The following is a 55,055-nucleotide window of genomic DNA, read 5'->3' as shown; positions in this document are numbered from 1 at the left end:
CTGGACCTGAGCTGAGAGGGAGAGGTCGGCCGGGAAGGTTTGAGCCGGTGCGGTCCCAGAGAGAGCGCCGTCGGCTCCTTTCTCCCCGCTCTCCCGAGGCTCCCTTCATGTCCGACATTTCTTCGACCGCCGCCGAGCAGGCCGCGCCGCGCCCGCCTGTTGTTCGCGATGGCGCTGCCGGTGCGATACTCACCGCCGCCGAGCAGCTCCTCGCCCATCTCGAGCAAGGCCAGCGGATCGATGCCGCGACGCTACGTGTCGCCATGGAATCCGCGTTCGGCGCTTCCGACACTTCCGGCGCCTGGGATTGGAAGGCCGCCTATGACGCAGGTGAGGTCGCGACCGTCCTCTTCCTGCGCAAATACGGAAAGGCGCTCTTCCGCAAAGCCGGCTCTCCGGCTTCGCGGCTCTCCGGCTTGATCAAGATCGCCGGTCTTCTCCCGACACACACGCGTCGCTCGACCGAGAGTGAGATGCTCCAGCAATTCTCCACGCCGACCCCGCTCGGTCTGGCGGCCGTCGCAGCGGCCGGGATCACGGCCGCCGATCGTGTGCTGGAGCCTTCCGCTGGCACCGGACTGCTGGCCATCCTCGCGGAAATCACAGGCGGCGCGCTCGTCCTGAACGAACTGGCCGAGAGCCGCGCCGCGCTGCTATCGGCGCTTTTTCCTAGCGTCGAGGTGACGCGTTTCGACGCGGCCCACATCCACGATCACCTTCACCCGGCCGTGGTCCCAACGGTCGTTGTCATGAACCCCCCGTTCTCCGCGATGGCCAACGTCAGCAGCCGCATGGCCGACACAGCCTACCGCCACATCGCCTCCGCACTCGCACGCCTGGTGGACGGCGGACGCCTGGTGGCGATCACCGGAGCGAACTTCGCACCCGAGATGCCGCAGTGGCGTGACGCCTTCGTCCGCCTGCAGGAGCGCGGCCGCATACAGTTCACCGCGGCGATCGACGGCGCCGTCTACGCCAAGCATGGCACGACTATCGACACGCGCCTGATCGTCATCGACAAGGCGGCCGCCGAGGATCCCAAAGCGCTGCCGCAATCGCGTGGCGTCGCGCCAGACGTGGCGACGCTGCTCGGTTGGCTCGCCGACCATCTGCCCGCGCGTTTGCCGATCGCCTCCAGCGCCGCCATCCCTATCGCCGCAGCACCGCGGACCGTGCGGACCTATCTCGCCCGCCGCGCCACGGCGCAGCCGGCCAAGACGTCCGTTCTAGACCCCGAGGCCGTCGATCTTGACTATGAGACGGTCGACTGGGCGCCGGCTGAAGGCGCGGGGATCAGCGACGCCATCTATGAGGCGTACCGGCTTCAGTCGATCCGCATTGCGCATGCGCAAACCCACCCGACAAAGCTGGTGCAGTCCGCCGCCATGGCCTCGGTCGCTCCGCCCAAACCGAGCTATCGCCCGCGCCTGCCCGCCAACCTCATTCGAGACGGCATCCTCTCCGACGCCCAGCTCGAAACCATCATCTATGCAGGTGAGGCGCACAGCGATTACCTCGCGGGAGCCTGGACGGTCGACGAGACTTTCGACCTGGTCACCGCCGCGCGCGACGATGCGGAGCGCGCCGTTCGCTTCCGCCGCGGCTTCATGCTCGGGGACGGCACCGGCGCTGGCAAGGGCCGCCAGTCGGCCGGCATCATTCTGGACAATTGGCTGAAGGGCCGGCGCAAGGCGGTCTGGATTTCGAAATCCGACAAGCTCCTCGAGGATGCCCAGCGCGACTGGTCGGCGCTCGGCATGGAGCGCCTCCTGGTCACGCCGCTATCGCGCTTCGCCCAGGGCAAGCCGATCCTGCTCTCCGAAGGCGTCCTATTTTTAACCTACGCTACGCTGCGGTCCGACGACCGCGGCGAAAAGCTTTCCCGCGTCCGGCAGATCGTCGAATGGTTGGGCTCCGATTTCGACGGGGTGATCATTTTCGACGAGTCCCACGCGATGCAGAACGCTGGCGGCGGCAAAGGCGAACGTGGCGATGTCGCACCTTCGCAGCAGGGGCGTGCGGGCTTGCGCCTTCAGCATGCATTGCCGAACGCGCGGGTTGTCTATGTCTCCGCGACCGGGGCGACCACCGTTCACAATCTCGCCTACGCCCAGCGGCTCGGCCTTTGGGGCGGCGAGGATTTTCCCTTCGCCACCCGCGCCGAGTTCGTCGAGGCGATCGAGGAGGGTGGCGTCGCGGCGATGGAGGTGCTCGCCCGCGACCTGCGCTCGCTTGGGCTCTACACGGCGCGCTCGCTCTCCTACGACGGCGTCGAATACGAGCTCGTCGAGCATGCGCTCACCGACGAGCAGCGGCGCATCTATGACGCTTATGCCGGCGCGTTCTCCATCATCCACAATCATCTCGACGCGGCGATGCACGCCGCCAACATCACCGGCGACACCGGCACGCTGAACCGCCAGGCCAAGTCCGCGGCGCGCTCCGCCTTCGAAAGCGCCAAGCAGCGCTTCTTCGGCCATCTGCTCACCAGCATGAAGACGCCGACGCTGATCCGTTCGATCGATCAGGACCTGGCCGACGGCCATGCCGCCGTCGTTCAGATCGTCTCGACCGGCGAAGCCTTGATGGAGCGCCGCCTAGCGGAGATTCCCACGGAGGAATGGAACGACGTGCGCGTGGACATCACGCCGCGCGAATACGTCCTCGACTATCTGGCTCGATCCTTTCCGGTGCAGCTCTACGAGCCGTTCACGGACGGCGAGGGCAATCTCTCGTCCCGTCCCGTCTTCCGCGACGGCCAGCCGGTCGAGAGCCGCGAGGCTGTTGCGAGTCGCGACGAACTGATCGAGCGGCTCGCGTCGCTGCCGCCGGTTCCCGGCGCGCTCGACCAGATTGTCCAGCGCTTCGGCACGGATCTCGTGGCGGAAGTAACCGGTCGCACGCGTCGCGTGGTCCGCAAGGGCGACCGCCTTGTCGTCGAAAACCGCGCCGCGTCCGCCAACCTCGCCGAGGCTGCCGCATTCATGGACGACCTGAAGCGCATTCTCGTTTTCTCGGAAGCGGGCGGGACGGGTCGCAGCTACCATGCCGAACTGTCGGCGCGGAACCGCCGCTTGCGCGTCCACTATCTGCTTGAACCCGGGTGGAAGGCGGACGCCGCGATTCAGGGGCTCGGCCGGACGAATCGCACCAACCAGGCGCAGCCGCCTCTCTTCCGGCCGATCGCCACCGACGTAAAGGCCGAGAAGCGCTTCCTCTCCACCATCGCCCGGCGACTGGACACGCTCGGCGCCATCACCCGTGGTCAGCGCCAGACCGGCGGACAGGGTCTCTTCAGACCCGAAGACAATCTGGAATCGCACTACGCGCGCGACGCGCTGCGCCAGCTTTACCTGCTCCTGGTGCGCGGAAGGATCGAGGGCTGCTCGCTCCAGATGTTCGAGGACGCCACGGGTCTGAAGCTCATGGACGCCAATGGCATTAAGGACGAGCTGCCGCCGATCACCACCTTCCTCAACCGCCTGCTGGCGCTCACCATCGATCTTCAGGGCGTGCTGTTCACGGCGTTCGAGCAACTGTTGAACGCCAAGGTCGAGGGCGCCATCGCCAGCGGAATCTATGATGTCGGCCTGGAGACGCTTCGAGCCGAAAGCTTCGTCGTCACCGCTCGGAGAGCGATCTACACCCATCCGGTGACCGGCGCCGAAACCCGGCTGCTGACCCTCACCGAGCGCCGGCGCAACCGTCCGGTGACGCTCAGCGAGGCGCTCGACCATCTTGCCGATCCTCGCGCCAGGCTGCTGATCAACGAGCGCTCAGGCCGCGCCGCGGTGCAGGTCCCGGCGCCGAGCCTTATGCTCGACGACGGCGAGATCGAACGCCGCGTCCGGCTGCTCCGGCCGATGGAGCATCATCACGCCTCGCTCAAGATGATGGATGAGAGCCATTGGCAGACTGCGGATCACGAGGCGTTCGCCGCGAAATGGGCGCGCGAAGTGTCTGAGGTTCCCGAGTTCGCCGACAGCACGATCCATATCGTCGCCGGCTTGCTACTGCCCATCTGGAAGCGCCTGCCGAACGAGTCGACGCGGGTCTATCGGCTCCAGACCGACACGGGCGAGCGTATCATCGGCCGCAAGGTCTCTTCGGCCTGGGCGGCGAACGCATCGTCGGCGGGAACCGCCGCCATCCCCGCGGACGCGGCTTTAGCCGCCTTGATTGAGGGCCGCACGGTCCTCGATCTCGCCGAGGGAATGCAGCTCCACCGGGTGCGCGTCATGGGCGCTCACCGCATCGAGCTGTCGGGCTTCGCCGACACGATGCGCGAGCGCCTGCGGGCCTACGGGCTTTTCAGCGAGATCATCTCCTGGAAGCTGCGCATGTTCGTGCCGACCGATGCGACCGGCGCCGCGGTGCTGAACAAGGTGCTCGACCACTTCCCGGTCCAGCGCATCGGCGAGCGGGAAGCGGCGTGATGGCCCGGCACGACGCGTCCGAACTCGCCCACCGCCTCGCGCGTGACGCCGAGGCGGTGTGCCGCCACTACCTCTCCGCCGGACGGCCGGAGGGTGGCTATTGGCTCGTCGGCGACGTCCGCAACGCGCCGGGCCGCTCAATGTTCGTGCGGCTGAAGGAGTCGATGAAAGGGCCCGCTGGCAAATGGACCGACGCGGCAACCGGCGAGCATGGCGACCTGCTCGACGTGATCCGCGAAAGTTGCGGCCTGGTCGACTTCAAGGACGTCGCCGACGAGGCCCGCACATTCCTCAGTCTCCCGCATCCCGAACCCGAGACGCATCGGGTGCGAGCGCGCAGGGTGAGCGCTCCGACCGGATCGCCGGAATCGGCTCGGCGGCTGTTCGCGATGTCCCAGCCGATTTCGCGTACTCTCGTAGAAACGTACCTCCGCAATCGCGGCATCACGGTTCTGCACGGAACGGCAAGCCTCCGCTTCCATCCGCGCTGCTATTACCGGCCGGACGATCGCAGCCCGACGGAGACATGGCCGGCGATGATCGCTTCCGTCACTGACCTTGCGGGCCATCTAACCGGCGCGCATCGCACCTGGCTCGATCCCGAAGGCTTCAGCCAAGCGACGCTCGGCAAGGCGCCAATCGAAACACCGCGACGGGCGATGGGCGACCTTCTTGGGCACGCCGTCCGATTTGGCGTGGCAGGCGAGGTCATGGCGGCCGGCGAGGGCATTGAAACGATGCTCTCGCTGAGAAGCGTTCTTCCCGCTCTGCCGATGGTCGCGGCGCTTTCAGCCGCGCATCTCTCTGCCCTCCTGCTTCCCGATACGCTGCGACGGCTCTACATCGCGCGCGACAACGATTCCGCCGGTGACGGCGCGATGACGACATTGATCGAGCGTGCGCAGGCCGCGGGGATCGAGCCCATCGTGATCTCGCCACGCCTTGGCGACTTCAACGAAGATCTCCGGCTGCTCGGGATCGAGGCGCTTCGGGCCGCAAGCCGGGTGCAGATCGCGGCAGGGGATGTCGCCCGTTTCGTGGAGCTGGCGGCATAGCGCGGCAAGCGACGACCGGCGCGGCGGCGAGACAGTCAGGGATCGTGGCTCTGTCTCTCCTGCGCGTCGAAGAGGACCGCACCCACGGCCTTCCGAGAGGGCGATCGGGCGGCAAACGGCCCGGACCGGCAACCTTGGGGGCCGACTATTTTCCGTCGGCGGGGCGCGCCCGCCTTTACATCGCGAACCAAAATAGCCGGCCCCCTGCGGTCCTTCGCTCACGCTTCAGCCCTGCGCTCACGCTTCGGGTGCAGGTCCGGCCCGCCCGCCGCCTTCGTCGCCATGAAGGCCGCGATGGGCGCGGCCGATCCGACAAGGAAAGCCGCGATGACCACCGATCATGACGACGATTTCGAACCGCACCACAGCGCATCCCCAACCGCCCAGGTCCTCCATGAACTTCAGCTCTATGGTTACCGCCCATTCCACGACGAACCCGATCCCCGGCCGCTTCCCGAAGCCAGCATCCTCGCGGGCAGCATCAACGACATCTTCGACGCTCTCGCGGCCGCGCTCTCGGACACGCGACTTGAGCCCGACCTCAAGGACCTCCTCTGGTCCACGGTAAATGTCTTCCATCGCGCGATCGAGCGGATCGAACGCGAGCTCGACGACAACGAACTGGCCCAGCAGCGTGCGCAGCGTGAACAGGATGGCAGCGAGGTCAAATCGGTCGAGCTCGAGCGACTGACCTCAGAAGGCCAGACCCTGCTTGAACGGCGCGACGCCTTCGAACTGATGCGCGACCAGGCCGCCGACCAGTTCGAACGCCACACGCACGCCACCTGGAAGCCGCGCAATGGATCGAAGGTGAACCACCGCAACCTTACCTCGGCAATGATCGACAGCCGGGATTTCCTCGCCGCCAAGAAGCGCGCGGACAACCAGGTGCTGCTCCCTGCCGGTCCCCGGGTGGCCCTGACGGGTGGACTGGATTTCAACGATCACCGTCTGATCTGGGCCAAACTCGACCAAGTGCACACGAAGCATCCGGACATGGTGCTGCTGCACGGCGGGTCGCCAAAGGGCACGGAACTGATCGCCGCTAAATGGGCCGACAGCCGCAAGGTGCCGCAGGTCGCGTTCAAGCCCGACTGGACGAAGCACGCCAAGGCGGCGCCGTTCAAGCGCAACGACGCGATCGTGGAGACTCTGCCGATCGGCGTCCTGCACTTCCCAGGCACCGGCATCCAGGACAATCTCGCCGACAAGGCGAAGAAGCTCGGCATCCCAGTGTGGCGGTTCGGCGGCGCGTAAGCGCCGCCAACATCATGGGTCCCTCAGTTTACCGCTCGAAATACCGCTCCCGGCCGACACCGGATTCAGCTATGCTCGCGACCGCGCCGTGGCGGTGGTGGAAGGCGCAAGCCGGTAGACCTTTATCTCTCGGAGCCCATCGCCATGATCGTTCTCGGACCGCTACTCGTCCTCCTGGCCATCGGCTTTTGCTGTTGGCTACTGTTCACGCTCGCTGTCTTCGCGCTGCCGCTATTCGTCGCCCTGAGCGTCGGTATCTGGTCATATCACACCGGCGCCGGCGTGCTCGGCGGTGTGCTGGCGGGCGTCGCCGTAGGCGGCGCGACATTCGGGGTTGGCCAATTCGTCCTTGGCCACGTCCGCTGGACCTGGCTGCGGCTGCTCATCATCATGGCCTTCGTCGCGCCTGCCGTCGCCGCAGGATATAGCGCCACGCACGGCATCGCTCAGATGGCGATGCCGTCGCCGACCTGGCAGACCATCTTCTCCGTCATCGGCGCGATTGCTGTCGGCGCGACGGCCTTCGTGCGCTTTACAGGCATTGCCGCTCCCGGATCGGCCGGGCAGGGCTTGGTGCGGGGCTGATCGCTGAGGCGAAGTGGGGCGTGACCAACTCTCCCTAGGTTTCCCCGCGCCTCGTCTCGAGGCCGAGGCAGACGAATGCGCGGTCCACCCATCCCTCAACCAGGCCCGCTTGTTGGTTCGTCCGAACGACACCTGCCGCAAACCCTTGAGCACGAGCCGACACGAAAGGCTTTGGTGCTGATGATCTTGAGCAGGTCTTGAGGACGCCATCTCCGTTCTAGCGCCTGCGGTGGACCAGATTTCCCAGCGCCCCGTACGTCGATCGCGAAGGCCTAGCTCCCCATGACGTTCTCCATTGATGCACCCTGGCCAAATCGAGCGCACCGAAGCGGCCTCTTCGATGGATTGATCTGGCCGAAGGCCGGCTAAAGCCTCGACCGCCTATGGCGCAACAGCCGCGTCGAACTTTCTTCCCCTGCCGGCTTTGCCGTCATTCCTCGCGCGACAAGAAAGCCCTCCTTAGCTGTCGAGCCCCTTCGGGGTGCGCCGTCGGTCGCCTCCGACCCTGCGATCACCATCGAGGCCGCAATGGTGCGGGCTCGAAACCAGGATCAAGGAGACCTACCATGGCCACCATCGGCACCTTCAAGAAGACCGCCTCGAACGAGTTCACCGGCGAAATCATCACCCTCTCGCTTCAAGCCAAGAACGTCCGCATCGTCCCCGAGACCAGCCGCTCCGGCGACAATGCCCCCAGCCACCGAGTCTATGTGGGCCGCGTCGAGATCGGCGCCGCATGGTCGAAGCGCTCCAACGAGGGCCGCGACTATCTGGGTCTGAAGCTGGACGATCCGAGCTTCACCGCTCCAATCTTTGCCAACCTCTTCGACGACGAAGAAGGCGAAGGCTACAGCCTGATCTGGTCGCGCCCCAACGGCCGCCGCAGCGCGGATTGACCCGCTCCGAATACCCCGCCCGGCCGGTCCGGGCGGGGTCTTTTTCAAAAGCGCAATGAACGGACATGCTTCCAGCACAGCCCCCCGTTTCTCACTGCCGACACGACGTCGATCAGCCCGGCCGGACCGGGGAGCGCGCCGGTCCACCCCTTGCGGCACAGCGATTCACTAATATACTAGGTGGCAATATATTAGGTGGACTGGCGATCTCACCGCATGAGCTTGCGGGAGATCGTCGCCGTTAATCTGCGAAGATTGAGACACGCGCGCAGCCTGTCTCAGGAGGAGCTTGCCGATCGTGCGGGCATCAATCGCAATTATGTCGGCATGCTCGAACGCGAGGAGCACGCCGCCACAGTCGATATGCTCGAGAAGCTTGCCGAGGTGCTGGACGCGGACCCCGCGGAATTCTTCCAGCGGCAGTCATAGCGATCGCGTAGCTCCCAGACACCCGCGGCCGCAACCCTGCCGATTTTCCGTGTCACGTGATGCACGTGGCGCATCACGGATCACCTTCTTCGGACCGTGGGACCTTGCGCGAATTCGCGGTAAATGAATTGTAACTGCGATACATCGATCTACGGGGGAAGATCGCAATGAGCGAGGCGTCGTTCCAAGACTGTCCGCCACTCACGGACCGCGTCAACACCTATGACGAAAGGCATTTGGCGGTCTACGTGCGACTGCTGATGGCCGACGAGGAGGGCGCGGATTGGCGCGAGGTTGTTCATGTGATCTTCGGGCTCAATCCGGCGACGGATCCTGACCGTGCCAAAGCGGTACATGACAGTCACTTGGCGCGCGCACGCTGGATGACCACGGAGGGATATCAGCACCTCTTAGAGCGGCGCACGCAATAAGTTGCGCCTGGCTACCGCACAACCTGTCGTCTCGCGCGATGCAACCATAGGGTCTATCGCCGCGGCCAAGATTCCCGATCGTCTACGCCGCCCGAAAGGGCGAGAACGAGAAGGAAAACGCCATGCCTACCGAGGATTGGCGCTCGCCGGAGACGATCGAACGCCTCAAGCGCCTCGAACGGCCCGGCTTCGCCGTCGAGTTTCTACGCCGTAACCCGGACTACCGTCGCGACTATCTGCAAACCGAACGCCTGATCGCGCGCCAGCTCCTCGAGCAGGAGCCCGCCTGGGCCGCGCTCGCGCGACGCTGGAGGTTGCAATTTCGCTCATGATCCCAGCCTGCCCGTCGTTCCGGGCGCAGTGCTCTGGCTTCCGGACGTCTCGCCTGCCACGCTGCTTCTCGACCCGGCGCCACCCGGATTTCAAGATGCGGTCGCGATAGATCCAACGCGCCTCGGCCCGGTCGCGGCCGACATCGCTGACGGCACAGAACGCGAAGTCGTGATCCTCGACGGCCAAGACGAACTCCACATTCGCCTGCGAACTCCGCAAAGCGTCGAACGTCCCGCCGTGCTGTTGCCGGTCGACTCCATGTTCGAACTTCGCCTCGAGGTCGCGCTGCGCTTCGTGCAGCGCATGCGTGGGAAGCGCGCGAAGCTGTTGCCGTCAGCACTCCGACTGACCGCCATGCAGAAGACCCGCCTGGTGCGGCTCCTCCACACCTTCGACATCCGCGATGCCGGCGGCGGCCCGCGTGACGTGGCTTTCGAAGTGTTGGATTCCAAACAAGCCCAGCTTCCCGCGATCGAATGGAAGGATTCGCACGCGCGGCGCGCTGCGAACCGGCTCATCCACGACGCCCTGGCCCTTGTCGAACGCGACTATCTGAAGCTCCTGCGCGGTCGCTGACCGACGCCGTTCCCCCTTATTCTGCTCCGCCAGGGGGACAACGCCTCCACAAAATCTTCGTCCACCCCCAACGCCTGAACTCTCCGCCACCGTGACCCCGACATGCCGCGACTTGGCTGCGGCGCTTCGAGGCAACACGGAGGTTACTCATGCCCGACAGGACCGCGCAGACCGCCACGCGCTACGTGCGCACCCATGAGGCGGCGCGGATGCTCGGCATCTCAGCGCGCACCCTGGAGAAGTATCGCTGCCACGGCAGCGGGCCCACGTTTCGCAAACTCGGCGGCCGGGTCGTCTATGCGGTTGACGATCTCGAAGCGTGGGCTGACCGCGCGGCGTGCACCTCGACGTCCGATCCTCGCTACGCCCAAGCCCGCGCAGCCGGGCACGGTCAGCGCTGAAGCGGGTGGTTTCCGTGTCATCCCGCGCCATCACTGCGAGCGAACGAAGCAAGCTTGAACCGTTCGTCGTCGCGACCGGCGACGCCAGCCCTCGCGATCAGCGCGACCTGATGGAACGGCCGTTCTTCTCCCTCGCCAAGACGCGGCGCACGATTCCGATCCTCTACGAAACCGGCGGCGTGCGCGTCGAAGTCTACGCAGTTCCCGAGCACGGCATGGCGACCATCTGGGATGCCGACGTCCTCATTTGGGCGGCGAGCCAGATCGTCGAGGCGGAGGACCTCGGCTTTAAGACCTCGCGATTTCTGCGCTTCACGCCCTACCAGCTTCTGACGGCGATCGGCCGCCAGACCGGCGCCCGCGATTACAAGCTCTTGAAGGGCGCGCTTGCGCGCCTGCAGTCGACCGTCGTCCGAACCTCCATCCGCAATGGAGAACATTGGCGCCGTCACCAGTTCTCTTGGATCAACGAATGGGCGGAGTGCACCACACGCGACGGTCGCGTCGAGGGCATGGAATTCGTCCTGCCCGACTGGTTCTATCGCGGCGTTATCGACCGGTCGCTCGTGCTGGCCATCGATCCCAGCTACTTCCGTCTGACCGGCGGTATTGAGCGCTGGCTATACCGCGTCGCGCGCAAACATGCCGGCCGTCAGCCCAAGGGCTGGCTCTTCGAGATCGCGCATCTTCACGAAAAGTCGGGAAGCATGGTGCGGGTCTCGGACTTCGCCCTCCAAATCCGGCGCCTCGCAGAGCGCCAGTCGCTGCCCGGCTATCGCCTGCACGTCGAACGCAGCGGACGGCGCGAGCTTCTCCGCATCCTGCCCGCACACTTGTCCCGGGTCCCTGTGGATGGCCCTGTGCATGCGGTCGGGACTTCGCACGCAAATACCATCGGGACTTCGCAAGCAGCCCCGTCGGGACTTCGCACGCACCAACCGCAACTAGCGCTCTGGCCTGAAACGACGATTCCAGGCCTTAACTTAGAGTCTAACTCAGACTCTAACTCTTGTTTTGGGGGTGTGCGCGCTGCGGAAAACCGAGCGGCGCAAGCCACGGCGATAACGCCACCGCTGCTCGACCGCAAGCCGGGAGGGGGGCGATGATCGTCGCCCTGCTCAACCAGAAAGGCGGCGTCGGCAAGACCACGCTTGCCCTCCATCTCGCCGGCGAGCTCGCGTTGCACGGCAAGCGCGTCACGCTGATCGATGCCGATCCACAAGGCTCGGCGCTCGACTGGTCGCAACAGCGCGCTCGCGAGAATGCATCCCGCCTGTTCGGTGTCGTCGGCCTGGCGCGCGACACCCTTCACCGCGAAGCCCCGGAACTGGCGCGCGGCAGCGATCATGTGGTGATCGACGGGCCGCCACGGATCGCCGGGCTGATGCGCTCGGCGCTGCTCGCCGCGGACCTCGTGCTCATTCCCGTACAACCGTCTCCGCTCGATGGCTGGGCATCCGCCGAAATGCTCGCGCTGTTGCGCGAAGCTCGGATCTATCGGCCGCAGCTTGCCGCGCGCTTCATCCTGAACCGGTGCGGCGCGCGCACCGTCATCGCGCGCGAAACCGCCAACACGCTGGCCGATCACGATCCGCCGGTCCTCGCCAGCACCATCGGCCAGCGGGTCGTCTTCGCCGACGCCGCGCAGTCCGGCCGTCTCGTCTTTGAGCTCGGCGAACAAACTGCCGCCGCACGTGAGGTCGCCGCGCTGGCTGCCGAAGTCTCGAGGATCGCATCATGAACGAGCGATCCCCGCGGCGCGGATTCGCCGCAAGGCCCAGCGACGCCGAGCGCTGGATCAAGACGCCGGAAGCGTCGCCGGCGCGAGCGACCGACGCCGCGGCGTTCACGGCGCGCCTGACCATCGACGTTACACCGAGCCAGCGGGGCCGGATCAAAGTCGCCGCCTTCCGGCGCGGGATCACCGTCGCCGACATGCTGCGCGAACTCCTCGCGCGCGAATTCCCTGCCGACGCCGGAGAACCCTCATGAACGACAACGAGCCAGCACCAACACGCGTGGTGCCGCCGTCGCATCGGCGCACCATCGCCCTCACCGAGGTCGAACTGACCTGGTTCGAGAACAAAATCGAACATTGGCTCCGCTTCGGACGGCGCGCCGACGAGAAGATCCTCGATCGCCGCCGCAGCGTCTCCAGCTTCCGGCCAAACAGCATCTTCGCATTCGTCCGCTGGGCCTCGAACGACTTCGGCACCGTCGTCTCGCGCATGGACATCGTCCGCGCGGTCGAGGCGGGCGAGCGCTATCAGACGCTGCCCTATGTGCGCCCAGGCGGCGAAATCCTGCTCCGCGTCGACAATTGGCCAAGGGTCGAGCGCGTCCTGCAGGCGATCGACGCCATCGAGGCCCTCGACATCGACCCTGCCGACGCCGCGCCCGAGTATTGGCGCCACCTCAGCAATCGGCTCGCGGCGGGGCATGAGCCCAGACCCTATACGCGCGAGCAGCACGCAGCGTGGTTGAAGCGCCGGAGGGTCATCCTATGAGCCCCTTCGGCCGCGTCATCACGACATACCTAGCGGTCCTTGCGGCCGGCGCGTTCGCGATCATTCGGCCCGCGCCGCGGCTCATCTGGAACGCCACCGCCAGCACGCCAACTGGCCTTTACCGGCTGGCGCAGGCGGGCCCACTCCACGCGCTCGAGCTGGTAGTCGTGCGGCCGCCCGACGCAATCGCGCGCCTGCTTTCGGACCGGGGCTACCTGCCGATTGGCGTGCCGCTTCTGAAGCACGTCATGGCGCTCCCGGGTCAGACCGTCTGCCGCGTTGGCGACGCGGTCACGGTCGATGGCGTGCCGGTCGGCACCGCGCACGACCTCGACCATCTCGGACGGCCGCTGCCACGTTGGAGCGGCTGCGACACCCTGCGGCCGGACCAAATCTTCCTGATGAACCCGACCGTGCCGGACAGCCTGGACGGCCGCTACTTCGGTCCGCTCCCCATCACCTCGATCGTCGCCCGCGCGATCCCGCTCTGGACCGACGAGGAAGGCGACGGCCGCTTCGTCTGGCGCGCCGCCACCCAATGATCCGCTTCCCAACCGCCAACAAAGGAGATTTCCATGGCGCAGATAGGTCAATTCACCCGCGATCAATCCGGCTTCAGCGGGCGGATACAGACGCTCTTCTTCTACCGTGACCTTTCCCTCGTTCCGGCGGAATCCTCCGATGCCGAGAATGCGCCGGACTACCGCATCCACCTCGGCGACGGCGAGGGTCCGGAGATCGGCGCGGGCTGGACGCGCACCGGCGAGAAGGCCGGCGAATATATCTCGCTCGTCATCGACGATCCGGCGCTGGCGCAACCGATCCGGGCCAACCTCTTCCAGTCGGGCGACGACAAGTCCGCTTGGGTGCTGAGCTGGAACCGTCCGCCGAAGCGCGGCGAGCGAGCCTGAGGCCATGCGCCGCGCGCTAATCCTGCTTGCGATCCTGCCGGACCTCGGCATGCCAACCGCGTCCGCGCTTGCGCAACCGGTGCCGCCTGCGGTGCAGGCGGCCCCCGAGCCGTACGCCGCTTTGATCGCCGAGGCGGCGCAGCGCTTCGCCATTTCGGCGGCGTGGCTGCGCGCGATCATGCGTACCGAGAGTCGAGGCGACCGGCGCGCCGTCTCGCGCAAGGGGGCGCTCGGACTGATGCAGCTCATGCCCGAGACCTGGGCGGCGCTTCGCATACGCTACGGCCTCGGGCGCGACCCGTTCGATCCGCACGACAACATCCTGGCGGGCACCGCATTCCTCCGCGAAATGCTCGATCGCTACGGTTCCCCGGGGTTTCTTGCTGCGTATAACGCGGGGCCGCGACGGTACGAAGCTTACCGTGATCGGCACCGTCCGCTCCCGCCGGAGACGGTCGCGTACGTGGCAGCCCTCGTCTCGTTTGTCGGGGGCGGCACCATCGATGAATCCGCCATTCCGACAGCGGCCGATCCGCCGTCATGGGCCCGGGCGCCGCTCTTCATCGCGCGCCGGACAAGCGCAGACGCGGTCGATTCCACAACACCCAAACCGTCGGCGACGAATAACGGCGCTGACGTTTCAGTGCGCGACGTCTCGGCGATCGAGCCGCAGGCGCGCGGCCTGTTCGTGCGGGTGTTAGTCGGGGGGCCGAAGTCATGACGGCCGCCCCATCGTGCGGTCCTTCTTGGTCTTCCCGGCCGTCCGCCTGCACGATCGGCGTCGATGACGGCTCTACCGTCAGCAAGCGGTGTCGGCATCCGACGAAGCTTCTGCACTTCGCAGCCGGGCGTCATGTGGCGAGCTCACGAGAAAAGGAAAGCACGAAGGGGGTAGCCGCGCGAAAAACAACCGACCGAGGGCGAGATAAAAGGCCGCAAGGTGCGGCTCGGTCGGTCGGTTGTTTTTGCTGGAATTTTTCTGCGGCCAAGCAATGTGCGGCCATGAGGCGCAATGTGCGCCGGCCCCGCATTCCTTTGTTGAAGCTGGCGTTTGCGCACATTGTAGAGGCTGGCGATGGCTGACGAGACCGAATTCCAGCCGCGTCCCGGCCGCATCCGATCAACCCGCGCGCAACGCGCGAAGCCGTTCGTCGCCCAAGCCCTCGCGGCCGCGCAGCGCGCGGGCGGCGGGGTTTCTCGCCAGGGCTTGCTGCGCAGCGGCCGGGGCTCTGCCTTTGGCCGTGGCCGCGTCGCCAGCGTGCGCGCCAATCGCTTGCTCACCGCCCGATCGCGGCTGGTCACCGTCAAGACCCGCGTGGTTCGCCATTCAGGGCGCGGCGCGCCGCTCGGCGCCCATCTTACTTACCTGCGGCGCGAGGGGGTGACCCGGGACGGGGAGAAGGCGAGGCTGTTCGGGCCGGAGACGGATGAGGTGGATCCCAATGCCTTCGCCGCCCGGTGCCAGAACGATCGGCATCATTTCCGTTTCATCGTCTCGCCCGAGGACGCGCCGGATATGGCCGACCTCAAGGGCTTCGCCCGGGAGCTGGTGGGGCAGATCGAGAAGGATCTCGGGAGCAAGCTCGATTGGGTCGCCGTCGACCACTGGAACACGCAGCATCCCCATGTGCACATCCTCGTGCGCGGCGTCACCGACGACGGGCAGGACCTCGTCATCTCCCGCGACTACATCAAGGAGGGCATGCGGGCCCGCGCCCAGGACTTGGTCACTCAGGAACTGGGGTTGCGCAGCGATCTCGACATCCGTCGCGCGCTGGAGCGCCAGGTCGAAGCGGAGCGCTGGACGCAGCTCGATCGCCAGCTGGCGCGCGACGCCGATCGCCACGGCGTCATCGACGTCGCACCAGATGCGGGCCGCCAGCCTGATCCATTCGAAGCGCTGAAGGTCGGTCGCTTACGGCGCCTGGAGAGCCTCGGCCTCGCCCACCACGCCGGCTCGGGCCAGTGGACGCTCGATCCATCCGCCGAGGCCGCACTGCGTGAACTCGGCGAGCGCGGCGATATCATTAAGCGCATCCACCGCAGCTTGACCGAGCGAGGCATCGAACGCGCCGCCGCCGGCTATGTCCTTTCAGGCGAGAGCCTCGACGTGCCAATCGTCGGCAGGCTAGTAGATCGCGGGCTTGACGACGAACTCAAGGGCACGGCCTACGCGGTCGTTGATGGCGTCGACGGACGCACGCACCACATCAAATTTCCCGACCTCGACGCCGCAGGCGACAGCGCTCCTGGCTCCATTGTCGAGCTGCGCAAGTTCGACGACGCGCAAGGACGCCGCCATGTCGCGCTCGCGGTCCGATCCGACCTCACGATCGAGGCGCAGATCACCGCCAGCGGCGCCACTTGGCTCGATCGCCAAGCCGTCGCGCGCGATCCGGTGGCGCTCGGCCAGGCAGGTTTCGCCGCCGAGGTCCGCGAGGCGATGGAGCGCCGGGCCGACCAACTTGTCGAACAGGGGTTGGCCGAGCGCCAGCCGCGCGGTCCGGTGTTCGCCCAGGGCCTCGTCGACACGCTCCGACGCCGGGAAGTTGAAGCGCTCGGTGAGCGCCTCGCTGCCGAAACAGGCCAATCGTTCAACGCAGCAGCGGCCGGCGAGTATGTGGCCGGAACCTACCGGCGACGGCTGGCGCTCGCGTCGGGCCGCTTTGCGATGATCGACGACGGCCTGGGCTTCCAGCTCGTGCCCTGGACACCGTCCCTCGAAAAGCAGCTCGGCCGACACGTATCCGGGGTCGCCCGCCGCGACGGCGGCGTCGATTGGGATTTTGGCCGTAAGCAGGGGCTCGGCTTGTGATCAACCTCTCCCACCCACTTTCTCAGCAAGGGACCTCTATGTCGGCGACCAAGATCCTCTGGGGTCAAGTCATCACCGTCTTCGGAATCGTGCTTCTGACCATTTGGAGCGCGACCGAATGGACGGCTTGGCGGCTCGGGTTTCAGCCGCAGCTCGGGCATCCCTGGTTCGAGCTTCTGCATTTCCCTTTCTATCCGCCGCCGGCCTTCTTCTGGTGGTGGTTCGCCTACGACGCCTATGCGCCATCGATCTTCGTCGAAGGGGCTTACATCGCCGCATCCGGCGGCATCATCGCTGCGGCCGTCGCGATCGGCATGTCGGTCTGGCGCGCGCGGGAAGCCAAGAACGCCGAGACCTACGGATCGGCCCGCTGGGCGCAGCTTCAGGAGATCGAACGCGCGGGGTTGCTCGGACCTGATGGCGTAGTGCTGGGGCACTATCATAGCGACTATCTGCGCCACGATGGCCCGGAGCATGTCCTGTGCTTCGCGCCGACCCGTTCGGGTAAAGGCGTCGGACTGGTGATCCCGTCGCTTCTGACCTGGCCGGGATCGGCCATCGTCCATGACATAAAGGGCGAGAACTGGCAGCTGACCGCCGGCTTCCGCGCGAAGCTCGGCCGTGTCCTCTTATTCGATCCCACCAATCCGAAGTCGTCAGCCTACAATCCGCTGCTCGAGGTCCGCCGCGGCGAATGGGAGGTGCGCGATGTCCAGAACATAGCCGACATCCTGGTCGATCCAGAGGGTAGCCTGGAAAAGCGAAACCATTGGGAGAAAACCAGCCACGCGCTCCTCGTCGGTGCGATCCTCCACGTCCTTTACGCGGAGGCAGACAAGACGCTCGCCGGCGTCGCGTCGTTCCTTTCCGATCCCAAGCGGCCGATCGAATCCACGCTCGCCGCGATGATGCGTACGCCGCATCTCGGAGAAGCCGGCGTGCATCCCGTCGTCGCCTCCGCCGCGCGGGAGCTGCTGAACAAATCCGGCAACGAGCGGTCCGGCGTGCTGAGCACCGCCATGTCCTTCCTCGGTCTCTACCGCGATCCCGTCGTCGCTGAAGTGACGCGGCGTTGTGACTGGCGGATCGACGACATCGTCAAGGGCGAACGGCCGGCGACGCTCTACCTCGTCGTGCCGCCTTCCGACATCAACAGGACCAAGCCACTCATCCGCCTCATCCTGAACCAGATCGGACGCCGGCTTACCGAAGACCTGCAGGCGAAGGCGGGACGGCGCCGGCTGCTCCTGATGCTGGACGAATTCCCGGCGCTCGGACGGCTCGACTTCTTCGAGAGCGCGCTGGCCTTCATGGCGGGCTACGGCATCAAGAGCTTTTTGATCGCGCAGTCGCTGAACCAGATCGAGAAAGCCTATGGACCCAACAACTCGATCCTCGACAATTGCCACGTGCGCGTGAGTTTCGCGACCAATGACGAGCGCACGGCCAAACGCGTTAGCGATGCGCTCGGCACCGCCACCGAAATGAAGGCGATGAAGAACTATGCCGGCAGCCGGCTGTCGCCCTGGCTTGGACATCTGATGGTCTCACGATCCGAAACGCCGCGCGCGCTTCTGACCCCGGGAGAGATCATGCAACTGCCGCCCAGCGACGAGATCGTCATGGTGTCCGGCCTACATCCGATCCGCGCAAAGAAGGCGCGCTACTATGAGGACGCGCGCCTGAAGGAACGCATTCTCCCTCCGCCAATGCCGTCGCGTGCGAAGCAGGGCCAAGCCGACGATTGGAGTACGCGGCCCTTGCCGCCACGCCCGTCACCGGGGACCACGCGGGATGGGGAGGACGAGGCCGGGGAGAGCGAAGACGAGGATCCGAAGAATGCGGATCGGCGTCGTCAGCCCGAACTGAACTCGGGCACCGTCGAGAAGAAGGCGCCGATCGATGATGAGTTCGCACTCGATCCGACCGACGAGCACGAGGAGGACGCGCCACGTGTCGGCCGGATGAACGACCTGATGCAAGGCCTCGCCCGCCAGGCTTCGCTCGACCCTGACGACGATCTCGGACTGTGAGGCGACCATGCCGACGCAAAAGAAGAAGGCGCAGATCTCCGTCTACCTCGATCCGGATGTGATGCGCTCGCTCTCGGCTTACGCGGCGCGGCGAGATCAACCGATGTCGCTGATCGCCGAAGCGGCCATCGCCTCGTTCCTCTCGCCGGATGCAGACGAGCGACGCGAGGCCGCCGTCGCCAAGCGGCTCGACCAGCAGGACCGCCGGCTCGCGCGCCTGGAGCGCGACGTCGGTATCGCCCTCGAAACCCTCGCCCTCTTCATACGCTTCTGGCTCACGACGACGCCGGCATTGCCGGAGCCGGCGGCAAAGGCCGCGCGGGCCCAAGCCGGAGCGCGATATGACAACTTCGTCGCCGCGCTTGGACGTCGTCTCAGCCAAGGACCCAGGCTCAGGCAAGAGATACCCGACGACGTCGAGGATTCTGCGACTCGCTCCTCGGATGCGAGCTCCGACGGCCCATGAAGCGCCGATGTTCCGCCAGAAGCATCAAAACCGATTTTGCCCCGGGTAAGTATTTTTTCTCTACGCTACGCCCTTGCGCTACGCCGCCTGATTACTTGTTGAATCGCCCTATTTGTTGCCTTCTCTACTCGTCCCCGTCGCTGATCGCGTCTTGCGGTCGGCCACTGACGGGGCACGAACGTGGCGATTACTCCACTTCATTCTGAGGCGTCCTCACGCGGTGCACGCATGTTGCGCACCGCGCTCGGGCCCGCAATTGCCGGGTTCCTCGAAGATCCGTCGATCGTCGAGGTGATGCTCAATCCGGACGGCCGGTTGTGGGTCGATCGGCTCTCCGGCGGCCTTGAGGACAGTGGCCGGACTCTCTCCGCCGCCGACGGCGAACGCATCGTGCGCCTGGTGGCCCACCACATCGGCGCCGAGGTTCATGCGGAAAAGCCGCGGGTTTCGGCCGAGCTGCCCGAAACGGGAGAGCGCTTCGAAGGTCTCCTGCCGCCAGTCGTCGCTGCCCCGACCTTCGCGATCCGCAAGCCGGCAGTCGCCGTCTTCACGCTCGACGACTATGTCGCTGCGGGCATCATGACCGCGGGCCAAGCTGCCACGCTCAAGACCTCCGTCGAAGGCCGCAAGAACATCCTGGTCGCGGGCGGCACCTCGACCGGCAAAACAACGCTCACCAACGCGCTGCTGGCGGAAATTGCCGGCACCGCTGATCGTGTGGTGCTGATCGAGGACACCCGCGAACTCCAGTGCCGCGCGCCAAACCTGGTCGCGCTCCGCACCAAGGACGGCGTCGCTTCGCTGTCAGACCTAGTGCGCTCTTCGCTCCGACTGCGCCCGGACCGCATTCCGATCGGCGAAGTGCGCGGCGCCGAGGCGCTCGATCTCCTGAAGGCCTGGGGCACCGGCCATCCGGGCGGCATCGGCACCATCCATGCCGGCACCGCGCTCGGCGCGCTGCGCCGGCTCGAACAGCTCATTCAGGAAGCCGTCGTCACCGTCCCCAAGGCACTCATCGCTGAGACCATCGATCTCGTCGCGGTGCTGCGCGGGCGCGGCAGCGAACGCCGCCTCTCCGAACTCGCATCCGTCGCCGGTCTTGATCCCGCCACCGGCGACTACCGCGTCCAGTCCGCCGGGGCGGGCGGCGAAACCCCAAACCCCGGAGATCTCGCATGATCCGTGTCCTGGCAATCGCCCGCAATTTCAGCCGCCGGTTCGGCGAACTGGTCGCCCTGACTACGCTCAGTTTGTGGTTCGCCCCTGCCGCCTACGCCTCCGGCTCCTCGATGCCGTGGGAGACTCCTCTGAACTCGATCCTGGAGTCGGTGCAGGGCCCGGTCGCCAAGATCATCTCGGTGATCATCATTACCGTCACCGGCCTCACGCTCGCCTTCGGCGACACATCCGGCGGTTTCCGCCGTCTGATCCAGATCGTATTCGGCCTGTCGATCGCCTTCGCGGCGTCGAGCTTCTTCCTGTCCTTCTTCTCGTTCTCGGGCGGAGCGCTGGTCTGATGGTCGCGATCGTCGACCCCGACGTGCCCGGCTTCTTCGCGCCGGTTCACCGTGCGCTCACCGACCCCATCCTCATGGGCGGCGCGCCGCGGGCTGTCGCGATCGCCAATGGCACACTCGCCGCGGCGATCGCGCTCGGCCTGCGGCTCTGGATTCCGGGCGCCCTCATCTGGGCGGTCGGTCATGCCGCGGCGGTCTGGGCCGCCAAACGCGACCCACAATTCGTCGACGTCGTCCGCCGCCACCTCCGCTACCCCGCGCACTTTGGCGTGTGAGGCACAGATGCTGAACCTCGCCGAATATCGCTCTCGCCCCGCGGTCCTCGCCGACTTTCTGCCCTGGGCCGCGCTCGTTGAGCAGGGTGTCATCCTCAACAAGGATGGTTCGTTCCAGCGCACGGCTCGCTTCCGCGGGCCCGATCTCGATAGCGCCACCCCGGCCGAGCTGGTCGGCGTCACCGCCCGCCTCAACAACGCGCTCCGCCGTCTCGGTTCCGGCTGGGCGATCTTCGTCGAAGCGCAACGGGTCGCCGCCCAGACCTATCCGCACTCGATTTTTCCAGACCCAGCTTCGGCTTTGGTCGACCTCGAACGGCAGGATGCCTTCGAAGAGGCGGGAACGCATTTCGAGAGCCGCTACTATTTGACCTTCGTCTGGCTGCCGCCGGCGCAGGAAGCATCCCGCATCGAGGGCTGGCTCTATGAGGGGCGCGCGCAAACGGGTGTCGATCCTTGGGAGCTCCTGCATGGCTTCATCGATCGCACCAACCGCGTCCTGCAGCTGGTCGAGGGATTCATGCCCGAAGTGGCGTGGCTCGATGACGGCGACACCCTGAGCTACCTGCACTCGACCGTTTCGACTCGCCAGCAGCGCGTGCGCGTCCCCGAGACGCCGATGCACCTCGACGCGCTGCTGGCCGACGAGCCACTTGCCGGCGGCCTCGAACCGCGCCTCGGCGCCCACCACCTGCGCACGCTGACCGTCATTGGTTTTCCGTCCGCGACCCATCCCGGCATCCTCGACGAACTGAACCGTCTCGCGTTCCCGTATCGCTGGTCAACCCGCGCGATCCTGCTCGACAAGGCGGAAGCAGTGAAACTGCTGACCAAAATCCGGCGTCAGTGGTTTGCGAAGCGCAAGTCCATCGCCGCCATCGTCAAGGAGGTGATGACCAACGAATCCTCGGCGCTGGTCGATTCGGATGCCGCGAACAAAGCCGCCGACGCCGACATGGCGTTGCAGGAGCTGGGCTCAGACGATGTCGGTCAGGCCTACGTCACCGCGACGGTCACAGTCTGGGACGAGGACGCAGGTCTCGCGGCCGAGAAGCTCCGGCTCATCGAAAAGGTGATCCAGGGTCGGGACTTCACCTGCATGCCGGAAGGGGTGAACGCACTCGAAGCGTGGCTCGGCAGTCTCCCTGGCCACGCCTACGCGAATGTCCGCCAGCCGCCGGTCTCGACACTGAACCTAGCGCATATGATCCCGCTGTCGGCGGTTTGGGCGGGCCCCGCCGGAGACGAACATTTCCAGGCGCCGCCGCTGCTCTTCGGGAAGACCGAGGGGTCGACGCCGTTCCGACTTAGCCTGCACGTCGGCGACGTCGGTCACACGCTGGTCGTAGGTCCTACAGGCGCGGGCAAGTCCGTGCTGCTCGCGCTGATGGCGATGCAATTCCGCCGCTATCACAACAGCCAGATCTTCGCCTTCGACTTTGGCGGCTCAATCCGCGCCGCGGCAATGGCCATGGGCGGCGACTGGCATGACCTCGGCGGCAACCTGTCCGCGGGCTCTGAGCAGTCTGTCTCGCTTCAGCCCCTCGCGCGGATCGACGACCAGGTCGAGCGCGCCTGGGCGGCGGATTGGATCACCGCGATTCTGTCGAAAGAGCGCGTGAGCATCGATCCCACCGTGAAGGAACACGTCTGGTCGGCTCTGACATCGCTGGCGTCTTCGCCAGTCGGCGAGCGCACGATTACCGGCTTGGCGGTCTTGCTGCAATCAACCGCGCTGAAGCAGGCCCTCCAACCCTATTGCGTTGGCGGTCCCTCCGGCCGGCTGCTCGATGCCGAGACCGAGCAGATCGGGTCCGCTTCTGTTCAGGCCTTCGAGACGGAGGGGCTGATTGGCGCAGGCGCGGCACCGGCGGTGCTGACTTATCTCTTCCATCGCATCGAGGGGCGCCTCGACGGTCGGCCCACGCTGCTGATCATCGACGAAGGCTGGCTCGTGCTAGATGATCCGGCCTTCGCGCAGCAGCTGCGCGAATGGTTGAAGACGCTGCGCAAGAAGAACGCATCGGTCGTCTTCGCGACCCAGTCCCTCTCCGACATCGACGGCAGCAACATCGCGCCCGCCATCGTCGAGAGCTGCCCGACCCGTATCTTCCTGCCGAACGAGCGCGCGATCGAACCGCAGATCACGGCGATCTATCGCCGCTTCGGCCTCAACGACCGGCAGATCGAGATCCTCGCGCGCGCCACGCCCAAGCGCGATTACTACTGCCAGTCGCGGCGCGGCAATCGCCTGTTCGAGCTGGGGCTAGGCCCGGTCGCGCTCGCCTTCTGCGCCGCATCGTCCAAAGCCGACCATGCCGCCATCGAGCGCGTGATCGCAGACCAGGGCGGCGAGTCCTTCGCCACCGCTTGGCTCGCCGCCCATGAACTTCTCTGGGCCGCCGACCTCATTCCCGGGCTCATCAATCTGGAGAAACTGCCATGATCAAACTGCGCTCTCTCGCGACCGCGACCGCGAGCGCCATCGCGCTCGCCCTTTGCCTTTCCGCCGCTCCCGCCTCTGCACAATTCACCGTCTACGACCCGACTAACTTCAGCCAGAACGTTCTGACGGCCGCGCGGGAGTTGCAGCAGGTCAACAACCAGATCCAGATGCTGACCAACCAAGCCACGTCGCTGGTCAACCAGGCGCGCAACCTCGCGAACCTGCCGATGTCGACCTTAACTCAGCTCCAGTCGTCGATCGCCCAGACGCAGTCGCTCTTGAGCCAGGCACAGAATATCGCCTTCAACGTCCAGCGCATCGAGCAGGCCTTCTCGACGAGCTACGGCGCGGCCGCTGGATCAGGATCGACGACCGCGATGGTCGCGAACGCGCAGGCCCGTTGGCAGAATTCGGTCGCCGCCTTCGAGGACAGCCTGAAGGTTCAGGCCGGCGTTGTCGGAAACATGCCCGCCAACTCCAGCGCCATGAGCTCGCTGGTCTCGGCGAGCCAGAACGCCACGGGCGCGCTGCAGGCAGCCCAAGCCGGGAACCAGCTGCTCGCGTTGCAATCCCAGCAGCTCTCGGACTTGGTCGCGGTCATCTCCGCGAAAAGCCGCGCTGACGCGCTCGAGCAAGCGCGGGCCGCGTCGGCCGAGGCCCAGGGCCAGCAGAACTACAAGACCTTCGCGACGCGCAGCGGCTACCAGCCGGGCAACGTCACCATGTTCAGCGGCCATTGAGTCGCCGGCGATGCTGGGACGGTCGGAAATCTTCCGCGGTGTCGCGATCCTCGCGCTGATCGCGATCGTGATCGTGAGCCTTGTTCTGGCCAACCGGCGCCCAACCGGTCCAATGGCCGAACAGTCTCCCGCCGCGCCGACCCCAGCGTCCGACACCCTCTCGGCCGAGCTCCGTCGCTGCGGCGCGCTCGGCCCCCAGGACGCCGAAGATCCGCACTGCGTCGCGGTCTGGGAGGAGAACCGCCAGCGCTTCTTCGGCCGGCCGGCGCGACCTCTGCCGCCACAAACGCCCCCGGGCGCGGTTGCGCCGGCCACCCCTTCTGCAGGAGAGGCGCGATGAACAACGTCGGCGTCATCGATACCTTCCTCAACACCTTCACGACCTACATCGATTCCGGCTTCGGCCTGATCAAGGGCGAGGTGGGCTACCTGTCCTCAACGCTGATCGTCATCGACATCACACTGGCGGGCCTCTTCTGGGCCTGGGGCGCCGATGAGGACATCCTCCAGAGGCTGGTCAAGAAGACGCTCTATATCGGTTTCTTCGCCTTCATCATCACCAACTTCAACAATCTCTCCGCCATCGTCTTCAACAGCTTCGCCGGACTCGGCCTGAAAGCGGGCGGCTCTTCGATCTCGACGGCCGACTTCCTGCGGCCCGGAAAGCTCGCCCAGGTCGGGCTCGATGCGGGTCAGCCGCTGCTCGACGCGGCGAGCCAGATGATGGGCTTCACCAGCTTCTTCGCGAACTTCGTTCAGATCGCCGTGCTGATGGTGTCGTGGCTCCTGGTCCTGATCGCCTTCTTCATTCTCGCGGTGCAGCTCTTCGTTACGCTGATCGAGTTCAAGCTGACGACGCTCGCCGGCTTCATCCTCATCCCCTTCGCGCTGTTCAACAAGACCGCCTTCCTCGCCGAAAAGGTGCTCGGCAACATCGTCGCGTCCGGCGTGAAGGTGATGGTGCTCGCGGTCATCGTCGGAATCGGCACAGGCCTGTTCGCGCAATTCACGCAGACCTATGCTGGCGGGCAGCCGACGATTGAACAGGCGCTCTCGGTCGTCCTCGCCGCGCTCGCGATGCTGGGCCTCGGCATCTTCGGCCCCGGCATCGCCACTGGCCTCGTATCCGGCGCGCCGCAGCTCGGCGCAGGCGCAGCCGTCGGCACCGGGCTCGCGGTGGCGGGAACGGCCATGGCGGGCGCTGGCGGACTTGGCCTGGCCGGGAGGGGTGCGATGGCCGCGGCCTCAGGCGCGGCTGCAGCCGCTCGCGGCGGCGCGGCGATGGCCGGCGGTGCCTCGTCCGCCTACAGCCTCGCTTCAGCCGGTCGGTCCGGTGCCTCCGGTGTCGCCGCCGGGCTCGGCGGCGTGGCACGGGCTGCCGCTGCGTCCGCGGCGGGTCCGATGCAACGCGCAGGAAGCCGTGCTGCTGGCTCCATGAGTGAAAGCTTCAAAGCCGGTGCGCGCTCGAGCTTTGCCGCGACCGGCGGTGCGTCGACCGAGGGCACGATCGGCGAAGCCGGCAGCGCCGCGTCACCGGTTCCCGCCGGCGAAAGCTCCGGCGCCTCGAACCCGCCGGCCTGGGCCGAGCGAATGAAGCGCGATCAGGCGCTGAGCCACGGCGCGCAGGCGGCCGTCCAGGCCCTCAGATCCGGCGACAGCCATGGCGGCGGTCACTCCGTCGACCTCTCGGGAGGAGAATGACAATGGCGATCTTTCGTCGCTCAACCGTGCGCTACGGCCGCACGCCCGAACCCGAAACGCCTTACCAGCGGGCCGCACAGGCCTGGGACGAACGCATCGGGTCCGCACGCGTTCAGGCCAAGAACTGGCGGCTCATGGCCTTCGGTTCGCTTGCGCTCTCAATGGGTCTGGCCGGCGGCCTGGTCTGGCAATCGACCCATGGCAGCATCGTGCCCTGGGTCGTGCAGGTCGACAAGCTCGGCCAGGCGCAAGCTGTTGCGCCCGCCACAGCGGACTATTCTCCGAGCGATCCGCAGATCGCCTGGTACCTGGCGCACTTCATCCAGATGGTCCGCTCGCTTCCGGCCGATCCGATCATCGTCCGGCAGAATTGGCTGCAGGCCTACGACTTCACCACGACCTCCGGTTCGCAGGCGCTCAACGACTACGCACGCGCCAACGACCCGTTTGCCAAGCTCGGCAAGCAGCAGATCGCGATCGATGTCTCGAGCGTCATCCGCGCTTCGCCTTCGAGCTTCCGGGTCGAATGGGTCGAGCGTCGCTATCAAGACGGGGCGCTCGCCGAGACCTCGCGCTGGACCGCCATCCTCACCGTCGCGATCCAATCGCCGACTTCCGCCGACGTGGTCCGCAAGAACCCGCTCGGTATCTACGTCACCGCCATCAACTGGTCGAAGGAGCTGGGACAATGAACCCGCCGATTTCCATGGAAGCCGGCGCTCCGGCTTCGCGCATCTCAACATCTCAGTCGCACCGGGAAGGAGGGGCTGCGGCTTTCCGTAAAGCCGCTATTGCGGTCTTGCTGATGTCGACAACCGTGCTCGGCGGCTGTGCCCACAAGTTCATCCCGCCCGATATCAACTATGACAGCGCCACGCCGGCGAAACTTACCGTCGATCCGCCAGCACCCATCAAGATCGTCGAGCTGCCAAAGCCGTTGCCCTTGCCGGGGCAGCTCAAACCGCTCGACCCTTCGAAATCAGCGCCCGAAGCGCCCGATCCCGCCGTGCGCGTCAATCAGGCCAACGCGGCCGCACGCGTACAGCCCGTGCGGAACGGCTTCATCAACGCGGTGCAGATCTATCCCTTCTCGGGGGGCGCCCTCTACCAGGTCTATACCGCGCCCGGCGAGATCACCGACGTCGCGCTGCAGGAAGGGGAGCAGCTGGTGGGCTCGGGCCCGGTCGCCGCCGGCGACACCGTGCGCTGGATCATCGGCGATACCGAGAGCGGCGCCGGCGCGACGAAGAAGGTCCATATCCTGGTCAAGCCCACGCGGCCGGACCTCGTCACCAATCTCGTGATCAACACCGATCGCAGGACGTATCTGCTCGAGCTCCGCTCGACGGAGAAGACCTACATGGCGTCGGTGTCCTGGCAGTATGCCGAGGATCAGCTGATCGCGCTGCGACGGCAGAACACGGCGGCCGAGGAAGCGGCGCCCATCGCCACCGGCGTGGACCTCGCTTCGATCAACTTCCGCTACGCCATCGAGGGCGACGGTCCGGCCTGGCGGCCGCTCCGCGCGTTCGATGACGGCCACAAGGTCTTCATCGAATTCCCGTCCGGCATCCGGCAAGGAGAGATGCCGCCACTGTTCGTGATCGGGCCGGCGGGCGGTTCTGAGCTCGTGAACTACCGCGTAAAGGGCAACTACTACATCGTCGATCGCCTCTTCGCCGCCGCCGAGTTGCGTCTTGGCGACAAGGACAGCGAGCGCCGCGTTCGGATCGTTCGCGCCGACGGAAGGCCGCGGTCATGATCGACGCACCGGACGAGCAAACCCGGCCTCCGATCGAACCACGGACGCCGCCGGACCTTCGTCTGCGGGGCGAGTACCCGCGCGTCACCCGCCTGTCGCGGAAGGTTCTGATCAGTCTCGGCGCCGTATCCGCGCTCGCTATCGCCGGCGCGCTCGGGTATGCGCTTCAGACTCGCAATAAGACCCAGAACAGCCAAGAATTGCTTTCTACGCAGAACCGCCCATCTGCTGAAGGCCTGGTCGGACTACCGAGGGACTATACCGGCCTGCCGCGCCAGGCGCCCCCACTTGGACCGCCGCTGCCCGGCGATCTCGGCAAGCCGATCCTCAACGCGGGAGCCACACCGAACGCCATCGCGCCCACGACATCTCCTGATCCCGAAACGCAGCGCCGTGCACAAGAAATCGAGGCTGCGCGCCTCAGCCGTCTCTTTGCTCCGACCAATCAGAAGCCGCAACCAATAGGGCTCGCGACGTCAGCGGCTGATGCTCCGGCAGCAGCGGGGCCGACGGCGGCGGCGCCCATCGACGCAGGCGCCGCGCAGAACATGCAGGACCGCAAAACAGCGTTCCTGAACGCATCGACCGACAAGCGCACGGTCAGCCCTGATCGGCTTGCGCTGAAGGCCTCACCGTATGTGGTGCAGGCGGGCACGGTCATCCCCGCCGCGCTGATCACGGGTATCCGTTCGGATCTGCCTGGCCAGATCACCGCGCAGGTGACAGAAGCGGTCTACGACAGCCCCACCGGCAGATATCTACTGATCCCGCAGGGCGCAAAGCTCATCGGCCAGTACGACAGCTCCGTTGCGTTCGGCCAGAGCCGAGTTCTCCTCGTTTGGACCCGGATCATCATGCCCGACGGCGCTTCAATCGTTCTCGAGCGCCAGCCGGGCGCCGACACGCAGGGCAATGCCGGTCTCGAGGACGAGGTCGACAACCATTGGGGCATGTTGTTCAAGGCCGCCGTCCTCTCCACCCTGCTCAGCGTCGGCGCGGAGGCGGGCACAAGCCAGGACGAGAACAACCTCGTCCAGGCGATCCGTAGCGGCGCTTCAAACAGCATCAGCCAGACCGGCCAGCAGATCGTCCAGCGCCAGCTCAACATCCAGCCGACGCTGACCATCCGACCTGGCTTTCCGGTGCGCGTCATCGTCACGCGCGATCTGGTGCTTGCGCCGTTCCGCGAAGGAGGAAAGCCGTGACCAAGCTCAAGCTCGGCGCGATCGAGGATGACAAGCCGGTCAAGCTTACCGTCGAACTGCCGGCTCAGGTCCACCGCGATCTACTCGCCTACGGACAAGTCCTGGGGCAAGAGACCGGACAATCCGCCATCGAGCCTGCGAAGCTCATCCCACCGATGTTGACCCGGTTCATGTCGACTGACCGCGGTTTTGCAAAGGCGCGAAAGCGGCCCACCATTCGGCAAACGCCATAGGCGTTCCACCCCAAACAGGAGCCTTTTGAAGGCCGGCAGGCTTAAGGGCCGGCTAGTGGCGAGAGCCCGACGATGTGAACCGCTTTCCCTCAAAGAGCGCGCGGTCCGAGCCAAACGCCTTTGCCAGAAAATCGAGGGTCGCGCGGATTCGAGCGGTGCGCCGCAAATCGTCATGCGTGAGCAGCCACAACGCCGACCGCGGCTCATTCGTCGCCTTCCGGACGTGACGGCGAAGTCCCGGCGTCGGGTCACCCAAGTAACAAGGCAGCAAGGCGAGACCCAGCCCCGCGAGCGCCGCGTCCCGCGCCGCGGGAAGAGCATCGACGCGGCAGGCGATCCGCGCGGCATGGAGGTTCTCGTGAATCCATCGACCGATCGCGGTGCTCGCCAGTGCGTCGTCGAGCCCAATCCAATCGTGGACTAGCAGGTCCTTCGCTTTGTTCCGGGACAGGTATTCCTCTGATCCGTAAATCGCGTGCGCGATGTCCGCCATGCGCCGTCCCACCAAGATTTCGGGGGGGTCGGGCGTCGGCCGGATCGCGATCTCCGCCTCCCGTCGGCTGAGGTTTGCCATCGCATTCGAGATGGCCACCTCGAATTGGATCTCCGGATGTAGCTGCCGCATCGCGGGCAGGTGGCGCATAAGGATCGTGCCGAGCGTATCGGTCGTAGTAATCCGAACCAGCCCCGAAGGCCTCAGGTCCTGGCCCGCAAGCCGTCGCTCCAGGGTCAGCACCTCGTCTTCGAGCCGAGCTGCCGTCTCGGCCGCGGTCTCCCCAGCTGGCGTCGGCACATAGCCGTCGCGGAAGCGCTCGAACAGCCGAACCCCGATTTGCGCCTCGATGGCGCCCAGGCGACGGAACACGGTCGAGTGCGTCACGCCAAGCCGCCTTGCGGCTCCTGAAAGCGTGCCCTCCCGCACGACGCAGAGCACGAGACGCAAATCATCCCAGTCCATGCCTGTCCATTTCTGCAAACGGCGTTTTCCAAAATATAGAATGTCTGTTCTTCAGTGAACAACCCTAAATCCGGATATGGCAAGCGCCGGAGGTAAGGATGCAGGTTGAAGCGAGCCGAGGGACCACAATGGCCGTCGACCAGGCGGCCGGAGACCCGCGCCGGTGGCTGGCGCTGCCAATCCTTCTGATCGGCGCTTTCCTCCCGGTCCTCGACTTCAACGTGGTCAACCTGGCTCTCCCGGCCATCCGTCAGAACCTGGGCGCATCCTCAAGCGAGATCGAGTTCATCATCTCGGCCTACGCGGCGACGTACGCCGTCTTCCTGATCACCGGCGGGCGTCTAGGCGACCTGTTCGGCCGCAAACGCATGTTTATGCTGGGCGTCGCCGGCTTCACGCTGACGTCCCTCTTGTGCGCGATTGCCTGGTCGCCGAGCGTGCTGATCGTCGGCCGCATCCTTCAAGGTCTGACGGCGACAGCGATGGCCCCTCAGGTGCTCGCGTCGATCCGCGTCCTTTTCCCCGCCGCAGAGCAAGGGTTGGCGCTCGCGTTCTACGGCGCCACGTTCGGACTCGCGAACATTTGCGGTCAGGTGCTGGGCGGCGTTCTCATCTCGGCGCATCCGTTCGGCTTCGCTTGGCAAGCCATCTTCCTGATCAATCTTCCGATCGGCCTCGTCGCGCTGATCGGAAGCTCGATCGTGCTCCGCGACTCGCGCGCAGCGCATGCGCAGAAGCTCGATCTCGGTGGCGTAGCCCTTCTGTCGCTGGCCCTGGCGCTCCTGGTTTATCCGCTGGTCGAAGGGCGTGAGGCCGGCTGGCCTTCATGGATGATCGTGATGCTGGCCGCGTGCCCCATCGCTTTGCTGGCATTCACGCGGTTCGAAGCCCGCCTTTCCGCCCGCGGCGGCGATCCCCTGGTCGCGCTGTCACTCTTCCGCAGCAGCGCGTTCGTGGCCGGCCTGGTGATGGCGCTGGCGTTCTACATGCACTCGTCGTTCTATCTGACCTTCGCGGTCTACCTGCAGAGCGGGCTTCAACGATCGCCGATGGAAGCGGGCTTGGCAACGCTTCCGTTCGCGGTCGGCTATTTCGTGAGTTCGCTGTTCTCCGCCCCCGTGATGCAGCGCCTCGGGATCCGCGCCCTGACCCTCGGTTTCTTTCTTGAGATCCTGGGGTTCGGGCTTGTCCTGCTCGCGGTCACCAACGTGCTTCCCGGAGCTCTCGCAGTCGGGCTCGTGGGCGCAGGTCTCGGCTTCGGCGTCGTCATGCCGTCGGTGATCAAGGCCGTGCTTGGCGGCGTCGACCAGCGTCACGCAGGTCTCGCCTCGGGGATCGTGATCTCGACCCTCCAGATCGGCGCAGCGCTCGGCGTCGCCATCGTCGGCGGCATCTTCTATCGCGCGCTGGGAAGCGATCAGAGCGCCGCCGCTTACGCACACGCCTTTGCGCTCGCTCTCGCCGCCAACATCACTCTGATCAGCCTCGCGGCGCTCCTGTCGCTATGGCTCGCCGCTCACCAATCGAGCGCCGCACCCGCCGCTCCGGCGCCTAAGCCCCTCTGAACCGCAACCGACAACTTCGCCGAGGCTCCTGAAATGACCACCTACATGCACTACGCCACGCTCCTCGAAGCCTCAGCCGCGCTCCGCGCGCGAAAGGTGTCCGCCGTCGAGCTGACGCGTGCCTTGTTGGATCGCATCGCGAAAATCGATCCGTCGCTCCATTCATACGCGACCGTGACGCCTGATCTTGCCTTGAGGCAGGCTGAGGCCGCCGATGCCGAGATCGCCGCTGGAGACGATCGCGGTCCGCTTCATGGCGTCCCAATCGCCGTCAAAGACATTTGCAATACGGCGGGCATTGTGACGGCGGCGGGCATGACGATCCATGCCGATCACGTGCCTGACCATGACTCGACCGTGGTGAAGCGCCTGCGCGATGCGGGAGCAGTGCTGCTCGGCAAGCTGCAAAATACGGAAGGCGCCTTTGTCAGCCATCATCCCAAGATCAGCCCACCCCGCAATCCCTGGAATAGCGACTATTACGCAGGCGCATCATCGAGCGGCTCCGGCGTCGCGACCGCGGCCGGCCTTTGTTTCGGCGCTCTGGGCAGCGACACGGGCGGATCGATCCGGTTTCCGAGCGCGGCCAATGGCATTAGCGGGCTGAAGCCAACCTGGGGCCGTGTCAGTCGCTACGGCGTGTTCGCACTCGCCGAAAGCCTGGATCACATCGGACCGATGGCGCGCTCCGCGGCCGACGCCGGCGTCATGCTCGGTGCGATCGCCGGGCGGGACAGCAATGATCCCACGACCCTGAGCGCTCCCGTCCCTGATTACCTCGGCGAGATCGAGACGGGAATTCGCGCGGTCCGGATCGGGATTGACGCGGCCTACAACGAGACAGGCTGCGATGCGGTGACGGTCACAGCGGTGCGCGAAGCAAGAAGGGTCTTCGAAACGCTGGGTGCGAACGTCAAGGAAGTGACCTTGCCGGACCCGAGCGGCGTGATGGTGACGACCGCTTGGGGAACGATCTGCGCCCCCGAAACCGCCATCGCGCACAAAGCCACGTACCCGGCCCGCTCATCCGAATATGGCGGGCTTCGCAATCTCATTGAGGCTGGCCGCGCGGCCACGGGCATGGAGGTCATGGAGGCGCATCACAAGCGCCTCGCCTTCACCGGCAACCTCGCCGCGCTCTTTACTGAAATCGATCTGCTGCTGATCCCGACTCAGACGCGCGCCGATTTCACGCTCGCCCAGGAGCAGGAGCTCTTCGCCACGGCGGAAGGTCTTTCGGACTTCATCCGCTTCGCTACGCCCTTCGATATGTCCGGCAATCCGACAATCACCTTGCCGGGCGGTTTTTCTCCTAAAGGCTTGCCGCTGTCCTTCCAACTTGTGAGCCGCCCGCTCGACGAAGCGCTGCTTGTGCGCGCCGGCCACGCTTACCAGCAGGTCACCGATTGGCATCACCGGCATCCGCCGGTCTGACCTCCAGCGAAGGTCACGTTCGATGAAGTTGATGGTCGATGGAACATGGCGCGGCGAGATCCCGCCGACGCCCGAACTCGACGCGCAGAGGATGATTCATGCCGGACGCTTTCGCGAACGCATTGCGCCCGACGGATCGTCCCGCTTCCCGGCAGAAGCCGGGCGCTACCACCTCTACGTCTCGCCGGCCTGCCCATTTTCGCACCGTGTCATGGTCGTGCGTGCGCTGAAGCGGCTCGACGCTGTCGTCGACCACTCCGTTCTGCATCCACTCTGGGACACGCCGGACGGCTGGGTATTCGGCGACACGGCCCTGTCGACAGTCGATCGCGCCGGCAACGGGTTTCGGTGCCTGTACGAGGCCTATGGCACCTCATCACCGAACTACACGGGCAAAGTCACCGTCCCCGTCCTTTGGGATCAGCGCTCGCGGCGCATCGTCAGCAATGAGTCGCTGGAGATCGCGCACATGCTCAATGACGCATTCAATGAGCTCGGCGGCGGCGATCGCCTCGACCTCTCTCCCCCGGACCTGGAGCACGAACTCGAGCGATTGACCGCGCGCATCGCGAAGAGCCTCGCTGAAACTGTCTATGACGTCGCCGCCGCACGCGACCAGAGGGGATATGACGCGGCGATGGACGAGCTCTTCGGCTTCCTCGACCAGCTCGACCAGCAGCTCGACGACGGACGGCCCTTTCTTCTTGGCGAGCGCCCAACGCTCGCTGATGTCCTGGCCTATCCGCCGCTCGTGCGATTCGACGCGGTCTACAACCCGCTCTTCCGCGCAACCCGCAGGCGAGTGGCGGACTATCGGTGCCTGCCGGCATTCGTAAAGCGGATCCACGATCTGCCGGGCGTCGCCGCAACCACCCGATATGACCACATCCTGATGCATTACTACGATGGGGATTGGGCGGTCACGACCAGGCGCGGCATCGTGCCTGACCTTCCCTCGACAAACTGTCTGAAGGCGGCCTGACCTTGTTTCGCATGCAGGAGCCCGGGATTCGATGACCAGTTCCGCCCCGACCCGCCGGCCAGCCAGCAAGCCCATCTTCTATTACTCACCAGGTACGTGCTCGCTGGCACCGCACATCGTGCTCGAGGAGATCGGCGAGCCGTATGAGATGACTTTGATTTCCGCCTCTGGACCGCGGGAGGGTGAGGCGACGTCGACTCCGGCCTGGAAGGCGATCAATCCCAAAGCTCGCGTGCCGGCTCTGCTCGGTGTCGCCGGCCGGGTTGGCGGCGCGGACAACCTTCTCACAGAGGTGCCGGCCATCCTCACCTACCTGGCGCGCACGAATCCGGCGGCAAGGTTGCTTCCATCCGATCCGGCCGCCGAGGCCAGGTGCATCGAGTGGATGAGCTGGCTGTCCAGCGATCTACACTCAATGGCCTTCGCCCAGATGTGGCGAGCCCATCGTTTCACGACCGATGAGAACGGCCTCATAGCAGTCAGGGATCGCGGCCGCGAAAATGTCTGCAAGTGCTTCGCCTACATCGAACGCGTCCTCGCAGACGGCCGCGCATGGGCAGTCCCCGAAGGGTACAGCATCGTCGATCCCTATCTGCTCGTCTTTTACTACTGGGGCCGGACCCGCCTCAGCCTGGATATGGAAGGGCTTTGTCCCGCCTGGACGCGATTGAGCCAGGTGCTCGTGCAAAGGCCAGCCGTCCAGCGGGCGCTAACGAATGAAAGGATCGCTATTTTTCAAAGCGCATAGCGGGTGCGCTGTTGTGCCGGCCCGCGGGCAGCCGTGCGAAAGGACGGTGCTTCTGCCGCCAACTCGGCCACGCGATTCGCGAGACGCGCCTGCGGTCATGCCGACGGCGCAGCGGCCCTCCTGCTCGCCCGGACGCCCTTTGAAGCGGCTTCCTCAAAGCCGCCGACTGGCGCGACCGGTTGCCATTCGACCGGCAAGAATGCGCTCAGCGCCTCTTGGATGATCGCGGCCAAATGCTCCCCAACTGGCCCAATGTCTTTCTTGGGCCGAAGAAGGACCAAACCAAGGGACGGCAGTTCAGGCAAACCACAAGCGCCGGCATCCAGTGGACAAACAGCCGGGGGCAGCCCAATGGGAGTACGCACGGCGATGCCAAGGCCAGCGGCCGCTGCGGCCCAAAGGCCGGCCAGGCTAGGGCTGACGAATGCGATGCGCCAGGCCAACCCTTTCCTGTCCAACTGTTCGCACGCGATCGTCCGCAACACGCATGGGGCTTCGAGCATAGCGAGCGGCAGCGGCTCGCGATCAGCCGCTCTCCAAGCCGGCGCACATGAGGTCGATCCCAGCCAGCGAAGCGGCAACAGGCCAGCCATATGTCGCGTTGTGGCCGATGCGGAGCCATCATCCCAAGCCAAGGCGAGATCGAGTTGCCCTGACGCCAGCTTGTCGTGGAGCTCGTGATTGCGCGCGATCCGCCCTTCAATCCGGACTTTTGGATGGGCTCTGGCAAAGCGGCCCAGCACCTGCGGGAGCAATGTTTCGCCGAAGTCTTCCTGCAGCCCAAGCCGGATCCAGCCCTCCAGCTCGACGCCGCGCACCGCGCTTATCGCTTCGTCGTTGAGATCCAGGAGCCGTCGCGCGTAGGAAAGCAGCGCCTCGCCGCTATTCGTCAAAGTCAGTCCACGGCCAGACTTGCGCACCAGAGCGACATCCGCCTGGTCTTCGAGTTTCTTAAGCTGGGCGCTCACAGCCGAGGTCGAGCGCCCCAATCGGTTCGCCGCCAGCGCAAACGATCCGGCGTCGATGCCGGCGACAAAGGAGCGTAAAGCGTCCATGTCGAGATTGGTGAGGCGCATCCAACCGTCCCGAAAATCGGGATGAAGCGTCCCGAATAATCTGATTTTCAGGTTGATGGTGCGTCTGCACAGTAGGCGATGTCAACCCTTACCGTGGAGCACGCCATGCCATTCACCCGGATTTCCTTGCTCGCCGGCAAATCGTCCGAATACTTAGCGGCGATCTCGGCAAGTCTCGACCGTGCGCTCGTTGAGTGCTTTGAGACGCCAGAGAACGATCGGTTTGCCATCATCCATCAGCATCAGCCGAATGAACTGATCTTCGACCCCACCTACAAAGGTGGTCCGCGTTCACCGGATTTCACTCTGTTTCACGTCACGACGGGCAAGGTCCGATCGCCCGAGACGAAGCGCGCGTTCTATAGCCGTCTCGTTGAGCGGTTGGCCGAAGCGCCAGGCATCAGACCCGAGGACGTAATGGTGGTGGTCGCCAACTCCGCGCTCGACGATTGGTCCTTTTCTTCCGGACTGTGTGCAGGCGATGATGGCCGATGATCCGTCCAAAACGAACAGGGCGGCTTGCGCCCAGGCGATGACAGTTCAGCGGGCGGGAAGCGGTGTCATGCCTGGCCCGAGCGGATACGCGACTGGCCCCTTCTTCATGCAGATCCTATTGTCGAGCCAGAACGAGGGCGAGATGACGGCGCTCCGCGCCTACTTTCAGCCAGGCGCCGCTTCGCTCTGGCACAGCCACCCGCGGGGGCAACTACTTTTCGTGCTGGATGGTGTGGGGTTCGTTGAGCGTGAAGGCGGGGAGGTGACCGAAGTCCGAGCGGGCGACAGTATCTGGTTCGCTCCGGGTGAGCGTCATCGTCACGGCGCAACCGAGCAGTGCCCGTTCAGCTATCTGAGCGTCCAGCCGGTGAAGGACGGATGCACTGTCACTTGGGACGACTCGGCCACGACGCACGCCAGTAATTGAACCGGACCCGTGACTCTTACCCAGGAGTCATCGCTAGAAGACTGCGGCGTCGCCGCCGCTGCCGCGCACCCGCGCATCCAGCGCGCGCGAAGATCGAAGGGTCACCATCTCGAAGTGGAATAAGCCAGACCACCCTGAACGCTCGGCTGCGACTGACGCTCGCCGTTCGGTCGCCTCCCGCCGGCGTACTCATGCGTCCGTTGCGGGGACGGGCGCGCGCCCAACTTTGGGATTTAAGGCCAACGGCACTATCGCGACCAGAGCCGAGACAGCAGCCATCGCGAAAGGTCCCGCGTTCGAGGCGCCAGCGACAAGTCCTCCCAATGGACCGCCAACAGCAACCCCCAAGTCCCACGCCGACGTCACGGCGCCCACGGCCGCGGTGCGCTCTTGGGGATTGGCGGCTTCCGTGACCAGGCTCGTCACGCTCGGAATCAGCAGAGACAGTCCTGCACCTGCGACTGCCGTCGAGACGAAGGCCAGCCACTCCACATGCACCACGGACAATCCCGCGAGTCCGAGCGCTTCAACCACGAAGGCCGAAACAAGGACCCGCCGGCCACCGAAGCGGGCAGCATATCCGCTGCCCAGGAAGCGCGCGATCATGAACGCGATTCCGAAGACGGTCAGGGCGAAGTTCTGGCCCGGAAAGCCAAGAGCCGCAAAGCGCGGCACCAGAAACGCTGCGATCACCCCATATCCGACGCTGCAAAACACCCCTGAAGCGCCGGGCACCCACGCTGCCCTCGGAAACAGCGAGCGGCGGACATTCGATTTGGTGAATGAACGCCGATCATCGGGCCGTGTGGACGCGGCCAGACCCCACGCAAGCATGGGAATGATGCTCGAGGCGATCCAGACACTGCGATACGTGCTGAGCGACAGTATCGCCGTTCCAAGCATCGGACCGCACGCCAGCCCCATCCACATCGCGAGGCCAAAATGTCCTGCGACCTTGCCTCGCTGCGATTGCTCCGTGTGAGTCAGAATCCACCCAACGGACCCAGTGAAAAGTGCGCCTTCGCCGGCGCCGAGGAAGAGGCGGGCGAGCACCAAGACCGGGAGGTTTGTCGCCACGATATGTCCGATGCCGCCAATCAGCCCGAGAATGGCTCCGGCAATCGCAACGCGACGCCCGCCATTCTGATCGGCTAATCGTCCCGATATCGGGCGAGAGAACATGGTCGCCAGCGAGCCGATCGTCACAGCCAAGCCGGCAGTGATCGCATCGGCGCCGAAGCGCTCATGGGCATAAGCGGGCATCACCTGAATCGTCATGCCGATCGCGCTGAACCCGAGGAAGGTCGCCGACCAGAGCCGCCGGTAAGGCACCGCCGCGCCACTCTGGGATGATTGATTCGTTTCAGCTCGCACCATCACCGATCTCGCATATTGTTTGGTGACATCTTACGGTTTTGCTTGCATGACTCTATTGAGTTATAATTTGCAAGGTTATGCTGGACGCGCATGAACACACGTGACCTGGAAGCGTTTCTCGCCGTCGTAGAGGCCGGCTCCATCGTCGGAGCCTCGGCACGTCTCCACATCACCCAGCCTGGCGTGAGCCGTCGCATTCAGAGCCTGGAGGAGCAACTCGGCGTCGCATTGCTCGACAGACAGTCAAAGCCGCTGAAGCCGACCGCCGCCGGCCGAGAAACCTACGAGCACGGCCGGCGCATGCTGCGGCTATTCGAAGATCTCAAGACGGGATTGTCACCGGACGGGGCAATCGCCGGAGAATTTCGGCTCGGGATTTCGCCCTACCTGTCGGAGGTCGGCATAACGACGCTTGCTGATCGGCTCCGCGACGGCTTTCCAGATCTCACGCTGCGCATCACGATCGGCTGGCCAGAGCAGCTCCTAGAGCAGCTGCGTCGCAGTGAGATTGACGTCGCCGCGTTTTGCCTCCCTGATGGATTGAATCCACCAACCGAGATCGAGGCAGACGCCTTAGACGTCCAGCCGGTACGCGTCGTGGCCCCGACCTCGCTGGATTTGCCAGCTCGCCCTAAGCTGAAGGATCTCTCTCCCTTTCCCTGGATCATCAATCAGGACGGCTGCGGTTTCCGGAGTGCTATTCAGCGCCGGTTCGAGCAAGCCGATCTTCCGCTGCGAATAGGCATTGAAGCGCTGAGCTCGGACCTTCGCCTATCTCTGGTCGCTGGCGGGCTGGGAATCACGCTCGCGACCCAAGCTGCAGTCGACGCCAGCCCGCTGCGCCGCTCTCTTCGAACTGTTCCTGTGCAGGACTTCGCGCCCAGGGTCAGGGCCTGGATCGTCCGCCGCCCGCCCGCCGGCAGACTTGTACGACCGATCGAGTGCCTCAAGGACGCTCTGGGCGTCGCGCTCGATCAAAGGCCTCGTTCGAAGCGGCGTTGACCACCCCACGTGCTGTCATGGGCCAAGTGCTTTTACCCCACGTGCTCACTACTCAATCGGCCACAGGGAGGCCGGGCAGTTCGGGATAGCGCTCGCGCAACATATCGAGGAAGGGACGAAGGGAAGGATTCTGATTGCTTAGCCGCCAATAGGCCCGAAAACCCAACCGCGTCGGCTTGTCGTTGTCGTGCACACCTCGGAATGTAACTCCAGGATACGTGGCGCCCGTCGCGCCCTCGAGGGCGAGCGCAATTCCCCAGCCAGCCCCCACAAGGGTCAAAAGGCGATCGGCCGACACGTCCTGGCGCAACACGGGGCACGGGTTTTGATCTCCCAATTTTCTCAAAAGCAGTTGCAAAAATTCGGGCCCTGGACCGCGTTGCGGTAGTAGCAACCGCTGCCCCCGCAGATCCGCCCATTGAACATTATCTTGTTGCGCGAGCGCGTGGTCCCCCGGCAGAGCGACGACGAAACGCTCGCTCCAGACAGAAAGCGACTTGCCGGTCCATCGATGGTTCCCCTCAACGACAAACGCGATGTCGAGCGCGGAACTCTCCAAGTCGGAAATCAGATGATCGCTCGATCCATCGACAAGATGGATCTCGACATCGGGGTAACGTCGGCGGTGCTCAATGAGTGAAGCTCGAAGATTCCCCGCCGAAAGCGCCGCATGCACCCCGATCGAAAGACTTCCGCTCTCGCCCCGGCTGCGAATTTTGAACCGCTCGCTAATGGCCTCCGTTTCCTCGACGATCCGCCTCGCCCTTTCGAGGAAATCTTGACCCTCTTTCGTCGGACGCGTCCCACCATTTGTCCGTTCGAACAGCGCTGAACCGAGTTGATATTCAAGATCGCGCACGCGCCGGCTAACGGTTGATTGTCGGACATGGAGAGCTTCAGCAGCCTGCCGTAGGCTTCGATGCTGAGCGACAACAATGGCCCATCGAAGATCCCGTAGTTCGATGTTCATCCTTTGCCCACCGCATCGAGCGCAGGCCACAGGCCCGCCATCCTGGTGCCAGTCTCACGGCGAACGCGACAGGGAAATCGCTCGCGAATGAGCCGCGCGAGATGCGCAAGGTCTGCCGGCGCTAGCAGATGTTGACCACGCCTCACGCTGCCCCCGGCTTCGAGTTGCGCGCCGCATCGCCGCCCAGGCGGAGGAAACCACGGCGAGCCAAAAGCGAGGGGCCGCTGCCTCAGCATCGTCACTGGTCGCGGCGTAGGGTGAGCAATGCACAAGCTTTCCAGGAGGTTTTCACCTACGCCGCGCTTTTGAGGAGCCAAGCATCGCGAGCTATGAGGAAGTTTCGTAGCCTGACGTGGTAGTCGTCCGTCACTGCATTCATGACGCTCGGTCGGGTGGCCAGGATGGCGCGCCACGTACGCACCTTTGGCGTCTCTATGAACACCCCGGTGTCAGTGATGGCGTCGAACACATCGAAGTACCGGAAGATCGGCGCAAAGACCGCATCGACAAGGCTGAAACGCTCGCCGGCGAAATATGGGCCTTGGCCCAGCTCGGCCTCCACGCGGCCAAACTTGTCGACGAGCGCTTTGCGCTTCACCTCGAAGGCATCAGCGTCCTTCGCAGTCTCGAAACCCCAGAGATCCGACAGGATGGACGAGCCGAATTCTATCCAACCGCGGTGCCGGGCGCGCTCCAACGGGTCTACGGGATGGAGGAGGACGCTCCGCAGCGTGTCCTCAAGATATTCGCAAATGACCGCGCTCTCAAACAGGACGAACTCGGCGCCGTCGCCTCTCTCGACTATCAGCAAAGGTACCTTCCCGAGAGGGGAGATGGCTCGAAACCACTCCGGCTTGGCGGAGAGATCGACATAGCGGCGCTCAACGCGCTCGCCCTTTTCGGTCAGCGCTATGGCTGCCCGTTGGACGTAGGGGCAAAGGTGGTGGCTGACTAGGGTAAGCTTCGCATTAAACATTGCGTGAGCGAGGAGATGACGGGGTCATCTGGACCTCCCCTTTGTTAGTTGTCCGAGCTCATTTCGACCCGAAGACAATTCAACCACGCAGCGCCGCCGCACTATTGGTGGCCCATTCCGAGAAGGTGCGGGGCGGTCGCCCAAGCAGATCGGCGACGGCCTGCGTTGGGGGGTACATCCTCCCGGCCTTTACGCTCGCAAAATATCGCAGGATAAAGTCGACGTCGGATTCAGGCGCGCCGAAGTTGAGCATCGCTTGGCGCCAGGCATCCGCGCGGACGTCGTGGTAAGTGATTATGCGGCCGATCGCCTGGCCGATCTTGTCGGCGGCCTGTGCGAAGCTGATCCGTTCGGCGCCCGATACCTCATATATGACGCCGTCGTGGCCCGGCGTGGTTAGGAGCTTCGCGGCACAAGCCGCGATGTCGTATGGGTCGATGAAGCTGTCCATCCCTTCGCCCGCCGGGACGGAAATCCTACCTTCTGCCCGATCCAGCCACATCAGGAAGTTAGAGGCGAAGATGCACGGACGCAGAATCGTCCAGCCCACGCCTAGCGATTGGAGATGCTGCTCGCTCTTGGCGCGGGCCTGGGCATGCGGCACGTCGGCCATGAAATCGGCGTTCACGTGTCGGCCGATGAGGCTGACGATGTGGCTGACACCGGCCGCCTTCGCGGTGTCGAAGGCGTTCCCTTCCATCACACCGATGTTCAACCCTGCTGCCAGCACAAACGCCTTGTCCACCCCGGCGAACGCCGGGGGAAGCGTGTGCGGGACTTCGAGATCACCCTGAACGACCTCTACCTCACCGTCGAATTTCGCGGCGCGGTCCGGATCGCGCGTAAGGACGCGCACGCGGGCGCCGCCTTCGAGCAATAGCGGCACCAGGTGGGTGCCGACGTTGCCAGTTGCGCCGGTCACGAGGATCAAGGGCTGGGTCATGGTAGGAGCTCTCCTGGATTTCGGTGACGGGCGTCAGGCGAAGGCTGCGGCGTGGGCCTTGGTCCATTCATCGAACGAGCGGGCCGGGCGGCCGAGGAGGTTCGCCACAGTGTTGGTCGGCGGGAATACCTTCCCGTCCCGCACGCCGACGAACATCGTGATGAACGATTCAGCGGTGGGTGGATGAAATCCTCCAGCCAGAAAGCCCTGCAGTAGCGTGTCGGGAGGGATGTCCTGGTACCCCACGGTTTTTCCCGTCGCAGTCGTGAGTTTCTGAGCGACCTCGGCGTAACTCAGAGCCTCGCTCCCGGTGATCTCGTAGATCCTGCCGTCGCGCCCTGGGGTGGTCAGCAGCTTGGCTGCGCATGCCGCGATATCAGCGGGGTCCAGGAAGGAGTCTTTGCCGTCGCCGCAGGGCAGATGGATCGTGTTGCTCCGACGGTCGACCAGCATAAGGGTGTTGGATGCCCAGGAGCCCGGCCGCAGGATCGTCCACGCGATCCCGAGGGATTGAAGTCGCTGTTCGCTTTCCCGGTGCCACCCCGCCAATGGCGTCGCCGCGAAAAAGTCGGCGTTGATGTGCCTGGCCGACAGCTTAACGATGTGTTTCACGCCGGCCGCCTTCGCGGCCGCGTAGGCGTTCGTCTCCTGCTCCAGGAGAGTGGGAAAGTTGGCGAGGACGAACAGTTCGTCCACGCCGGCAAAGACCGGCGGCAGTGTCTCGGGCTTCTCAAGGTCGCCCTGGATCACCTCGACGGAGGGTCCGAACTTCGCCGCCTTCGCAGCATCGCGAGTGAGCACGCGGACCCGCTCGCCTTGCGCCACCAATTGCGGGACGAGTTCGCTTCCGACGGTGCCGGTGGCACCCGTAACCAAAATTCGGGGTTTCGACATGGATCAAGCTCCTGTGGTGGGCGATTGCGCGGCTTGGCTGCGAGTTGGTCCAAATTCTCGCCGCAGCCACTCGTCGTAGGTCAGGGGCTTGCGACCGAGGATCTCCTCGGCGGTGCCGGTCAGGTACCACTTGCCGGCGCGAATAGTTTCGAAGAACTCGACCATGATGTCGGCGATGAATGGCGGCACGCCCCGGCCAACGATCGCACCCCGCGCGCTCTTGGCAGCCATGTCCACGAAGGTCGTCGCATTGCCAGTCGCGTTTGTGATGGCTTGCGCGATCTCCGGCCCTGTCAGCGCTTCGGACGTGAGTTCGTAGACCTGTCCGGTGTGCCCCTCTGTCGTCAGCACGCGCGCGGCCACCGCGGCGATATCTTCGGGCGCGATCACGCAGACCTTGCTGCCAGCCAGCGGCTCGGAGACGATGCCGTTTTCCCTGTCCCAAGCCCAGGCGAACGGCGTGTCCGGCATGAAGCGGGTTGGACGCAGAATCGTCCAGGCGAGGCCGGAAGCGCGAAGATTCCCTTCGCTCACCCCATGGGCCGCCCAGAGAGAATCCGCCGAACCCAAGGTGCCGGCGCCGAAATTCGAGAGGTAGACGAGATGCTGCGCGCGGGCCGCCCGCGCGGCGGCGAACGCGGCCGCCTCGATCGTGATCAGGTCCGGGCCGGGCGGAGCGAGAACAAACACCTTGGCCGCACCCTTGAACGCGGCCCCGAGTGTTGCAGGCCTGGCAAGGTCGCCTTCGAAGATTGTCACGCCGGAGCCGAACAGGTCCTTGGCCCGGGCCACGTCGCGCGTCAGAACACGCACGCTCTGCCCGGATTCGAGCAGCAATCGCACGACGTGGCGACCAACGGTGCCGGTTGCGCCGACGACAAGGATTTGCGTTTGGGTCATCGCCGGGTCTCGCTCAAGGAGGTTGCTCTTGTCAGGGCCGCGGCCGGTTGGACCTCGGCAAGGCCGCCGTTCGGGCCACCCTGGCGTCCCTCACCGAATATCGCGCCCTCGAGTTGGCGCAGCCGATCATCGACGTGGTCGAACGGGCTCGCATCCATGGCGACGAGAAGCGCGCAAGCGCTGCGCCAGACTCCGTGCAGCCAACGGAGCGAAGCTGCGGCGAGCCTCATGGCTTCAGCGCTCCGGCATTGGCGCGCATCCAATCTTCGAGATTGCGCGCCGGCCGGCCCAGGATCAGCGGAACCGTGGGCTCGACGAACATCTTCCCCGACTTCACAATGCCGAAATATTTGATGATCGACTCTGCTTGGCGCTGCTTCATCCCCGACTGGAGAAGCGCACTCATGACATCTTCCGGCGGCGTATCCACGAACGTCAGCTTTGCGCCGGTGAAGGCCGCGACCCGGTCGACGATCTCCTGGAAGCTGACCCGCTCCGGGCCCGTCATCTCGTAGATCTTCCCCTCGTGTCCGGGCTCGGTCAGCGTCTTGACGGCGACCGCGGCAATGTCGAACGGGTCGATCGGCGTGTCCTTCCCGTCGCCCACCGGCAGGAAAAGTCCACCCCGCTGCATGATTCCGAATTGCAGGATGTTCGAGAAGAAGAACCCCGGGCGCAGGATCGTCCACGCGACGCCTAAGGCCTGCAATCGTCGTTCGCTCTCGCCGTGCCACTCGGCTGTTGTCGTGCCGGCAAGCTCCGGCCAATCCGCCGTGCGCCCCCCCAACTTCACGATGTGCTTCGCGCCCGCCGCCTTGGCCGCGTCGAAAGCCGCGCCCTCCAGCACGTCCAGGTCCCAGCCATTGGCAATGACGAAGACCTTGTCGGCTCCTTCAAATGCCGGAGGCAGACTGGACGGATCGCTCAGGTCCCCGACCACGATCTCGGCGCGCGGGTCGAGCTTCGCCGCCTTGGCTCTGTCCCGCACCATCGCGCGGACCGAATGGCCTGCCTCCGCCAGCTGTCGGACCGTCTGGGTTCCGGCGGTGCCGTTGGCGCCAGTCACGAGGATTTTTTCGGCCGCCATGAGATACTCCTGAGTGTGTTCGATTTCCGGGAAAGCGGTTTCGCCGCGCCTGGTCAGGCGGCTGCGGACATCCCGCCGTCGACATCGAACGTCGTTCCCGTGACGAAAGCGGCCGAAGGCGAGGCGAGGAAGGCGACGATTTCGGCGACCTCCTCGCTCGTGCCAAACCTGCCGAGCGGGATGCGGGTGGGCAGCGCAGCGCGGAAGCCTGCGAGCGCTTCGGCTGGCACGCCGAGCTTGTCGAACGCGGGCGTTTCGGTCGGCCCGGGCCGGACGGCATTCACTCGGATGCGACGCGGGGCGAGCTCGATCGCCAGGGCGGTGACGAGGCCTTCAAGAGCGCCCTTCGTCGCGGTCACGACCGACCAGTTGGGGATGCCGCGCCGCACCCCCACCGAGGTGTTGAAGGCGACCGAGCCGCCTTCAGCAATGAGCGGCAACACCTTCTGAAGCGTGAAGTACTGACCTTTGACATTGACCGCGAAGTGGTCGTCGAACGCGGCTTCATCGACCGCTTCGATCGGAAGCATCTTGGAGACGCCCGCATTCAGGAAGACGAAGTCGAGGTGACCGAACTGCTTTCTCACCGCATCGGCGACAAGGTCTGCATCGGCGAGCCTGCGCGCATCGGCCTTGATGATCACCACCTCGCCCGGCAACGCCTGCCGCGCCGCCGCTAAAGTGTCTGGGTTACTGCCTGTGACAACGACCGCGTATCCCCGCTCGTGCAGGAGGCGGGCCGTTGCCAGCCCAATTCCGCTCGTCCCGCCCGTGATCAGCGCCACCAACTTTTTTGTCATTAGGAACCCCTCTACCCACGTCCAATGCGGGTGGTTGCAATTTCTTAGGCTTTCCTACATAAATAAGGCTCCCGGTAGCGGTCAAGGATTATTTAGGTTTGCCTACAAAAATGTCAGAGGTACGAAAACGTGGGCGGCCCCCGAAGTTCGATCGGGACGCGGCGCTGGCTGCCGCCATGGAGCTGTTCTGGGAGAAGGGTTATGAGGGCACGAGCCTGGATGACCTGCTAGCCGCCATGGGCGGCATCCGCCCCCCGAGCCTTTACGGCGCCTTCGGATCCAAAGAGCAGCTCTTCTACGAAGCCGTGGAGCTGCAGGCCAAGACGATAGGCGCAAGGCCAATCGAGGCTCTGGAAGCAGGCAAAACGGCCCGTGATGGCGTCGAGGCGATGCTGCGTGCAGGCGTCGACATCTACCGGAGCTCGGACCGACCGGCAGGCTGCCTAGTCTTTCTTGGCGCAATCAATTGCGCGCCCGCCAGCAAGGGCGTGCAAGACAAGATGGTCGGCTACCGCGCCGCTGTTGCAACTGTCCTTAGGCGCAGGCTCCGACGCGGGATCGCTGAGGGAGACCTGCCGGTAGGGTGCGATGTAGAACCGCTGATCTCGCTCTATACCACGGTGTTCACCGGACTGCCGTTGCGCGCCCGAGACGGCGCGTCGCGTGAAGAATTGTTGTTGGCAGCGACCGCGTCGATGGCCGCCTGGGACAGTCTTACCCACGGCGTGAACCGGAGCAGCAGCGCCGCGCGCAAGACGCGGAAAAAATGATGCTGAAGCTCTTTCATGCGCCCGATTCGCGCTCGTCGCGATTCATTTGGCTGCTTGAGGAGCTCGGGGCGGATTACGAGCTTGTCTATTGCGCGATCAAACGACGCAGCGGCATCGGTACGAGGGATCCCAGCAACCCGCATCCGGAAGGAAGAGTCCCAGCGCTGCTCCACGGCAACCGGCTGGTCACTGAGCAACTCGGGATTGCGCTATACCTTCTCGAGCTCTTCCCAGACTCCGAGCTCGGCGTTCCCCCTGGCTCCGACGAACGAGGCGCGTTCCTCTCTTGGCTAGGATTTTGGGCGAGCGAGGCAGACCCCGCTTACAATGCGAGAATGTTTTATGCCGATCGGCTGGACCCGACGACGGAAAGAGACAGCGCCCGCGTCACCGCGCGCGTGGCAAACACACTGTCGCGGTCGCCCTATTTGATGGGCCATCGCTTCACCGCGGTCGACCTTTTTACCTCAGGACCTTTTGAATGGGATCCCGAGTTGGCTGACCAGAAGCGGGACGATTGCGGCTTGGCTTGCTCGCCTGGCGACGCGGACAGCAGCACAACGCGCGGCTGCGCTGGATCGGCCTGCCGATGCCTGACATCGCGGCCCGGGTGAACGCTGCGACGCGCACGTGGCGAGTCCCTATCAACACGCTGTTTTTGATCTCGGTTTGTATTGCCTTTCCGACGCGCGCTGACACGCCCGCCGTGCTGGACGTCGAGCATGCGCCGATCGTGGTAGCGGATTTGGAAAAGGCGCAGGACGATTTTCGCGCGATCGGTTTCGCAATTAAGCCCGGTCGCCCGCATGCCGATGGGATCCGCAACGCACATGTAAAGTTTCCAGACGGGACCGAGCTGGAGCTGATCACCGCGCCGGCACCCAAGGACGAACTGACTGCTGAATATTATGCCAAGGCACGGCGCGGTGATGGGCCAATATACTATGGATTGTGGGCCGCCGACACGCGCACGATGGAAATGCGGATCAAGACCATCGGTGCTCCTGTCGAACGCGAGGGATACCTTCTAACTTTCCCTTCGGGACACCCATTGCACCATCTCTTTTTCGGCTCTGGAGAGAATTCGCCAACAGATCGTCCCGAACATTTCGCACATTCGAATTCAGCTATCCGGATGTCTGGATATTGGGTCCGCGGGAATAGCGAGGAACAGGCCTTGCTAACCCAGCTCGGTGTACGATTCCGCCGCGCTAAGCCTTGTGGCCCGCTTGGCGAAGTCGAGGTGGCACGCCTGCCACGCGGCGAGGTCCTCTTCACGTCTCAGGGACCACACGACGGAACGATGATCGGGGCCCGAATTGAAGTTACCAACCTACAGCTCGCGAAAGCCGTAATGGAGAAAGGCGGGCTCAAGCCCACGAGCTATTCGGGCTGCGCTTCGCTTTGGCTTCCGCCGAACCGGGCTCATGGCATCTGGTTAGAATTCGTTCCTGCACGGAAGTAGAAGGCCGGGCAGCGCGGCACCACTGACGGCGCCCGATTTTGCCGATTGGTGGCTGGCCCCATCAAGGAGGGAAGGGTTTGTCGAGATTGTTGTCTGCCGCGATCGCATTTCTCTTTGCGGCGATCGCCGCTCTCTTCGCTTTCACTTGGTACGAACGTTATTGGGTCTGGCGCGACTGCTTCAATGAGCTTGGTCGCTGCTATGACCCAGTCGGCCAGGAGGTCTATACCGAACAAGCCGGGCTGATCTGGGGCACCCAAACGGCGATATGCCTTATGCTCAGCGCCCTATTCGCGTGGCGAGCCTGGCCTCGCCCGAGGATGGTCGGATGACGCGCCTCTTTCTGCTCCCCCCGCCCGGCTCGCATCATTACCGACGAAGCACTGCGGGATCAAAACCGCGGTGGCGGCGGGCGAGGGACGCGAGCTTTGCAACCCCTTCCGCATCTTCTGCCCCGAAGATGCCGGCGCAATGTACCACCCCTGCTGCACCCCTGGCGCGATCATCGAAATCTTTTCGTGTCTATTTGAAATCTTGCGCACAAGGAGTGTGAGGTATGCGAATCTTGATGGCGGCCGTGCTTGAATTAGCTCTCGCTACGATCTGCCAACTCTCGGTTGCCAGGGCAGCGACGGATTGCGAGGCCGTGTATCACGCAGTCGCGGACGCCAAGACCTTCCCGACGCCCAAGAGCAAGGCCCAATATCTCCGCGATAACGCGCAGGATTGCAAAGGTACTGGGATTTACGAATCTCGGCTTGCGTATTTCTATGTGCAGTCAGGCGAGCTCGATGAGGCCGTGCGGGTTCTCAAGGAAGGCTTGTCGACCCCAAATTCGTTCCACCGGGAACTCAAATACAGTTTGGCGGACATTGATGTTACGCGCGGCGAGCTGGGGCGGGCATTCGAAAACGGCATGAAGTTGAAGGACGAGTATAGCGATTGGTATGGCGGATATATGCTGCTGGCAAAAGTCACCTTGATGCAGGGCCAGTTTGCCGAGTCCGTGCGTTACGGCAGCCAGGCCAACAAGCTCTCGCCGAACTCCTCAACCTACCTCGGCTTGGCAATTGCTTATCACCAGCTCCAGGAGGACAAGGAAGCCGTCGAAGCCGGCCTCAAGGCCATCGAGTTGGACCCGACCGTGCTGCGCTCAGGCGTGGGCATGAACGAGACGATTTATTCGTTGGTGCGACTCACTAGGTACAAAGACGCTGCCGAACTCATCAAAAACCGAATGATGAACGACGCCGCCTGGCAGAAGGATCCAACCTTTATAAAAGCCTACGAATACGTACGCGGGAAGGTCCCAGGCGAATTTGTCGCGATGCGAAATCGATAGCTGGGTTCGGGCGAGCGAGCCGGTCAAAGCGCGCTTGCGGATTTGCCGATAGGAGAAAAATAGCGCGACAGGGTGAGCGTCGGCTCGGCAAAAAATGCCCCTCCCCGACAACGTCTTGCCGGTCCCGGCCGCTCAATTTGCCGAATATGAGTCCTGCTGTTCCGACCTTCAAAGGCGCGGGTGCATGGGAAATGAAGGCTGTTTATTCATGGCGATGATAGGATGCGCAACCCCGGCACAAGGTTTGCAGAGCGTAATGTCGTGATTACCGCGTAAAGGAAGGTTTGATGAGAATTGATGCAAGCACCAGCTACCTATACGCAAGCCAACGTCCGCAGGCGACTGCCTCCGGCGGCTCGACCCCCACGTCCTTTACGGCCACATTAAACGCCACCCAAGCCGATAGCACCAAGCAAGCAAATTTCAGCAGCATGACCCGACAGGAAATGCGCGATTGGGTCAACGGTCAGATTCGCAGCGGGAAAATGTCCCTCGATGACAGCCAGCCTTTCATGGCGATGACCATGAAAATTCCGGTAGGTGGCAGCGGTGGTGAGTTGCCGGCCGCGAATGACGGCAGGCGGTACGACTTCACGCAGCAGGTTCGTGATGGCATTCAGGGCGCGCTATCGCGCAATGACGAAACGACCCTGAATATGCTGCAATCGGCCATGTCGATCATGCAGCAGAACCAAGGCCAGACCATCGGCGTGAATGTCCGGGTCTAGACACAAAGGGTAAGGCACTCAGGTCATTAGGGAAGCGTGTCACCCCCGGCGGCGCACGGCGGGATCAAAAGCCCCGTGGCGTCCAGCGCCTTCCGCAAACTTAGCGACCCCCTCCGCGCCTTCTGCTTTGAAGACGCCCGAACAGTTGTACCACTCCTTCTCAAGCGCCGCGCGTTCTGGCAGGCCATCCTGCAGATAGACCGAGCGCCGATCCGCGCGCAACGAGAGCTGCGGGAAGCCAGCGATCGTGCTGGCCATTTCTTCAGCGGCCTGACGTGTTTGGCCCGTCGGCACAACCCGCTCGCAGAGGCCGATCCGCAAACACTCATCTGCATCGACTCGACGGCCAGTCATGATTAGTTCGAGAGCGCGGCCCTGTCCCACCAAACGAGGGAGCCGCACGGTCCCGCCGTCGGTAAGCGGCACGCCCCAACGGCGGTTGTAGGCGCCCATGAAGGCGTCTTCGGCCATGATGCGGCAATCGGCCCAGAGTGCGAGCTCCATACCTCCAGCCACCGCGGGGCCTTCAATCGCCGCGATCACCGGCTTGCTTAGGTTGAGCCGCGTTGGTCCCATCGGTCCACGCGGCGGCTGGCTGTCGTCGGTGGGGAAGTCCAGCGACCGGTGCGTGCTCCTATTTGCGGGGGTCGCGATGCCGCGAGCCGCGAGGCTCTTCAGATCCGCCCCGGCGCAAAATACGCCGCCCTCTCCCCAGAAGACCGCGACGTCCGCCGCATCGTCGGCGTCAAAGGCAACGAAAGCCTCAAAGAGCGCGTCTGCGTGCTCGGAGTCGACAGCGTTACGCACTTCGGGGCGACTTTGAATGACCGTGAGTACCCGACCATTGCGTTCGACGCGGACTGCCATGAACGTCTCCTAGGATTTACGGCTGGGTGCCGCCTGTTCAGAGTGACGGGCGGGCCGACAGAGCAGCCGATGCCGCGGCCGTCGCGCTGGCGATCTGCGATTGCCGACGCCCCCTCGATGGTACGCTAACGGGGACCTTCCGACGCAAGGAGGAGAGCATCGTCTAGCCGGTCGTCGCCCCAGAACATCTCGGTGCCGACGAAAAAAGTCGGGGCTCCGAAGATCCCTCGTGCGCGCGCTTCGTCGGTTTGTTCGCGCAAGCGCGTTTTGATCGCCTCCGATTGGGCTTGCTCGAGAATTTCAGAGCTAGGCAGACTGAGAGCGGTCAGTATGGGCGCGATCTGCCCGGGATGATTGATATCCTGGTCGCGCGCGAAATTGGCCTGCATTACCTCGCGGCAGAACGCTCCCACCCACGGCTGACTGGCGCCGAGGAGCACGACACGCAAGGGCAGGACGCAGGGTCGCGGAAAGACCGTCGGCTGGATCCAGGGTGAAAGCCCATATTTCCGGCACAGACGCGCCATGTCCTGTTGCGCGTACGCGCCTTTCTCCTTCTGCATGAGGAAGGGCGAGTTCTCGAAACCAAGCGCACGAAAGATCGGGCCGAGCAAAAATGGCTTCCACGCTATATGGACGTCCCGCCGCCGCGCCTGGTCCTCGATCCGCATGACGCTGAGGTAACTGTAGGTGCTGCCGAACTCGAACCAGAACTCGATTTCCGGCGGCGCGGGCGAGAACCGCGGAACGGTCATGGCATGGGTCCTCCAGATGCGCTCGATCGTGTCAGTGTTGAACCAGCCAGGCCGTGATGGGGACGGTCACGACGCTCACGAGCGTTGAGAGCACGATGGCCGCCGACACCTCCTCCTCGTCGGCCGCGTAGCGCTGGGCCAGCACGTAGTTGCTGCCGGCAGAGGGCAAGGAGGCGAAGAGAACGCCGACTTGCACCCAGAACGATTCGAGGCGCAGCACCTGCGCCAGGACGCACCATACGACGAGCGGATAGAAGACGAGCTTTCCCGCTGTGATCCCAGCGGCCACGGCCGCTGTCTTTCGATCAATGCGTTTCACGGCGAGTGCGCCGCCAACGGCGAAGAGAGCCGTGGGACCTGCGGCGCTGCCGAGGAAAGCCAGGAAGCGGTCCACTGGCGAGGGAATCGGGACGGCTGCGGCCGCAGCTATCGCGCCGAATATGATCGCGGCCACAACGGGATTGAGAGCCGTTGCGCGGAGCAAGGAAGCGATGCCGGCCCCAGCGCCGCGGGATGCGCCCATAATCGCGCCGCCCAGCGATAGAAGAACCATGACCTCGGCGAGAATTGCCATGGCGAGCGGACCGGCGCTGCGCTCGCCAAAGAAAGCCAATGCGAGCGGGGGGCCAAGGAAACCGAGGTTGCTAACCGTCGCCGTTGTGGCGTGCGCCCCTCCGGAGGCTGGGCTCTGCCGGGCGAGGCTGCGTGCGAGAAAGAACGTAGCTCCGAAGACGAGGCATCCGCCGGCGAGATAGCCGCCATAAAAGAGGGCATTAAACGAGCGGTCGAGCGGCTGGCTGGCGATCATCCGAAATACGAGGGCGGGAAGCGCAAACCGGAATGAAAATGCACCGAGTGCATCGAGGACCCCGGCCGTCGCGAGACGCGCCCGCGCCGCTATCCAGCCGAGCCCCACGACGCCAAAGATCGGCAGGCAGAGAAGAGCGAACCTGATCATCGTCCGGCTGTAGTGCGGCGCTCGACGGCCCGGATCACCGAGATCATGTCGTCGTTGCCGAGGCCCAACGCCTCGGTCTCGCCATAGAGCGAGAAACAAACGTCGATGAGCGGTGATGCGATGCCGGCTTCGCGCGCGGCTTCGACCACGAGGCGGTTATTCTTCAGGACGTCGGAGATGCCGGCCTGACGCGTAAAATCTCCGTTCAATAGCTTCGCCGCCTTACCCCGGGAGACCTCGCTCGCCATCGGTCCGGCGTCGAGCACCGCCACGAATTGCGCCAAGTCGAGCCCGTGGCGCTCGGCAAAATGCGCCGCTTCGGCCAAGCCCGTCACGACGGTGATCAGGAACACATTCACCGCCAACTTCATCTGGAGGGCTCCCGGCACCAGCCCGCATTCAAAGCTCTGGCTGCACATCGGACCGAGCAGGGGGCGAACCGCGGCTACGTCGTCAGCGTGACCGGCCAACATTGCCACCAAGTGGCCACCCTCGGCCGGCTTTCGAGAACCAGAGACCGGCGCTTCGACATAGCAACCTCCGGCAGTGCGCACGTCTTCTGCTAGGGCTTTCGAAAAGGCGGGCGGTACGGTCGCCATGCTGATCAAGGTGCGACCCCTGACCCGCTCGTCGAAGGCTGGCTCTCCACGCGCCAACACGGCGTTCATGGCCGTGCCGTCGGCCAGCATCAAGATGACCACATCACATTGCGAGAACACATCGGCCGCATCGCGTGCCACGGTGGCGCCTGCGCTCGCCAGCGCGTCGCATTTCGCAGGTGACCGGTTCCAGACGATCAGCGGCCTTCCGGCCTTAACCAGGTTCAGGGCCATCGGCTCACCCATGGTGCCAAGACCGATGAAGCCGACGGGCGCCGTCGGAGCTGCCATGTCTGGAGATCCTTCGCGGTGGTGTTTCGATGTCGTCCGCACCGCCCGTTTCGGGCGCAGCAGGGACGTCCGTCCTCACCGCGGATGGCCCTACCGTAGCCAAGCACCAAGCTTTCGTATATTAGATAGTTTTGAACCGTCGCTTCACAGAATCAGGTAGATGAGACCGACGTTCGATATCGAAGCTCTGCGGACTATTGTGGCAGGCACAGAACTCGGAAGCTTCGCGCGCGCGGCGGTGCAGCTAGGCCGTTCGCAATCGGCCGTGAGCATGCAATTGAAACGCCTCGAAGAGCAGGCGGGGCATCCGCTGTTTCAGCGTAGTGGCCGCGGACTGGTCCCGACCGAAGCCGGCGATGCCTTACTCACCTACGCGCGCCGCATCATCGAACTGCACGACGAAGCGGCAGTCGCGCTCGGCTCGACGGCCGCGGCGGCATCGATCCGGATGGGCCTTCCTCAGGATTTCTTCGAGGATGTGATGCCCCATGCGATCACGCGTTTTTCCCGTGAACAGCTGGGCCCGCACGTTGAAGTGCGGGCCGGCCGCAACTACACGCTCGAGGACGAGGTGAACGCCGGTCATCTCGATATGGCGCTCGCTTTTTTTAGGCCCGGTCGCAGCAGGCCGGGAAAACTGCTCGCGTCTTTGCCGCTGTTCTGGCTGGCCGGAAAAAAGTTTGGGAAATTTCCGGCCAAGCAAACGGTTGGAATCCCGCTGGTGCTCTTCGATCACCCTTGCCTGTTTCGACAGGAGGCAATTCACGCTTTGGACCGCAAAGGCAAGCCGTGGCGCTTGTCCCTCACGACGCCCAGTCTGCCAGGAGTGTGGGGCGCTCTCCGGTTTGGGCATGGCATCACCGTTCGAACCGCCCACAGGGTGCCAGCCGGGATACGCGATGTGGGAGACGAATTTGGCCTCCCTCGCTTGCCGTCCATCGAACTGCGCATGATTGTGCGAAATGACCTCTCCCCTGGTGCATCAGCTTTACGGAGTATTTTGGAGACCGTTGTCCGCCAGACAGTCCCAAGCGCGTAGGGGGAATGTCTGCAAAAGGCGCTTGAGAAACGAGGCGGCGGAGGCCGATGATGCGCTTCGCAGCGCCGATGGTGCGGAAGGTGCGCTCGAAATAGAACGCGGTCTCCCGCGCGCGGTCAGCGCCCTGTTTCCTCGGCGATATGTCGGATTTCATGGAGTCGATCGCGCGCGCCGGTAAGCTGCCGGCCGATGGGATCGTGGATGATACCGCGACGGATCAGCCAGGCGCGCACGGCAAGCGTCGCGATCATGCCGAGCGCCGAAAAGCCGAGCATCATCAGCGCCATCGAAGTGCCCTTGGCGGAGACAGGGCTTCCCCCCTTGCCGATCAGCACGACGCCGACCGCGACCCACAGAAACCACCATGGCTGGCCCGCGACCATGCGGCTCAGCACCAGCGCCTTCTCGGCCCTGGCGAGACTGAGCTGGCTTTCCAGCAATGGGCGATCGAAGTCGATCGCCCTGATGAGGGCAATCGCTCGCCCGGCCATTGCGATCGTGGCAATGGCGTAAAGATGGACAAGCGTGCCGCACAAGAGAACGACGGGGTCCGTCGGCAGCGCCGCCCACAGCCCGGCAACGAAGAGGATGATGATC

59 protein-coding genes (1 of these 59 cut by a window edge) are annotated in these 55,055 nt (G+C 64.6%); 44 read left to right on the top strand and 15 right to left on the bottom strand.

Annotated elements, in window-relative coordinates; genetic code table 11:
* Positions 1-107 precede the first annotated feature (107 nt).
* The 31 genes from ACVW17_RS06435 to ACVW17_RS06285 all read left to right on the top strand — a co-directional run bounded on the left by ACVW17_RS06435 (position 108) and on the right by ACVW17_RS06285 (position 29,010).
* Positions 108-4,436: a strawberry notch-like NTP hydrolase domain-containing protein gene (locus tag ACVW17_RS06435; RefSeq protein ID WP_456796932.1), complete on the top strand. Its 4,329-nt coding sequence runs from the start codon at positions 108-110 to the stop codon at positions 4,434-4,436.
* Positions 4,436-5,491, top strand: coding sequence for a DUF7146 domain-containing protein (locus tag ACVW17_RS06430; protein WP_456796931.1), 1,056 nt, complete (start codon positions 4,436-4,438; stop codon positions 5,489-5,491). Before ACVW17_RS06435 ends, ACVW17_RS06430 begins: the two co-directional genes overlap by 1 nt.
* Before the next feature lie 327 nt (positions 5,492-5,818).
* A complete protein-coding gene (locus tag ACVW17_RS06425) occupies positions 5,819-6,748 on the top strand; it encodes a DUF2493 domain-containing protein (RefSeq protein ID WP_456796930.1) in 930 nt (309 codons plus the stop codon).
* Between the two features lie 144 nt (positions 6,749-6,892).
* Positions 6,893-7,333, top strand: coding sequence for a hypothetical protein (locus ACVW17_RS06420; RefSeq protein ID WP_456796929.1), 441 nt, complete (start codon positions 6,893-6,895; stop codon positions 7,331-7,333).
* A gap of 566 nt (positions 7,334-7,899) precedes the next feature.
* Complete coding sequence (locus tag ACVW17_RS06415) at positions 7,900-8,229, top strand: DUF736 domain-containing protein (protein ID WP_456796928.1); 330 nt, start codon at positions 7,900-7,902, stop codon at positions 8,227-8,229.
* 216 nt (positions 8,230-8,445) lie between these two features.
* Positions 8,446-8,658, top strand: a complete 213-nt coding sequence (locus ACVW17_RS06410; RefSeq protein WP_456796927.1) for a helix-turn-helix domain-containing protein — start codon at positions 8,446-8,448, stop codon at positions 8,656-8,658.
* 167 nt (positions 8,659-8,825) lie between these two features.
* Positions 8,826-9,089, top strand: a complete 264-nt coding sequence (locus ACVW17_RS06405) for a DUF2285 domain-containing protein (RefSeq protein ID WP_456796926.1) — start codon at positions 8,826-8,828, stop codon at positions 9,087-9,089.
* Positions 9,090-9,211: 122 nt separating this feature from the next.
* On the top strand, positions 9,212-9,421 hold the full coding sequence (locus tag ACVW17_RS06400; RefSeq protein ID WP_456796925.1) for a transcriptional regulator domain-containing protein: 210 nt from the start codon (positions 9,212-9,214) through the stop codon (positions 9,419-9,421).
* 28 nt (positions 9,422-9,449) lie between these two features.
* A complete protein-coding gene (locus tag ACVW17_RS06395) occupies positions 9,450-9,998 on the top strand; it encodes a DUF2285 domain-containing protein (protein ID WP_456796924.1) in 549 nt (182 codons plus the stop codon).
* Positions 9,999-10,147: 149 nt separating this feature from the next.
* Positions 10,148-10,399, top strand: a complete 252-nt coding sequence (locus tag ACVW17_RS06390; protein ID WP_456796923.1) for a helix-turn-helix transcriptional regulator — start codon at positions 10,148-10,150, stop codon at positions 10,397-10,399.
* A 14-nt stretch (positions 10,400-10,413) separates the two neighbouring features.
* Entirely contained in the window at positions 10,414-11,505 is a 1,092-nt protein-coding gene (locus tag ACVW17_RS06385) for a replication initiator protein A (RefSeq protein WP_456796922.1), read from the top strand.
* Positions 11,502-12,140, top strand: coding sequence for a ParA family partition ATPase (gene parA, locus ACVW17_RS06380; protein ID WP_456796921.1), 639 nt, complete (start codon positions 11,502-11,504; stop codon positions 12,138-12,140). The genes ACVW17_RS06385 and parA overlap by 4 nt, the downstream gene beginning before the upstream one ends.
* Positions 12,137-12,391: a ribbon-helix-helix protein gene (locus ACVW17_RS06375; protein ID WP_456796920.1), complete on the top strand. Its 255-nt coding sequence runs from the start codon at positions 12,137-12,139 to the stop codon at positions 12,389-12,391. The genes parA and ACVW17_RS06375 overlap by 4 nt, the downstream gene beginning before the upstream one ends.
* Positions 12,388-12,906, top strand: coding sequence for a DUF2840 domain-containing protein (locus ACVW17_RS06370; protein ID WP_456796919.1), 519 nt, complete (start codon positions 12,388-12,390; stop codon positions 12,904-12,906). Before ACVW17_RS06375 ends, ACVW17_RS06370 begins: the two co-directional genes overlap by 4 nt.
* Entirely contained in the window at positions 12,903-13,448 is a 546-nt protein-coding gene (locus ACVW17_RS06365; RefSeq protein ID WP_456796918.1) for a S26 family signal peptidase, read from the top strand. Before ACVW17_RS06370 ends, ACVW17_RS06365 begins: the two co-directional genes overlap by 4 nt.
* Positions 13,449-13,481: 33 nt before the next feature.
* Positions 13,482-13,817, top strand: coding sequence for a DUF736 domain-containing protein (locus ACVW17_RS06360; protein WP_456796917.1), 336 nt, complete (start codon positions 13,482-13,484; stop codon positions 13,815-13,817).
* Between the two features lie 4 nt (positions 13,818-13,821).
* Positions 13,822-14,538, top strand: coding sequence for a lytic transglycosylase domain-containing protein (locus ACVW17_RS06355; RefSeq protein ID WP_456796916.1), 717 nt, complete (start codon positions 13,822-13,824; stop codon positions 14,536-14,538).
* A 354-nt stretch (positions 14,539-14,892) separates the two neighbouring features.
* Entirely contained in the window at positions 14,893-16,632 is a 1,740-nt protein-coding gene (locus ACVW17_RS06350) for a relaxase/mobilization nuclease domain-containing protein (protein WP_456796915.1), read from the top strand.
* Between the two features lie 38 nt (positions 16,633-16,670).
* The gene (locus ACVW17_RS06345; protein ID WP_456796914.1) at positions 16,671-18,665 is read left to right on the top strand and encodes a conjugal transfer protein TraG; all 1,995 of its coding nucleotides are present in this window, start codon (positions 16,671-16,673) and stop codon (positions 18,663-18,665) included.
* Between the two features lie 7 nt (positions 18,666-18,672).
* Positions 18,673-19,131, top strand: coding sequence for a CopG family transcriptional regulator (locus ACVW17_RS06340; RefSeq protein ID WP_456796913.1), 459 nt, complete (start codon positions 18,673-18,675; stop codon positions 19,129-19,131).
* A 228-nt stretch (positions 19,132-19,359) separates the two neighbouring features.
* Positions 19,360-20,310, top strand: coding sequence for a P-type conjugative transfer ATPase TrbB (gene trbB / locus ACVW17_RS06335; RefSeq protein ID WP_456796912.1), 951 nt, complete (start codon positions 19,360-19,362; stop codon positions 20,308-20,310).
* Positions 20,307-20,648: a TrbC/VirB2 family protein gene (locus ACVW17_RS06330; RefSeq protein WP_456796911.1), complete on the top strand. Its 342-nt coding sequence runs from the start codon at positions 20,307-20,309 to the stop codon at positions 20,646-20,648. The genes trbB and ACVW17_RS06330 overlap by 4 nt, the downstream gene beginning before the upstream one ends.
* A complete protein-coding gene (locus ACVW17_RS06325) occupies positions 20,648-20,923 on the top strand; it encodes a VirB3 family type IV secretion system protein (RefSeq protein ID WP_456796910.1) in 276 nt (91 codons plus the stop codon). Before ACVW17_RS06330 ends, ACVW17_RS06325 begins: the two co-directional genes overlap by 1 nt.
* A gap of 7 nt (positions 20,924-20,930) precedes the next feature.
* Complete coding sequence (trbE, locus tag ACVW17_RS06320; RefSeq protein WP_456796909.1) at positions 20,931-23,369, top strand: conjugal transfer protein TrbE; 2,439 nt, start codon at positions 20,931-20,933, stop codon at positions 23,367-23,369.
* On the top strand, positions 23,366-24,109 hold the full coding sequence (gene trbJ, locus ACVW17_RS06315) for a P-type conjugative transfer protein TrbJ (protein WP_456796908.1): 744 nt from the start codon (positions 23,366-23,368) through the stop codon (positions 24,107-24,109). Before trbE ends, trbJ begins: the two co-directional genes overlap by 4 nt.
* Positions 24,110-24,119: 10 nt before the next feature.
* Positions 24,120-24,449, top strand: a complete 330-nt coding sequence (trbK-alt, locus tag ACVW17_RS06310) for a putative entry exclusion protein TrbK-alt (protein WP_456796907.1) — start codon at positions 24,120-24,122, stop codon at positions 24,447-24,449.
* Entirely contained in the window at positions 24,446-25,810 is a 1,365-nt protein-coding gene (trbL, locus tag ACVW17_RS06305; protein WP_456796906.1) for a P-type conjugative transfer protein TrbL, read from the top strand. Before trbK-alt ends, trbL begins: the two co-directional genes overlap by 4 nt.
* 2 nt (positions 25,811-25,812) lie before the next feature.
* Positions 25,813-26,502 carry a conjugal transfer protein TrbF gene (gene trbF, locus ACVW17_RS06300; RefSeq protein ID WP_456796905.1) on the top strand — a complete coding sequence of 230 codons (690 nt, stop codon included), beginning with the start codon at positions 25,813-25,815 and terminating at the stop codon, positions 26,500-26,502.
* Positions 26,499-27,572, top strand: a complete 1,074-nt coding sequence (trbG, locus tag ACVW17_RS06295) for a P-type conjugative transfer protein TrbG (RefSeq protein ID WP_456796904.1) — start codon at positions 26,499-26,501, stop codon at positions 27,570-27,572. Before trbF ends, trbG begins: the two co-directional genes overlap by 4 nt.
* Positions 27,569-28,777, top strand: coding sequence for a TrbI/VirB10 family protein (locus ACVW17_RS06290; RefSeq protein WP_456796903.1), 1,209 nt, complete (start codon positions 27,569-27,571; stop codon positions 28,775-28,777). The genes trbG and ACVW17_RS06290 overlap by 4 nt, the downstream gene beginning before the upstream one ends.
* Positions 28,774-29,010 carry a DUF2274 domain-containing protein gene (locus ACVW17_RS06285; RefSeq protein WP_456796902.1) on the top strand — a complete coding sequence of 79 codons (237 nt, stop codon included), beginning with the start codon at positions 28,774-28,776 and terminating at the stop codon, positions 29,008-29,010. Before ACVW17_RS06290 ends, ACVW17_RS06285 begins: the two co-directional genes overlap by 4 nt.
* A 52-nt stretch (positions 29,011-29,062) precedes the next feature.
* Here the strand turns inward: ACVW17_RS06285 and ACVW17_RS06280 are convergent, their stop codons facing one another.
* Entirely contained in the window at positions 29,063-29,968 is a 906-nt protein-coding gene (locus tag ACVW17_RS06280) for a LysR family transcriptional regulator (protein WP_456796901.1), read from the bottom strand.
* A 128-nt stretch (positions 29,969-30,096) separates the two neighbouring features.
* Here ACVW17_RS06280 and ACVW17_RS06275 point away from each other — a divergent pair, with 128 nt between their 5' ends.
* Genes ACVW17_RS06275 through ACVW17_RS06260 form a run of 4 tightly spaced genes read left to right on the top strand, consistent with a single transcriptional unit; the run spans position 30,097 to position 34,697 of the window.
* Complete coding sequence (locus ACVW17_RS06275; protein WP_456796900.1) at positions 30,097-31,533, top strand: MFS transporter; 1,437 nt, start codon at positions 30,097-30,099, stop codon at positions 31,531-31,533.
* Positions 31,534-31,566: 33 nt separating this feature from the next.
* A complete protein-coding gene (locus ACVW17_RS06270) occupies positions 31,567-32,967 on the top strand; it encodes an amidase (RefSeq protein WP_456796899.1) in 1,401 nt (466 codons plus the stop codon).
* A 22-nt stretch (positions 32,968-32,989) separates the two neighbouring features.
* Positions 32,990-33,949, top strand: a complete 960-nt coding sequence (locus tag ACVW17_RS06265) for a glutathione S-transferase C-terminal domain-containing protein (protein WP_456796898.1) — start codon at positions 32,990-32,992, stop codon at positions 33,947-33,949.
* Positions 33,950-33,980: 31 nt separating this feature from the next.
* Complete coding sequence (locus ACVW17_RS06260) at positions 33,981-34,697, top strand: glutathione S-transferase family protein (RefSeq protein WP_456796897.1); 717 nt, start codon at positions 33,981-33,983, stop codon at positions 34,695-34,697.
* 95 nt (positions 34,698-34,792) lie between these two features.
* Here ACVW17_RS06260 and ACVW17_RS06255 read toward each other — a convergent pair whose 3' ends face one another.
* Entirely contained in the window at positions 34,793-35,773 is a 981-nt protein-coding gene (locus ACVW17_RS06255) for a LysR substrate-binding domain-containing protein (RefSeq protein WP_456796896.1), read from the bottom strand.
* Positions 35,774-35,878: 105 nt separating this feature from the next.
* On the opposite strand from ACVW17_RS06255, the gene ACVW17_RS06250 reads away from it, so the two are divergent.
* The gene (locus ACVW17_RS06250; protein WP_456796895.1) at positions 35,879-36,268 is read left to right on the top strand and encodes a tautomerase family protein; all 390 of its coding nucleotides are present in this window, start codon (positions 35,879-35,881) and stop codon (positions 36,266-36,268) included.
* Positions 36,258-36,695: a cupin domain-containing protein gene (locus ACVW17_RS06245; RefSeq protein WP_456796894.1), complete on the top strand. Its 438-nt coding sequence runs from the start codon at positions 36,258-36,260 to the stop codon at positions 36,693-36,695. Before ACVW17_RS06250 ends, ACVW17_RS06245 begins: the two co-directional genes overlap by 11 nt.
* Positions 36,696-36,884: 189 nt before the next feature.
* Here the strand turns inward: ACVW17_RS06245 and ACVW17_RS06240 are convergent, their stop codons facing one another.
* Complete coding sequence (locus ACVW17_RS06240) at positions 36,885-38,072, bottom strand: MFS transporter (protein ID WP_456796893.1); 1,188 nt, start codon at positions 38,070-38,072, stop codon at positions 36,885-36,887.
* 90 nt (positions 38,073-38,162) lie between these two features.
* On the opposite strand from ACVW17_RS06240, the gene ACVW17_RS06235 reads away from it, so the two are divergent.
* A complete protein-coding gene (locus ACVW17_RS06235; RefSeq protein WP_456796892.1) occupies positions 38,163-39,074 on the top strand; it encodes a LysR family transcriptional regulator in 912 nt (303 codons plus the stop codon).
* Between the two features lie 52 nt (positions 39,075-39,126).
* Here the strand turns inward: ACVW17_RS06235 and ACVW17_RS06230 are convergent, their stop codons facing one another.
* From ACVW17_RS06230 to ACVW17_RS06200, 7 genes are all read right to left on the bottom strand, one after another.
* Complete coding sequence (locus ACVW17_RS06230; protein WP_456796891.1) at positions 39,127-40,044, bottom strand: LysR substrate-binding domain-containing protein; 918 nt, start codon at positions 40,042-40,044, stop codon at positions 39,127-39,129.
* Positions 40,045-40,336: 292 nt separating this feature from the next.
* Positions 40,337-41,020 carry a glutathione S-transferase family protein gene (locus ACVW17_RS06225; protein ID WP_456796890.1) on the bottom strand — a complete coding sequence of 228 codons (684 nt, stop codon included), beginning with the start codon at positions 41,018-41,020 and terminating at the stop codon, positions 40,337-40,339.
* Between the two features lie 79 nt (positions 41,021-41,099).
* Positions 41,100-41,963 carry an NAD(P)H-binding protein gene (locus ACVW17_RS06220; protein ID WP_456796889.1) on the bottom strand — a complete coding sequence of 288 codons (864 nt, stop codon included), beginning with the start codon at positions 41,961-41,963 and terminating at the stop codon, positions 41,100-41,102.
* A gap of 33 nt (positions 41,964-41,996) precedes the next feature.
* Positions 41,997-42,857: an SDR family oxidoreductase gene (locus ACVW17_RS06215; RefSeq protein WP_456796888.1), complete on the bottom strand. Its 861-nt coding sequence runs from the start codon at positions 42,855-42,857 to the stop codon at positions 41,997-41,999.
* Between the two features lie 3 nt (positions 42,858-42,860).
* A complete protein-coding gene (locus ACVW17_RS06210; protein WP_456796887.1) occupies positions 42,861-43,757 on the bottom strand; it encodes an NAD(P)H-binding protein in 897 nt (298 codons plus the stop codon).
* A gap of 226 nt (positions 43,758-43,983) precedes the next feature.
* Complete coding sequence (locus ACVW17_RS06205; RefSeq protein WP_456796886.1) at positions 43,984-44,844, bottom strand: SDR family oxidoreductase; 861 nt, start codon at positions 44,842-44,844, stop codon at positions 43,984-43,986.
* 53 nt (positions 44,845-44,897) lie between these two features.
* Positions 44,898-45,644, bottom strand: a complete 747-nt coding sequence (locus tag ACVW17_RS06200) for an SDR family oxidoreductase (RefSeq protein WP_456796885.1) — start codon at positions 45,642-45,644, stop codon at positions 44,898-44,900.
* Between the two features lie 176 nt (positions 45,645-45,820).
* On the opposite strand from ACVW17_RS06200, the gene ACVW17_RS06195 reads away from it, so the two are divergent.
* The 5 genes from ACVW17_RS06195 (at position 45,821) to ACVW17_RS06175 (ending at position 49,949) form a co-directional block, all read left to right on the top strand.
* Positions 45,821-46,414 (top strand): TetR/AcrR family transcriptional regulator, encoded by a 594-nt coding sequence (locus tag ACVW17_RS06195; RefSeq protein ID WP_456796884.1) that lies wholly within the window; start codon positions 45,821-45,823, stop codon positions 46,412-46,414.
* Positions 46,414-47,028 (top strand): glutathione S-transferase family protein, encoded by a 615-nt coding sequence (locus tag ACVW17_RS06190; protein ID WP_456796883.1) that lies wholly within the window; start codon positions 46,414-46,416, stop codon positions 47,026-47,028. The genes ACVW17_RS06195 and ACVW17_RS06190 overlap by 1 nt, the downstream gene beginning before the upstream one ends.
* Positions 47,004-47,879: a VOC family protein gene (locus ACVW17_RS06185; RefSeq protein ID WP_456796882.1), complete on the top strand. Its 876-nt coding sequence runs from the start codon at positions 47,004-47,006 to the stop codon at positions 47,877-47,879. The genes ACVW17_RS06190 and ACVW17_RS06185 overlap by 25 nt, the downstream gene beginning before the upstream one ends.
* 556 nt (positions 47,880-48,435) lie before the next feature.
* Positions 48,436-49,221 carry a tetratricopeptide repeat protein gene (locus tag ACVW17_RS06180; RefSeq protein WP_456796881.1) on the top strand — a complete coding sequence of 262 codons (786 nt, stop codon included), beginning with the start codon at positions 48,436-48,438 and terminating at the stop codon, positions 49,219-49,221.
* A gap of 287 nt (positions 49,222-49,508) precedes the next feature.
* Positions 49,509-49,949, top strand: a complete 441-nt coding sequence (locus ACVW17_RS06175) for a hypothetical protein (protein WP_456796880.1) — start codon at positions 49,509-49,511, stop codon at positions 49,947-49,949.
* Between the two features lie 39 nt (positions 49,950-49,988).
* On the opposite strand, the gene ACVW17_RS06170 is transcribed toward ACVW17_RS06175, so the two are convergent.
* From ACVW17_RS06170 to ACVW17_RS06155, 4 genes are all read right to left on the bottom strand, one after another.
* Complete coding sequence (locus ACVW17_RS06170) at positions 49,989-50,816, bottom strand: crotonase/enoyl-CoA hydratase family protein (RefSeq protein WP_456796879.1); 828 nt, start codon at positions 50,814-50,816, stop codon at positions 49,989-49,991.
* Positions 50,817-50,941: 125 nt separating this feature from the next.
* Positions 50,942-51,571 (bottom strand): DsbA family protein, encoded by a 630-nt coding sequence (locus ACVW17_RS06165; protein ID WP_456796878.1) that lies wholly within the window; start codon positions 51,569-51,571, stop codon positions 50,942-50,944.
* A 31-nt stretch (positions 51,572-51,602) separates the two neighbouring features.
* On the bottom strand, positions 51,603-52,529 hold the full coding sequence (locus tag ACVW17_RS06160; RefSeq protein WP_456796877.1) for an AEC family transporter: 927 nt from the start codon (positions 52,527-52,529) through the stop codon (positions 51,603-51,605).
* Complete coding sequence (locus ACVW17_RS06155) at positions 52,526-53,419, bottom strand: NAD(P)-dependent oxidoreductase (protein WP_456796876.1); 894 nt, start codon at positions 53,417-53,419, stop codon at positions 52,526-52,528. The genes ACVW17_RS06160 and ACVW17_RS06155 overlap by 4 nt, the downstream gene beginning before the upstream one ends.
* Positions 53,420-53,579: 160 nt before the next feature.
* On the opposite strand from ACVW17_RS06155, the gene ACVW17_RS06150 reads away from it, so the two are divergent.
* Positions 53,580-54,458, top strand: coding sequence for a LysR family transcriptional regulator (locus ACVW17_RS06150; protein ID WP_456796875.1), 879 nt, complete (start codon positions 53,580-53,582; stop codon positions 54,456-54,458).
* 116 nt (positions 54,459-54,574) lie between these two features.
* Here ACVW17_RS06150 and ACVW17_RS06145 read toward each other — a convergent pair whose 3' ends face one another.
* A protein-coding gene (locus ACVW17_RS06145) for a hypothetical protein (protein ID WP_456796874.1) crosses the window boundary here: on the bottom strand, positions 54,575-55,055 show its 3' portion. It continues 164 nt past the right edge of the window; only the last 481 of its 645 coding nucleotides appear in the window; its start codon lies beyond the right edge, outside the window; the stop codon is at positions 54,575-54,577.

The organism is Bradyrhizobium sp. USDA 4473 (genome assembly GCF_054063335.1).
The sequence above is the reverse complement of the archived record's forward strand: the minus strand, read 5'-3'. Positions and strand labels throughout refer to the sequence as shown.

What these genes read in the sequence shown, in the direction of transcription:
- ACVW17_RS06215 (WP_456796888.1), bottom strand. Translation starts at nt 42,857, where the DNA reads ATGTCGAAACCCCGAATTTTGGTTACGGGTGCCACCGGCACCGTCGGA.
- ACVW17_RS06370 (WP_456796919.1), top strand. Translation starts at nt 12,388, where the DNA reads ATGAACGACAACGAGCCAGCACCAACACGCGTGGTGCCGCCGTCGCAT.
- ACVW17_RS06435 (WP_456796932.1), top strand. Translation starts at nt 108, where the DNA reads ATGTCCGACATTTCTTCGACCGCCGCCGAGCAGGCCGCGCCGCGCCCG.
- ACVW17_RS06290 (WP_456796903.1), top strand. Translation starts at nt 27,569, where the DNA reads ATGATCGACGCACCGGACGAGCAAACCCGGCCTCCGATCGAACCACGG.
- ACVW17_RS06345 (WP_456796914.1), top strand. Translation starts at nt 16,671, where the DNA reads ATGTCGGCGACCAAGATCCTCTGGGGTCAAGTCATCACCGTCTTCGGA.
- trbF (WP_456796905.1), top strand. Translation starts at nt 25,813, where the DNA reads ATGGCGATCTTTCGTCGCTCAACCGTGCGCTACGGCCGCACGCCCGAA.
- ACVW17_RS06375 (WP_456796920.1), top strand. Translation starts at nt 12,137, where the DNA reads ATGAACGAGCGATCCCCGCGGCGCGGATTCGCCGCAAGGCCCAGCGAC.
- ACVW17_RS06350 (WP_456796915.1), top strand. Translation starts at nt 14,893, where the DNA reads ATGGCTGACGAGACCGAATTCCAGCCGCGTCCCGGCCGCATCCGATCA.
- ACVW17_RS06430 (WP_456796931.1), top strand. Translation starts at nt 4,436, where the DNA reads ATGGCCCGGCACGACGCGTCCGAACTCGCCCACCGCCTCGCGCGTGAC.
- ACVW17_RS06270 (WP_456796899.1), top strand. Translation starts at nt 31,567, where the DNA reads ATGACCACCTACATGCACTACGCCACGCTCCTCGAAGCCTCAGCCGCG.
- ACVW17_RS06415 (WP_456796928.1), top strand. Translation starts at nt 7,900, where the DNA reads ATGGCCACCATCGGCACCTTCAAGAAGACCGCCTCGAACGAGTTCACC.
- ACVW17_RS06410 (WP_456796927.1), top strand. Translation starts at nt 8,446, where the DNA reads ATGAGCTTGCGGGAGATCGTCGCCGTTAATCTGCGAAGATTGAGACAC.
- ACVW17_RS06265 (WP_456796898.1), top strand. Translation starts at nt 32,990, where the DNA reads ATGAAGTTGATGGTCGATGGAACATGGCGCGGCGAGATCCCGCCGACG.
- ACVW17_RS06205 (WP_456796886.1), bottom strand. Translation starts at nt 44,844, where the DNA reads ATGGCGGCCGAAAAAATCCTCGTGACTGGCGCCAACGGCACCGCCGGA.
- ACVW17_RS06340 (WP_456796913.1), top strand. Translation starts at nt 18,673, where the DNA reads ATGCCGACGCAAAAGAAGAAGGCGCAGATCTCCGTCTACCTCGATCCG.
- ACVW17_RS06150 (WP_456796875.1), top strand. Translation starts at nt 53,580, where the DNA reads ATGAGACCGACGTTCGATATCGAAGCTCTGCGGACTATTGTGGCAGGC.
- trbB (WP_456796912.1), top strand. Translation starts at nt 19,360, where the DNA reads ATGTTGCGCACCGCGCTCGGGCCCGCAATTGCCGGGTTCCTCGAAGAT.
- ACVW17_RS06360 (WP_456796917.1), top strand. Translation starts at nt 13,482, where the DNA reads ATGGCGCAGATAGGTCAATTCACCCGCGATCAATCCGGCTTCAGCGGG.
- ACVW17_RS06175 (WP_456796880.1), top strand. Translation starts at nt 49,509, where the DNA reads ATGAGAATTGATGCAAGCACCAGCTACCTATACGCAAGCCAACGTCCG.
- ACVW17_RS06180 (WP_456796881.1), top strand. Translation starts at nt 48,436, where the DNA reads ATGCGAATCTTGATGGCGGCCGTGCTTGAATTAGCTCTCGCTACGATC.
- trbL (WP_456796906.1), top strand. Translation starts at nt 24,446, where the DNA reads ATGAACAACGTCGGCGTCATCGATACCTTCCTCAACACCTTCACGACC.
- ACVW17_RS06405 (WP_456796926.1), top strand. Translation starts at nt 8,826, where the DNA reads ATGAGCGAGGCGTCGTTCCAAGACTGTCCGCCACTCACGGACCGCGTC.
- ACVW17_RS06355 (WP_456796916.1), top strand. Translation starts at nt 13,822, where the DNA reads ATGCGCCGCGCGCTAATCCTGCTTGCGATCCTGCCGGACCTCGGCATG.
- ACVW17_RS06200 (WP_456796885.1), bottom strand. Translation starts at nt 45,644, where the DNA reads ATGACAAAAAAGTTGGTGGCGCTGATCACGGGCGGGACGAGCGGAATT.
- ACVW17_RS06225 (WP_456796890.1), bottom strand. Translation starts at nt 41,020, where the DNA reads ATGTTTAATGCGAAGCTTACCCTAGTCAGCCACCACCTTTGCCCCTAC.
- trbJ (WP_456796908.1), top strand. Translation starts at nt 23,366, where the DNA reads ATGATCAAACTGCGCTCTCTCGCGACCGCGACCGCGAGCGCCATCGCG.
- ACVW17_RS06390 (WP_456796923.1), top strand. Translation starts at nt 10,148, where the DNA reads ATGCCCGACAGGACCGCGCAGACCGCCACGCGCTACGTGCGCACCCAT.
- trbG (WP_456796904.1), top strand. Translation starts at nt 26,499, where the DNA reads ATGAACCCGCCGATTTCCATGGAAGCCGGCGCTCCGGCTTCGCGCATC.
- ACVW17_RS06190 (WP_456796883.1), top strand. Translation starts at nt 46,414, where the DNA reads ATGCTGAAGCTCTTTCATGCGCCCGATTCGCGCTCGTCGCGATTCATT.
- ACVW17_RS06275 (WP_456796900.1), top strand. Translation starts at nt 30,097, where the DNA reads ATGGCCGTCGACCAGGCGGCCGGAGACCCGCGCCGGTGGCTGGCGCTG.
- ACVW17_RS06365 (WP_456796918.1), top strand. Translation starts at nt 12,903, where the DNA reads ATGAGCCCCTTCGGCCGCGTCATCACGACATACCTAGCGGTCCTTGCG.
- ACVW17_RS06155 (WP_456796876.1), bottom strand. Translation starts at nt 53,419, where the DNA reads ATGGCAGCTCCGACGGCGCCCGTCGGCTTCATCGGTCTTGGCACCATG.
- ACVW17_RS06160 (WP_456796877.1), bottom strand. Translation starts at nt 52,529, where the DNA reads ATGATCAGGTTCGCTCTTCTCTGCCTGCCGATCTTTGGCGTCGTGGGG.
- ACVW17_RS06245 (WP_456796894.1), top strand. Translation starts at nt 36,258, where the DNA reads ATGGCCGATGATCCGTCCAAAACGAACAGGGCGGCTTGCGCCCAGGCG.
- ACVW17_RS06425 (WP_456796930.1), top strand. Translation starts at nt 5,819, where the DNA reads ATGACCACCGATCATGACGACGATTTCGAACCGCACCACAGCGCATCC.
- ACVW17_RS06330 (WP_456796911.1), top strand. Translation starts at nt 20,307, where the DNA reads ATGATCCGTGTCCTGGCAATCGCCCGCAATTTCAGCCGCCGGTTCGGC.
- ACVW17_RS06220 (WP_456796889.1), bottom strand. Translation starts at nt 41,963, where the DNA reads ATGACCCAGCCCTTGATCCTCGTGACCGGCGCAACTGGCAACGTCGGC.
- ACVW17_RS06255 (WP_456796896.1), bottom strand. Translation starts at nt 35,773, where the DNA reads ATGCGCCTCACCAATCTCGACATGGACGCTTTACGCTCCTTTGTCGCC.
- ACVW17_RS06280 (WP_456796901.1), bottom strand. Translation starts at nt 29,968, where the DNA reads ATGGACTGGGATGATTTGCGTCTCGTGCTCTGCGTCGTGCGGGAGGGC.
- ACVW17_RS06235 (WP_456796892.1), top strand. Translation starts at nt 38,163, where the DNA reads ATGAACACACGTGACCTGGAAGCGTTTCTCGCCGTCGTAGAGGCCGGC.
- ACVW17_RS06165 (WP_456796878.1), bottom strand. Translation starts at nt 51,571, where the DNA reads ATGACCGTTCCGCGGTTCTCGCCCGCGCCGCCGGAAATCGAGTTCTGG.
- trbE (WP_456796909.1), top strand. Translation starts at nt 20,931, where the DNA reads ATGCTGAACCTCGCCGAATATCGCTCTCGCCCCGCGGTCCTCGCCGAC.
- ACVW17_RS06230 (WP_456796891.1), bottom strand. Translation starts at nt 40,044, where the DNA reads ATGAACATCGAACTACGGGATCTTCGATGGGCCATTGTTGTCGCTCAG.
- ACVW17_RS06240 (WP_456796893.1), bottom strand. Translation starts at nt 38,072, where the DNA reads ATGGTGCGAGCTGAAACGAATCAATCATCCCAGAGTGGCGCGGCGGTG.
- ACVW17_RS06420 (WP_456796929.1), top strand. Translation starts at nt 6,893, where the DNA reads ATGATCGTTCTCGGACCGCTACTCGTCCTCCTGGCCATCGGCTTTTGC.
- ACVW17_RS06210 (WP_456796887.1), bottom strand. Translation starts at nt 43,757, where the DNA reads ATGACCCAAACGCAAATCCTTGTCGTCGGCGCAACCGGCACCGTTGGT.
- parA (WP_456796921.1), top strand. Translation starts at nt 11,502, where the DNA reads ATGATCGTCGCCCTGCTCAACCAGAAAGGCGGCGTCGGCAAGACCACG.
- ACVW17_RS06185 (WP_456796882.1), top strand. Translation starts at nt 47,004, where the DNA reads ATGCCTGACATCGCGGCCCGGGTGAACGCTGCGACGCGCACGTGGCGA.
- ACVW17_RS06250 (WP_456796895.1), top strand. Translation starts at nt 35,879, where the DNA reads ATGCCATTCACCCGGATTTCCTTGCTCGCCGGCAAATCGTCCGAATAC.
- ACVW17_RS06260 (WP_456796897.1), top strand. Translation starts at nt 33,981, where the DNA reads ATGACCAGTTCCGCCCCGACCCGCCGGCCAGCCAGCAAGCCCATCTTC.
- ACVW17_RS06325 (WP_456796910.1), top strand. Translation starts at nt 20,648, where the DNA reads ATGGTCGCGATCGTCGACCCCGACGTGCCCGGCTTCTTCGCGCCGGTT.
- ACVW17_RS06170 (WP_456796879.1), bottom strand. Translation starts at nt 50,816, where the DNA reads ATGGCAGTCCGCGTCGAACGCAATGGTCGGGTACTCACGGTCATTCAA.
- ACVW17_RS06400 (WP_456796925.1), top strand. Translation starts at nt 9,212, where the DNA reads ATGCCTACCGAGGATTGGCGCTCGCCGGAGACGATCGAACGCCTCAAG.
- ACVW17_RS06195 (WP_456796884.1), top strand. Translation starts at nt 45,821, where the DNA reads ATGGAGCTGTTCTGGGAGAAGGGTTATGAGGGCACGAGCCTGGATGAC.
- trbK-alt (WP_456796907.1), top strand. Translation starts at nt 24,120, where the DNA reads ATGCTGGGACGGTCGGAAATCTTCCGCGGTGTCGCGATCCTCGCGCTG.